This is a genomic window from Streptomyces sp. YS415 (genome assembly GCF_023544665.1).
Classification (GTDB): Bacteria; Actinomycetota; Actinomycetes; order Streptomycetales; family Streptomycetaceae; genus Streptomyces.
The window spans coordinates 170,967-228,637 of the sequence record NZ_JAMJFL010000013.1; the positions used below are offsets into that span (position 1 = coordinate 170,967).

Annotated in this window: 53 protein-coding genes (1 of these 53 only partly in view); 33 read left to right on the forward strand and 20 right to left on the reverse strand. The window is 70.6% G+C overall.

Going from position 1 to position 57,671, the window contains the following annotated elements; translation table 11 throughout:
• The 5 genes from M8H82_RS18940 to M8H82_RS18960 all read left to right on the forward strand — a co-directional run.
• On the forward strand, positions 1-687 hold the 3' portion of the coding sequence (locus M8H82_RS18940; RefSeq protein WP_250075583.1) for a helix-turn-helix domain-containing protein. The gene continues 453 nt to the left of window position 1, outside the view; the window shows 687 of its 1,140 coding nt (coding positions 454-1,140); the start codon falls outside the window, past its left edge; it ends in the stop codon at positions 685-687.
• Positions 688-1,377: 690 nt separating this feature from the next.
• Positions 1,378-2,382: a polyphosphate kinase 2 gene (gene ppk2, locus M8H82_RS18945; protein WP_250075585.1), complete on the forward strand. Its 1,005-nt coding sequence runs from the start codon at positions 1,378-1,380 to the stop codon at positions 2,380-2,382.
• Positions 2,383-2,586: 204 nt separating this feature from the next.
• Positions 2,587-3,285, forward strand: a complete 699-nt coding sequence (locus M8H82_RS18950) for a hemerythrin domain-containing protein (RefSeq protein ID WP_250075587.1) — start codon at positions 2,587-2,589, stop codon at positions 3,283-3,285.
• A gap of 43 nt (positions 3,286-3,328) precedes the next feature.
• Positions 3,329-4,042: a GAF and ANTAR domain-containing protein gene (locus M8H82_RS18955; RefSeq protein WP_250075589.1), complete on the forward strand. Its 714-nt coding sequence runs from the start codon at positions 3,329-3,331 to the stop codon at positions 4,040-4,042.
• Between the two features lie 241 nt (positions 4,043-4,283).
• Positions 4,284-4,661, forward strand: coding sequence for a DUF1330 domain-containing protein (locus M8H82_RS18960; RefSeq protein ID WP_250075590.1), 378 nt, complete (start codon positions 4,284-4,286; stop codon positions 4,659-4,661).
• Positions 4,662-4,732: 71 nt separating this feature from the next.
• Here the strand turns inward: M8H82_RS18960 and M8H82_RS18965 are convergent, their stop codons facing one another.
• The 3 genes from M8H82_RS18965 to M8H82_RS18975 form a co-directional block, all read right to left on the reverse strand.
• The gene (locus tag M8H82_RS18965; protein WP_250075592.1) at positions 4,733-5,221 is read right to left on the reverse strand and encodes a GNAT family N-acetyltransferase; all 489 of its coding nucleotides are present in this window, start codon (positions 5,219-5,221) and stop codon (positions 4,733-4,735) included.
• 129 nt (positions 5,222-5,350) lie between these two features.
• Entirely contained in the window at positions 5,351-5,932 is a 582-nt protein-coding gene (locus M8H82_RS18970) for a putative immunity protein (RefSeq protein WP_374211676.1), read from the reverse strand.
• 134 nt (positions 5,933-6,066) lie between these two features.
• Positions 6,067-6,711 carry a TetR/AcrR family transcriptional regulator gene (locus M8H82_RS18975; RefSeq protein ID WP_250075595.1) on the reverse strand — a complete coding sequence of 215 codons (645 nt, stop codon included), beginning with the start codon at positions 6,709-6,711 and terminating at the stop codon, positions 6,067-6,069.
• Between the two features lie 62 nt (positions 6,712-6,773).
• Between M8H82_RS18975 and M8H82_RS18980 the strand changes: the two genes are divergently transcribed.
• The gene (locus M8H82_RS18980; protein ID WP_250075597.1) at positions 6,774-7,637 is read left to right on the forward strand and encodes a class I SAM-dependent methyltransferase; all 864 of its coding nucleotides are present in this window, start codon (positions 6,774-6,776) and stop codon (positions 7,635-7,637) included.
• 623 nt (positions 7,638-8,260) lie between these two features.
• The gene (locus M8H82_RS18985; protein ID WP_250075599.1) at positions 8,261-8,761 is read left to right on the forward strand and encodes a GNAT family N-acetyltransferase; all 501 of its coding nucleotides are present in this window, start codon (positions 8,261-8,263) and stop codon (positions 8,759-8,761) included.
• Positions 8,762-9,059: 298 nt separating this feature from the next.
• Here M8H82_RS18985 and M8H82_RS18990 read toward each other — a convergent pair whose 3' ends face one another.
• The 5 genes from M8H82_RS18990 to M8H82_RS19010 form a co-directional block, all read right to left on the reverse strand.
• Positions 9,060-9,431 (reverse strand): fic family toxin-antitoxin system, toxin component, encoded by a 372-nt coding sequence (locus M8H82_RS18990; protein WP_250075601.1) that lies wholly within the window; start codon positions 9,429-9,431, stop codon positions 9,060-9,062.
• Positions 9,428-9,685 carry a hypothetical protein gene (locus tag M8H82_RS18995; RefSeq protein ID WP_250075604.1) on the reverse strand — a complete coding sequence of 86 codons (258 nt, stop codon included), beginning with the start codon at positions 9,683-9,685 and terminating at the stop codon, positions 9,428-9,430. Before M8H82_RS18995 ends, M8H82_RS18990 begins: the two co-directional genes overlap by 4 nt.
• A gap of 273 nt (positions 9,686-9,958) precedes the next feature.
• Positions 9,959-10,801, reverse strand: coding sequence for a class I SAM-dependent methyltransferase (locus M8H82_RS19000; protein ID WP_250075606.1), 843 nt, complete (start codon positions 10,799-10,801; stop codon positions 9,959-9,961).
• A gap of 396 nt (positions 10,802-11,197) precedes the next feature.
• Positions 11,198-11,824, reverse strand: a complete 627-nt coding sequence (locus tag M8H82_RS19005; protein ID WP_250075609.1) for a hypothetical protein — start codon at positions 11,822-11,824, stop codon at positions 11,198-11,200.
• A gap of 161 nt (positions 11,825-11,985) precedes the next feature.
• A complete protein-coding gene (locus M8H82_RS19010; protein WP_250075611.1) occupies positions 11,986-12,393 on the reverse strand; it encodes a hypothetical protein in 408 nt (135 codons plus the stop codon).
• A gap of 368 nt (positions 12,394-12,761) precedes the next feature.
• Between M8H82_RS19010 and M8H82_RS19015 the strand changes: the two genes are divergently transcribed.
• Positions 12,762-13,229, forward strand: a complete 468-nt coding sequence (locus tag M8H82_RS19015) for a hypothetical protein (RefSeq protein WP_250075613.1) — start codon at positions 12,762-12,764, stop codon at positions 13,227-13,229.
• Here the strand turns inward: M8H82_RS19015 and M8H82_RS19020 are convergent.
• From M8H82_RS19020 to M8H82_RS19030, 3 genes are all read right to left on the reverse strand, one after another.
• A complete protein-coding gene (locus M8H82_RS19020) occupies positions 13,211-14,428 on the reverse strand; it encodes an MFS transporter (protein WP_250075615.1) in 1,218 nt (405 codons plus the stop codon). The two genes, M8H82_RS19015 and M8H82_RS19020, sit on opposite strands and share 19 nt — an antisense overlap.
• Positions 14,429-14,718: 290 nt before the next feature.
• Positions 14,719-15,204, reverse strand: a complete 486-nt coding sequence (locus tag M8H82_RS19025) for a hypothetical protein (RefSeq protein WP_250075617.1) — start codon at positions 15,202-15,204, stop codon at positions 14,719-14,721.
• A 125-nt stretch (positions 15,205-15,329) separates the two neighbouring features.
• Positions 15,330-15,533 (reverse strand): DNA-binding protein, encoded by a 204-nt coding sequence (locus M8H82_RS19030; protein WP_250075620.1) that lies wholly within the window; start codon positions 15,531-15,533, stop codon positions 15,330-15,332.
• Positions 15,534-15,746: 213 nt separating this feature from the next.
• On the opposite strand from M8H82_RS19030, the gene M8H82_RS19035 reads away from it, so the two are divergent.
• From M8H82_RS19035 to M8H82_RS19060, 6 genes are all read left to right on the forward strand, one after another.
• Positions 15,747-16,640, forward strand: coding sequence for a hypothetical protein (locus M8H82_RS19035; RefSeq protein WP_250075622.1), 894 nt, complete (start codon positions 15,747-15,749; stop codon positions 16,638-16,640).
• Positions 16,641-16,838: 198 nt separating this feature from the next.
• Positions 16,839-17,924, forward strand: coding sequence for a UDP-glucuronic acid decarboxylase family protein (locus tag M8H82_RS19040; RefSeq protein ID WP_250075624.1), 1,086 nt, complete (start codon positions 16,839-16,841; stop codon positions 17,922-17,924).
• Positions 17,925-18,069: 145 nt separating this feature from the next.
• Complete coding sequence (locus M8H82_RS19045) at positions 18,070-19,959, forward strand: glycosyltransferase family 2 protein (RefSeq protein WP_250075626.1); 1,890 nt, start codon at positions 18,070-18,072, stop codon at positions 19,957-19,959.
• 35 nt (positions 19,960-19,994) lie between these two features.
• Positions 19,995-21,017: a UDP-glucose 4-epimerase GalE gene (gene galE / locus M8H82_RS19050; protein WP_250075628.1), complete on the forward strand. Its 1,023-nt coding sequence runs from the start codon at positions 19,995-19,997 to the stop codon at positions 21,015-21,017.
• A gap of 44 nt (positions 21,018-21,061) precedes the next feature.
• Positions 21,062-22,483, forward strand: coding sequence for a UDP-glucose/GDP-mannose dehydrogenase family protein (locus M8H82_RS19055; RefSeq protein WP_250075630.1), 1,422 nt, complete (start codon positions 21,062-21,064; stop codon positions 22,481-22,483).
• 251 nt (positions 22,484-22,734) lie between these two features.
• Positions 22,735-24,297, forward strand: coding sequence for a right-handed parallel beta-helix repeat-containing protein (locus tag M8H82_RS19060; RefSeq protein ID WP_250075632.1), 1,563 nt, complete (start codon positions 22,735-22,737; stop codon positions 24,295-24,297).
• A gap of 58 nt (positions 24,298-24,355) precedes the next feature.
• On the opposite strand, the gene M8H82_RS19065 is transcribed toward M8H82_RS19060, so the two are convergent.
• The 7 genes from M8H82_RS19065 to M8H82_RS19095 form a co-directional block, all read right to left on the reverse strand.
• Entirely contained in the window at positions 24,356-25,468 is a 1,113-nt protein-coding gene (locus M8H82_RS19065; RefSeq protein WP_250075635.1) for an LLM class flavin-dependent oxidoreductase, read from the reverse strand.
• A gap of 97 nt (positions 25,469-25,565) precedes the next feature.
• The gene (locus tag M8H82_RS19070; protein ID WP_250075638.1) at positions 25,566-26,582 is read right to left on the reverse strand and encodes an LLM class F420-dependent oxidoreductase; all 1,017 of its coding nucleotides are present in this window, start codon (positions 26,580-26,582) and stop codon (positions 25,566-25,568) included.
• Positions 26,579-28,228, reverse strand: coding sequence for an ABC transporter substrate-binding protein (locus M8H82_RS19075; RefSeq protein WP_250075640.1), 1,650 nt, complete (start codon positions 28,226-28,228; stop codon positions 26,579-26,581). The genes M8H82_RS19070 and M8H82_RS19075 overlap by 4 nt, the downstream gene beginning before the upstream one ends.
• Entirely contained in the window at positions 28,225-29,067 is an 843-nt protein-coding gene (locus M8H82_RS19080; RefSeq protein ID WP_250075642.1) for an ABC transporter ATP-binding protein, read from the reverse strand. Before M8H82_RS19080 ends, M8H82_RS19075 begins: the two co-directional genes overlap by 4 nt.
• Before the next feature lie 136 nt (positions 29,068-29,203).
• On the reverse strand, positions 29,204-30,007 hold the full coding sequence (locus M8H82_RS19085) for an ABC transporter ATP-binding protein (protein ID WP_250075644.1): 804 nt from the start codon (positions 30,005-30,007) through the stop codon (positions 29,204-29,206).
• Positions 30,004-30,852 (reverse strand): ABC transporter permease, encoded by an 849-nt coding sequence (locus tag M8H82_RS19090; protein WP_250075646.1) that lies wholly within the window; start codon positions 30,850-30,852, stop codon positions 30,004-30,006. Before M8H82_RS19090 ends, M8H82_RS19085 begins: the two co-directional genes overlap by 4 nt.
• The gene (locus M8H82_RS19095; protein ID WP_250075650.1) at positions 30,849-31,799 is read right to left on the reverse strand and encodes an ABC transporter permease; all 951 of its coding nucleotides are present in this window, start codon (positions 31,797-31,799) and stop codon (positions 30,849-30,851) included. Before M8H82_RS19095 ends, M8H82_RS19090 begins: the two co-directional genes overlap by 4 nt.
• Positions 31,800-32,493: 694 nt before the next feature.
• On the opposite strand from M8H82_RS19095, the gene M8H82_RS19100 reads away from it, so the two are divergent.
• The 7 genes from M8H82_RS19100 (at position 32,494) to M8H82_RS19130 (ending at position 40,205) form a co-directional block, all read left to right on the forward strand.
• Positions 32,494-33,360, forward strand: coding sequence for a response regulator transcription factor (locus tag M8H82_RS19100; protein ID WP_250075651.1), 867 nt, complete (start codon positions 32,494-32,496; stop codon positions 33,358-33,360).
• Between the two features lie 232 nt (positions 33,361-33,592).
• Entirely contained in the window at positions 33,593-34,426 is an 834-nt protein-coding gene (locus M8H82_RS19105) for a hypothetical protein (protein ID WP_250075653.1), read from the forward strand.
• Positions 34,426-36,252 carry an asparagine synthase (glutamine-hydrolyzing) gene (asnB, locus tag M8H82_RS19110; protein WP_250075655.1) on the forward strand — a complete coding sequence of 609 codons (1,827 nt, stop codon included), beginning with the start codon at positions 34,426-34,428 and terminating at the stop codon, positions 36,250-36,252. The genes M8H82_RS19105 and asnB overlap by 1 nt, the downstream gene beginning before the upstream one ends.
• Positions 36,249-36,851, forward strand: a complete 603-nt coding sequence (locus tag M8H82_RS19115) for a flavin reductase family protein (RefSeq protein WP_250075657.1) — start codon at positions 36,249-36,251, stop codon at positions 36,849-36,851. The genes asnB and M8H82_RS19115 overlap by 4 nt, the downstream gene beginning before the upstream one ends.
• A complete protein-coding gene (locus tag M8H82_RS19120; protein ID WP_250075658.1) occupies positions 36,848-38,368 on the forward strand; it encodes a 4-hydroxyphenylacetate 3-hydroxylase family protein in 1,521 nt (506 codons plus the stop codon). Before M8H82_RS19115 ends, M8H82_RS19120 begins: the two co-directional genes overlap by 4 nt.
• The gene (locus M8H82_RS19125; RefSeq protein WP_250075661.1) at positions 38,365-39,210 is read left to right on the forward strand and encodes a class I SAM-dependent methyltransferase; all 846 of its coding nucleotides are present in this window, start codon (positions 38,365-38,367) and stop codon (positions 39,208-39,210) included. Before M8H82_RS19120 ends, M8H82_RS19125 begins: the two co-directional genes overlap by 4 nt.
• Before the next feature lie 119 nt (positions 39,211-39,329).
• The gene (locus M8H82_RS19130) at positions 39,330-40,205 is read left to right on the forward strand and encodes a helix-turn-helix transcriptional regulator (RefSeq protein ID WP_250075663.1); all 876 of its coding nucleotides are present in this window, start codon (positions 39,330-39,332) and stop codon (positions 40,203-40,205) included.
• 61 nt (positions 40,206-40,266) lie between these two features.
• On the opposite strand, the gene M8H82_RS19135 is transcribed toward M8H82_RS19130, so the two are convergent.
• Positions 40,267-41,562 carry an MFS transporter gene (locus M8H82_RS19135; protein WP_250075665.1) on the reverse strand — a complete coding sequence of 432 codons (1,296 nt, stop codon included), beginning with the start codon at positions 41,560-41,562 and terminating at the stop codon, positions 40,267-40,269.
• 233 nt (positions 41,563-41,795) lie between these two features.
• On the opposite strand from M8H82_RS19135, the gene M8H82_RS19140 reads away from it, so the two are divergent.
• The 3 genes from M8H82_RS19140 to M8H82_RS19150 all read left to right on the forward strand — a co-directional run bounded on the left by M8H82_RS19140 (position 41,796) and on the right by M8H82_RS19150 (position 47,486).
• Positions 41,796-43,535, forward strand: a complete 1,740-nt coding sequence (locus M8H82_RS19140; RefSeq protein WP_250075666.1) for a serine/threonine-protein kinase — start codon at positions 41,796-41,798, stop codon at positions 43,533-43,535.
• A gap of 131 nt (positions 43,536-43,666) precedes the next feature.
• The gene (locus tag M8H82_RS19145) at positions 43,667-45,544 is read left to right on the forward strand and encodes a LamG-like jellyroll fold domain-containing protein (protein WP_250075669.1); all 1,878 of its coding nucleotides are present in this window, start codon (positions 43,667-43,669) and stop codon (positions 45,542-45,544) included.
• A 442-nt stretch (positions 45,545-45,986) separates the two neighbouring features.
• A complete protein-coding gene (locus tag M8H82_RS19150) occupies positions 45,987-47,486 on the forward strand; it encodes a cryptochrome/photolyase family protein (RefSeq protein WP_250075670.1) in 1,500 nt (499 codons plus the stop codon).
• Between the two features lie 40 nt (positions 47,487-47,526).
• Here M8H82_RS19150 and M8H82_RS19155 read toward each other — a convergent pair whose 3' ends face one another.
• Positions 47,527-48,156, reverse strand: coding sequence for a hypothetical protein (locus M8H82_RS19155; protein ID WP_250075672.1), 630 nt, complete (start codon positions 48,154-48,156; stop codon positions 47,527-47,529).
• Positions 48,157-48,303: 147 nt separating this feature from the next.
• On the opposite strand from M8H82_RS19155, the gene M8H82_RS19160 reads away from it, so the two are divergent.
• From M8H82_RS19160 to M8H82_RS19200, 9 genes are all read left to right on the forward strand, one after another.
• Positions 48,304-48,591, forward strand: a complete 288-nt coding sequence (locus M8H82_RS19160) for a hypothetical protein (RefSeq protein ID WP_250075674.1) — start codon at positions 48,304-48,306, stop codon at positions 48,589-48,591.
• A gap of 293 nt (positions 48,592-48,884) precedes the next feature.
• Complete coding sequence (locus M8H82_RS19165; RefSeq protein WP_250075676.1) at positions 48,885-49,421, forward strand: GNAT family N-acetyltransferase; 537 nt, start codon at positions 48,885-48,887, stop codon at positions 49,419-49,421.
• Positions 49,422-49,508: 87 nt separating this feature from the next.
• Positions 49,509-51,017, forward strand: coding sequence for an ABC transporter substrate-binding protein (locus M8H82_RS19170; protein WP_250075678.1), 1,509 nt, complete (start codon positions 49,509-49,511; stop codon positions 51,015-51,017).
• Between the two features lie 5 nt (positions 51,018-51,022).
• Positions 51,023-52,867: an ABC transporter permease subunit gene (locus tag M8H82_RS19175; protein ID WP_250075680.1), complete on the forward strand. Its 1,845-nt coding sequence runs from the start codon at positions 51,023-51,025 to the stop codon at positions 52,865-52,867.
• Positions 52,864-54,186 (forward strand): MFS transporter, encoded by a 1,323-nt coding sequence (locus M8H82_RS19180; RefSeq protein WP_250075683.1) that lies wholly within the window; start codon positions 52,864-52,866, stop codon positions 54,184-54,186. Before M8H82_RS19175 ends, M8H82_RS19180 begins: the two co-directional genes overlap by 4 nt.
• A gap of 141 nt (positions 54,187-54,327) precedes the next feature.
• A complete protein-coding gene (locus M8H82_RS19185) occupies positions 54,328-54,975 on the forward strand; it encodes a metal-dependent hydrolase (RefSeq protein ID WP_250075685.1) in 648 nt (215 codons plus the stop codon).
• A complete protein-coding gene (locus M8H82_RS19190; RefSeq protein WP_250075687.1) occupies positions 54,975-55,553 on the forward strand; it encodes a helix-turn-helix domain-containing protein in 579 nt (192 codons plus the stop codon). Before M8H82_RS19185 ends, M8H82_RS19190 begins: the two co-directional genes overlap by 1 nt.
• 18 nt (positions 55,554-55,571) lie before the next feature.
• Entirely contained in the window at positions 55,572-56,633 is a 1,062-nt protein-coding gene (locus M8H82_RS19195) for a low specificity L-threonine aldolase (protein ID WP_308293264.1), read from the forward strand.
• Positions 56,634-56,723: 90 nt separating this feature from the next.
• A complete protein-coding gene (locus M8H82_RS19200) occupies positions 56,724-57,197 on the forward strand; it encodes a hypothetical protein (protein WP_308293265.1) in 474 nt (157 codons plus the stop codon).
• The last annotated feature ends 474 nt before the right edge of the window (positions 57,198-57,671 follow it).

Genomic DNA, 57,671 nt, shown 5'->3' on the forward strand with positions numbered 1-57,671 from the left:
GCCGACGAACTGGCCGCCCGGGGCAGGGACCGCGAGCGCCACCTGGAGCACCTGGCCCGGGACCTTCTCGCCGGTGCGAGCCCGGACGTGCTGCTGATCTCCGCTCAGCGGGCCGGGTGGCAGCCTCCGGTCTCGCTGACCGCGGTCCTGTTGCCCGCCGCCCAGGCCCGGCCTGCCTATCGCGCGTTCGATCCGAGCACCCTCGTCCTCGACGATCTGCCGGACGCGACCGGCGTGCTGCTCGTCCCCGACGCCGACCGCTCCCACCTCTTGCGGCAGCTGACCGACCGCACCGCCGTGGTCGGCCCGGCCCGGCCATGGACGCGAGCGTCCGCTTCCTACGCGCGAGCCGCACGCGCACACTCTCTTTCCTCCGCTATTCGCGACACCGAGGACCACCTGCCCGAGCTGGTGCTGAGCGCCGACATGGACGCGTTCGCAGACCTGCGTGCCCGAGCCCTCGCACCGTTGCAGACCTTGCCCGCCGCCACCGCACGGCGCCTGGAGGAGACGTTGCGGGCGTGGCTGCTGCACCAGGGCAGGCGGGACGAGGTGGCGGCGGAGTTGTTCGTCCATCCCCAGACCGTCCGGTACCGGATGACGCAGCTGCGGGAGCTGTTTCCGGATCTGGCATCGCCGCAGCGGGTCTTGGAACTGACGCTGGCGCTCGGTCTTCGGGGCAGCTGAGGCGTACATCGAACGGCTGCGGCCGCCTCCCGATCGGAGCCTTCTCGAGCTGCCTCAGCGGACGTTCTTCATGCGCCAGGCGAACCAAGGGGCTGGGCTCCGTCGCAGAACCCCCCAGGGCGAGCCGCCGTACCGCCACGGACCGGCCCGACCGCCGTGCAGGTGTAAGCCGCAGGCCGGGCCAATCGGCATTCATAGGAGCCGTCGCCGCGAAGCCTTCTGCAGAAAGGCTGCCGTCCGCCGCACTCCGACAGCGGCGCCCGCCAGGCCGTCATCCAGTCGAACCTCGCCAGCTGGCGTGATCCCGGGCGGAAAGGGCACGCGGACCAGCAGATCGCAGCAGTAGATGCGACGCGTCGAGCGAGTTCCGGGGAGCCCGTGATGGTCATTGCCGCCTGTGCCGTCCTGGCCGTGCCGCCTTCTCACTGCCCCCTTGTGTCCCTGGATCCGCACAACGGCGCGGGCCGCCGCCACCGCCCCGGGCCCGCAGCGTCCAGCACGCGGGGGTGGCTGCTGAGCCAAGCCATAAGATCCGGCTCCCGCGCGGGCGGCAGCAGTGGCTGTGCCGGGCGCGGGGCGCGCCGCCGTCTTTTGTGGTGAGCCACGGCGACCGCCGCCGAGCCCATGCTCGTCGGCGCACCGGGCGGACACCGTCCACGTCGGCACCGAGGGACAACCGGGAGAGATGTCATGCCAGAGAACGAGAATGAGGCCCGTTCCCACGAGGACGGCGCGAGGGGGGCCGAGGAGGACCTGCTCGACGGCCTCAGCGTCGACGAACGTCGGCCTGAGAAGCCGATCCTCCTCGAAGCCGACGGAAGCCCCCTGGACACCTGGCGGGAGAACTATCCCTACGACCACAAACTGAAGCGGTCCGAGTACGAGCGGGCCAAGCGGGTGTTGCAGATCGAACTGCTGAAGATGCAACGGTGGGTCAAGGAGACCGGTCAGCGCGTCGTCGTGCTGTGCGAGGGCCGTGACGCGGCCGGCAAGGGCGGAACGATCCAGCGCTTCACCGAGCGGCTGAACCCGCGCGGCGCCCGCGTCGTGGCTCTGGAGAAGCCGACCGAACGGGAACAGGGCCAGTGGTACTTCCAGCGCTATGTGACCCACCTGCCCTCACGCGGTGAGATCGTCTTCTTCGACCGCTCCTGGTACAACCGGGCCGGCGTCGAGCGCGTGATGGGCTTTTGCACCGAGGCCGAATACCGCACGTTTCTGGAACAGGCTCCCTTGTTCGAGGAGATGCTGACCAAGGACGGGGTCCTGCTGGCGAAGTACTGGTTCTCCGTCTCCCAGGCCGAACAACGCACCCGTTTCGCCATCCGCCAGGTCGACCCCGTACGCCGCTGGAAACTCTCCCCCACCGACATCGCCTCCCTCGACCGCTGGGACGACTACACCAAGGCCAAGGTCGACATGTTCCGGGCCACCGACACCCCCCACGCCCCCTGGACCGTTGTCAAGAGCAACGACAAACGCCGCGGCCGCCTCGAAGCCATGCGCAGCCTGCTGTATCGCTGCGACTACCCGGCCAAGGACCACGCCGCCGTAGGAAAACCCGACCCCCTCATCGTCGGCGCCGCCAACACCCTCCTCGAACCCGGCGAAGAACCCACCGACCTCTCCCCCACCCCCCTGGCCGGCTACGACCAACAACCCGGCCACCACCCCCAAAACGCCGGTCCTGAGTAGGCGCGCGGCGTGGGTGCCTCCGCGTCGGTGACCGTCGCCTGATGCGCCGCGCCCGGCGACTGGGCAAGGCCGGGGCGGGCTCAGCACCTGGGTGCAGTAATCCAGACGGTGTGCCGCGCCGCGTGGGGGTACCCACCAAGGAGCACCGCAGGCAGCCACTGGGGCGCAGGGGCGTGGCGGCCGGTATGCGCAGAGGAGAAGCCCATGCCCGTGACGATCAAAGACCAGACGATGGAGCAACTGGGCGGCCCGGGCAGCGTGCTGGCCCGGCAACGCCGTGATCATGCCGAGATGGACAGGTTGATGGACCGCTATCAGACCCTGCCGGACGGTGAAGACCGCGAACGGGTCCTGCAGACAACGGTGCAGCTGGTCTTCAGCCATGCCTTCGCCGAGGAGACCGTGCTGTGGCCGGCCGTCCGGCGCTCGGTCCCCGGCGGCGACGAGTTGACCTCGAGGGTCGAAGAGGAACACCAGCAGATCAACCATCTTGTCGCCGACATCGAACGCCTGGGTCCGGGTTCCCCTGAGCGCGAGGAGAAGGTCAGGCGGGTCTTCGCCCTGATACGGCAGGACATCCGCGACGAGGAGGACCTCGTGCTGCCCCGGCTGCAGGAAGCGCTACCCGCCGCGCAACTGCGCCGACTCGGCACGGCATGGGACACGGTGCGCCGCAGCGCACCCACCCACCCCCACCCCGTCATCCCCCGGCGCCCGCCCGGCAACGCGGTTCTCGGTGTGCCGCTCAGTCTCTACGACCGGATGCGCGACGCCTTCGGACTGAGCACGTCCATGTCCGCTGCCAAGAAGGTGCTCACCGGGCTCGCCGGGGTCCTGGTGCTGATCGCGGCCGTCGCGATGCGCCGCAGACCGTCGGCTCGGATGGAACAGGGAGACACGTGACGGTGGGCATCGGAGCACATGCGCCAGGGCGACGGAGGGCTGGATGACGGCTGAGGCGATGAAGGCGGTGCGGCTGGTCGCGGAAGCCGCGGCGGGCACCCCCAGCGTGGAGGTTCCCCGGCGGGTGTGCACGGCGGTGTGCGAGGGGCTCGGCGTGGACGGTGCCACCCTGTCGTTGCTCACCGACACCCCCTCCCGGCAGCTGCTCGCCGCGTCGGACGATGCCGCCCTGCTGCTGGAGGAGATCCAGTTCACGGTGCTGGAGGGGCCCTGCATCACTGCCGCGCAGACCGGCGAGCCCGTGGCCGTGGACGACCTGCGGCAGCAACTGACGCCCTGGCCACTGTTCGGAGCGATGGCGTGCGAGAAGCTGCCGGAGGTGGGCTCGGTGTACGCGCTCCCCCTGTTCTTCGGCGACTACGTCCTCGGGTCGGTCGACCTGCTGGCGAGGCGGCCGCACGCTCTCGACGAGAGCGCCCTGGAGCAGGCGTCCCACGTGGCCGACGCGGTGACAGCGGCGCTCATCCCTACCCGCGAGATACTGCTCACGGGAAACGACGCCCCGGCCTGGAAGCCGGAGCAGGTGGTGCGTGCCCACTGGTTCGACACCTCACGTGCCGTCGGAGCCCTGGCGGCCCGACGGCGGATGAGCCCTGAGGACGCCCTCGCCCTCATGCGCGCCGAAGCCCTCCGCACCGGCAAGACATTGGCGGACATCACCACTGACATCCTCCGCGACCCGCCCGGTACGTCGTAGGCGGGCGGTATCACAGCCAACGCGCTCGCCGCGTCGTTCTGCGCCAGAGCCGACCTCCGCATACCTCGCACATCCGGCGCGCACCAGGTTGTCAGCGCCAACACCACAAGCCCGGACCTTCGTACCGACTGGATGGTATGCAGCGTGAGCTCTTTCCTCTAGCCTTCTGTCGTCCACCGGCACGCCGCGGGCCCTGACCGATCCGCTGCCCGTGTCGGCCTTTGACGATTCGGAGATTCCCATGGCTGTCGACCCTTCGGGAGATGCGCTCGCGGCGCTGCGCGCGCACGCCCCGGACGAGCCCGTAGTCATGCTCAACTTGCTGCGCTTCACACCCGACGGCCGTGACTCGTACCAGGAATACTCCCGTCGAGCCGCGCCCTTCCTGCAGCGATACGGCGGCGAGCTGCTCTACGCCGGAGACGGCGGCACACCGTTGGTCGCCGAAGACGGTCAGGCGTGGGATGCCGTACTGCTCGTGCGCTATCCCAGCCGGGACGCGTTCAGCCGCATGGTGGCCGACCCCGAGTACCAGAGGATCACGGCGCTCAGGAGCCAAGCCCTGACCGAAGCCGTACTCCAGCCGACCGTTCCCTGGACGCAACGCCGCCGAGACTGATCACCTCTCAGCCACGGCCGAACCGCCAGCTCCGCCCCGCGGGCCAGCGCCTCGCCAACCGGCGCACCGGATCATTCCGAAGTAATACGGAACTCGAATTCGGGACGGTCCCACGGCACAGCGGGCGGATTCGCAAACGCGGTTCCGGTCCGCACCGCACCCACGCGGTGGTAAAAGTCCGCGGCGGGAAGATGCGCCACGACTTTTACACGGTCGAGCCCGGCGGCACGGGCCTCGGACTGCATGTGCGCCACGAGCAGCCGTCCAATACCCCGCTTTTGCGCTTCGTCGGCAACGAACAGCAGGTCCAGCTCCGGTGGCGCGAGGACGAGCGAGTAGAACCCAAGGACCCGGTCCCCACCCTCATCAGCGCCTACGGCCACGAAGACGCGGTGCGCCTCGATGTAATCAGGACCGACCCGGTAGCCCGCGACTGCGGCTGCGTACTTACCCGCGTAGGCACCTGAGCCACGCACGAGCCGCGTTAGCCGTTTGGCATCCCGCGCGACGGCCCTCCGAATCGTGATCTGCTGGCTGCCCGGGGAGGTGCGAGAACTCATCGAGAGAGTATTCCTCACCAGGAAGTGTCTTCGTGCAGCGGGTCGGATTCTCGGGCAGCCACACACCACGACGCGGGACCGACGCCGTCGAGGCCAGGTCCGCAGGCCGCGCCATCTGGATGCTGGAACTCAGCCAGTGAGGGTGAAGGAACGAAGGCCGACATCCAGCGTGCGGATCAATTCACCAACGCGTCCACCGCCACCCGGTGCCGCGGGGAAGCGCCTGAGGACGTCAACGACGACCGATGGTGCACGATGCACCGCTTGCTCAACATGTTCGACCCCAATTAGCGGGTCACCGCCAGCGACCAGTTCGGCTGCTCTGGCAGCGTGAGCGGCTGCTCCGAGAATGTGCTTGACCTGGCTGGCCTTGGCCAGCGGATGCAAGTAGGCGGCGCCTGCCGCGGACATCGCTGCTCGAGCTGCCTCCCGCCCAGCCGCAGTGTCCGCGCTCTTGGCTGCCTTCAGGGCCGCCCATGCTGTGTCGCGCAGAGGTTTTCCGCGCTCACCACCCCGAGCGAACTCCCAGGCGGCCCCGACAGCGTCTCGCGGCCGCGAATCTTCCGGCTGATCAGCTTCGAACACCTCGAGCACCACTTCCGCGCACGCCGCAGCGAACGCGGTGACCTCACGCAGATCTTGCTTGCTCAGAACGATTCCGCCTGCTTCTGCCACCGTGATTCCATCCTCCATCCCTGTGCTGGACAGCACGACGACAGCGGCTCCGGGCTGCTGCGCGCGGTCAGGGCCTCTTCGACCACCCGATACGTGCTCCTTGCGCGTCAGCCATGGCCTTCCCTGACGTGCCGGACCGCTGTTCCCGGGGTCTGACTCCCCGCTAATGGTCAGACGGCTGGGTTCTCCCTTCTGACCAGTAGCTGGGAACAGAGAGTGTCGTACGCCCATCGCTCCCACCTGTCCGGCGGCCAGGCGCGGTCGCGGGTCAGGACCAGGAAGAGCTCCGGACTGAGCAGTGCGTAGATGATGTCCGCCGCCTCTGCGTCGGAGATGGCGGGGCGGGCGCCGGGCTTTTGTGTCAGGGCCTTCGCGGCCGTCGAGATCACCGTGTAGCGGGGGTTGGTCTGTTGGGGCCACAGTTCCCGGATTTCCGGGTTGGTCGCTGTTGCTGCGCGGACCATCTCGTCGATGGCCGCGACACGTTCGAGTGTCCGGCGGGTGCCGGCGACCAGTGCGGCCAGTGCGGACTCGGCGGTCGGCGCGGAAGTGACCTGCTCGAACCACGGCCGCTCCATCGTGGGCACAGGGTCGTCGTCTCCAGCGATCGCGACATCGACCAGTTCCTTGAGCAGGGTGGGCTTGTTGCGGAAGACGAAGTAGATCGTCTGCACCGCCACGCCTGCCCGGTCGGCGATCTCCTGCAGCTTGGTCGCCCCGTAGCCCTGCTCGACGAACAGGGCGGCGGCCGCGTCGATGATCCGACGCCGTGTCTCCTGGGCCCTGTCGCCCCGCTTTCCCTTGACCTCAGTCATGACTGGAGTCTATATCTAGAGTCCAACTCTAGAGGTAAACTCTAGTTAATGGAGGGTGAGTCATGCACACCATCGCCAACCATCAGCAGGCACAGGCATGGAACGACTGGGAGGGCATTCACTGGGCCGAACACTCCACGCGCTACGACGCGATGATGGGCGCGTTCAACGCGCCCCTGTTCGCCGCCGCGGGCATCGCGGCCGGCGACCGTATCCTTGACGTCGGCTGCGGCACCGGGCAGACGACGCGCATCGCCGCACGGCAGGCGCGGTCCGGGCACGCCGTCGGAATCGACCTGTCCGCACCCATGTTGGAACGCGCCCGCCGCGACGCCGCCGCGGAAGGCCTCGACAACATCACCTTCGAACAGGGCGACGCCCAGGTCCATCCGCTGCCTGCCGGTGGGTTCGACGTCCTCCTCAGCCGTGGCGGCGTCATGTTCTTCGCCGACCACGTCGCCGCTTTCACCCACCTCAGGCACACGCTCGGGTCAGCGGGTCGACTCGCCTTCCTCGGCCCTCAGCCCGGCGGCCCGGACAGCGCCTACGCCCGTGGCACCGCCGCGCTCTCACCGTTCCTGCGGGAAGCATCCCCCGCCGCCAGGGGCATGGGCTCGCTCCTGGACCCCGCGCGTATCCGCGACGTGCTCACTGCCGCGGGCTTCATCGACATCGACGTAACCCCCGCCGAGGCTCCGATGACGTTCGGCGCCAATGCCGGCGACGCCGTCGACTTCCTCTTCGCCATGGGCCCCACCCGCTACAACCTGCGCGATGTCGACCCGGTGACCGTCTCCCGCATCCGTGGCGAAGTGCATGACGCACTCACTCAGTTCGAGACACCTGACGGGGTCCGCATCCCCGGGTCGGTCTGGATCGTCACCGCATCCCGCGGGCGCACCCCTTCGAAACGCAGGAAGGGGTAACCCGACGGCCTCGAGCGGGCGCTGCCGAAGCCGCTGCTGTCGTCGGGCACCCACCGGTGCGGCCGACGCTCCGTCCCGCCAGCCTGACGCCCCGCCCCTTGCGCTCCCATACGGGCGGGCCGGACGACGGCCGGGAAGGTGTCTGCGACGTCAGTGCCCGGATAGCGGCACTGAGGCGGCAAGTCGATGGCTGGATGACCACCGTGTGGACTTCGCACGGCAGAGCGGCACACAGAAGCCGGGCGCCGCCGCGGCGTGCGAGCAGTGCGCCAGCCGTCTGCAGCACCTTCCACGACGGTAGGTTGCGGCGCTGCTAGCACACCGTCAGCCGTTCGACCTCCGCCTCAGGTGGGGACTGCGCTGTGTCCTGGGCAGCGGCGCGGGAAGCCTACTCGGGAGAGGCATGCGGCGCCGACGCGCGAGGGCGTGAACCGCGTGATTCTCGGTCAGGCGTCCCGCAGTGCGTGGTCACCCCGGCGCCGGTTGCCCGTTCCGGTAACACTTCAGGAGACGTGGCCTTGGCCTGCCTGATTCCCCTTGCTACTGCGCACCACTTCAGGCGCATCGAAAGTAGAGCAAGATGCTTGTTCCGGCCTGGGTATGCGTCGTGCGATGCTCACGTCGTGACTGATCAACCTGAGGTTGCCATCGCCCGCTGGCCAGGTCAGGCCCCTTCCCTCCAGGATGGGCTGGCAGATCTGCTGACGTCCTATCACCTGCAGACGCAGGCCGAGAAGGGTGAGGCCGTCGCCGGTGTGGATGGGTTGCCGTACCACTACCGGGTAGAGATCACGGATCCGCGGATCGTTTTCGCGGACGATATCGTGCTGCTGGCGTTGCGTGGGGACACCGCCGTGGGCTGCCTGGTGGTGACCGCCCCTGTCGACGGACGGTCCGAGGTCAAAAGACTCTGGACGGCCCCAGCGTTTCGGGGGCGGGGCATCGCGTCCAGCCTGGTCGGCGCCGCACTCGCGCACGCTGCGGAAATCGGCGTCAGCGCGGTTCGGCTATCGGTGTGGAAGTGGCGCGAAGACGCGATCGCCCTGTACGAGCGGCTCGGATTCACCGTCACCCAGTCGTGGGACGAACGGGACCAGTTGGTCTGTATGGAACGATCCATATAAGGGCTCACAGCCATGCTTTGATGGCCGCAACGAGGATGGTCGCCTCCTAGCGGACCGCAATCTTGTCAATGGCGCGCCGCCACGGCGCGGCCATGAGGCCGCGCTGCACGGCATGCCGCGCCTTGCAGTCCGCCGGGTCAACCTTCGGGGACCGACCGCCGCGGGAACCCCATTCCTTGCGGTTGCGTGCCCGATCGACCTTGTCCGAGATGATGCAGCGGCTACCGCGTCGTGGCAGCTAGGCATGGTTCCTACGAGAGGCGTGCGACCCAACCCGCTCGCTGTGCGCAAGGTCGGGTCACGGCTTCCAGGTCCGCAGGACGGCTGTAATGCGGTCGGCAGTGCAGCGGGAGCTGTTGAGCTCGTGCGCGAGGGCGGTGAGTTGTTCGCGGGTGGGGTCGACGGGGATGTTGCTGGCCTCGAGATACATGACCGCGACGGCGCAAGCGACGGTGAGGTTGGAACGCTCCAGCCAGCGGCAGCGGCCCAGGCTGTGGACCAGGGCGGCGGCGCGGGCATAGGGACCGTCGTAGACGGGAGTGTCCAGGAGTTCCCCCCGGTGGCGGGCGACCGCGGCGATGGGAACGCCATAGTCGTCGACGGCCGGGTCGCGGTGGCCGGCTCGTTCCGCTACTTCCAGGATCCAGGATTCGTCGACATGCAGGATCACGAGGCCGCGCCCGGCTGCGTCTGCCTGTGCGGGGCGTCGAGTTGCTGCTCCAGATCGTCGAGGAACGCACCGTGCTCATCGATGAGCCGCTGGGCCGCAGCCATACCGGCCGCGCGGGCACCGGTGGTGTCCTCGATGATCAGCCGCTCCACATACTTGTTGAAATCCAGCCGACGGGCCGCCGCGGCAGCCTTGCCCGCGGCAAGCACGTCCTCTTCGAGTCGGACCTGCGTCTGCTTCTTCGTGGAAGTCACCACCTCAGGGTAGCAGGATGGTAGCAGTCGATCTTGCAGGTCCCGTACCCATCGCGATCACCGCGTCACATCGGTGTCCACCTGCGCTGCCGGAACGGCTTTTGCCGTCCGTCTCGTAACAGGCGCGGGCCAGACGGCAGGAACGCGTGCGTCGGCCAGAAGCACCGTGCCCGTGCGGACAGGTACGGATCCCAGGACTGGTGCCTGGTGCGTCTCAGCTCAGGCTGGCAGCGACTGCGCCGTCCTCACCCTCCTCACCGCCCAGCTGGAGTGTCACGCGGCGTCCGTTCCACTCCTGCGGGCAGTGAGCAGCAGGTACTCCCACTCCATGGCCCCGTCCTGCAGCGCGCCGCTCGCCAGCTTGGTGAGGGCGGCGTCCAGGGCGGCGGTCCGCTCGGGGTCGTCGGCCAGGTTCCGGTAGACCGCGATGGTCGGCCCGTAGGCGGCCTTGAAGAATTCGAGGAACTCCTCCGGTTCCCGGAACATGTCCACCCGGACCGTCCGGCGGCGCCCCTCGACGTCGGTGACGCGGTTGCCGAGCAGCGCGCGCACGTGCTCCTCCTTCCCCCACAGGGGCGGCGGCTGCGCGCCGGGGGGCGGCGGCGGGGCGAACGGCTTCAGAGTGGCGAACATCTGCCCGATGAACCCCTCCGGGGTCCAGTTGAGCAACCCGATAGTGCCTCCGGGACGGCAGACCCGCACCAGTTCGTCGGCGGCGGCCTGGTGGTGCGGGGCGAACATGACCCCGACGCAGGACATCACCGTGTCGAAGGTGGCGTCCTCGAACGGCAGCGCCTCGGCGTCCGCCTCCTGCCAGGTCAGCGTGGCGCCGCGAGCCTCGGCCTCCTGCTGGCCCACGGCCAGCAACTCGGGCGTGAGGTCGGAGGCGAGCACGTCCCCGCCGGCCAGCGCGGCCGGGATCGAGGCGTTCCCGGATCCGGCGGCGACGTCCAGTACCCGGTCGCCAGCCTTGACCTCACAGGCTTCCACCAGCGCCGGCCCGAGGGCCGCCACGACCTGCCGGGCCACCGCCGGGTAATCACCGAGCGCCCACATGGTCCGGTGCTTCGCCTTGAGCGCGCGGTCTGCCTCGCGCTCATCCGCTGTGTCCGTCATGCCACTTGCCTCCCTCGTCCCCCGTGGTGCCGATGGCTGTCCTGCTTGGAGCCTAGAAGCTGGGGCCACCCGCGTCGGCGAACGCCGTGCCGCCGGCCGGGTGCAATCCACGTCAACGCCAGCACCGCCGGGGCGTCCCCAGCCGAAGACCGGGGCGGGTCCCGCTGCGGCGAGCCGCAAACAGTCTTGTCCACTTCGAGTTCATCGACAATGGGCAGTCGCCAGGCGCACCGAGCGGATCGCCGACGGTCGTATTCGTGGTCGCGGCGGCCACTGCCGCCTCACCATGGTGCCGTCCGACGACATGACCCTGGGCCTGCACGCGCTCATCCTGCACACCGAGAAGTACGCCGTTGGACCAGGCGGGCCGCTTCCCGCACCATGATGGTCCCCGGCTCAGCCCTCGAGCGCGGCAGACGGAACGTCCCCGTTCTGAGCCTGCCGGGCTCGCTCGGCGAGCACCGCCGCAAGGTCCCGGACTTGGTCCTCGTCGATGCCGCCCTTGTTCGCGGAAGCCGTTTCGGTCCACAGCAGCGTCGTGCCGACCCGGGCCTGGGTGACGGCGCCGGGCTCGCCGTTGTAACCGGCCGAACCGAATCGGGCGTCGCGCTCCTCACCGATCGGGCCGAGGCCGAACGTCTTGGCCCTCTGTCCCGCTCTCTTGCCGTAGTAGCCGTCCCAGAGCACGTCGTACGCCTTCCGGGCGGCCTGTTCGCTGTCGTAGGCGATGATCAGAAAGCTGACGGTGGCGGCGTCGCCGTCGTGCCGGAAGGTCGAGGCGCCGTAGAAGCGGGAGTCCTCGCAGCCCGCGTTGTCCTTGATGGGGCAGGCCTGGGAACGGTAGAGCTTGTCCATCTCGACGGCCGTGGGCCGCGCGGATTCCTTCCATCCCGTCATGGCCTCGCCATCGGGCAACGTCTGCCGAACCTGTCCCTTCGTGAGCGCCACGGCCTTGCCGTTCCCGCTGCCGCTCTCGCCGTCGCCGCCGCAGCCGGTCAGCAGTAGTGCCGCCGCGATCGCCACGCACCACCGGTAGTCCCTCATGGTCATGCCACCGCCCCCTCGGGCGGTGATCTTACGCAGGCCGTCTTCGCGTACCAGGCGCCGCTCAGGGACCGAGACCGTCGGCCGCCGACAGGTTGGGGTGCAACCTCGCATCTGGCCGCCGTCCGTCCGGGGGTCGGTCACGTGACAATGAGCAGAACAATCCACATGACGGCGGCGAGAAACGGAAGCGCATAGGCGATCAGCGGCATGGCGCTGGGACCGGGGATGCGGCTTGCTGCATACGTTTCTGCGTAGTCCGTCAGACGCTCGGCCGTGCGCCGTTGAATGGCACGGTTGTAGCAGTGATATCGGTGTCCCGCGTATGCCCAGACGACGGTGAGAGCGAGCCCGAAGCCGGCCAGGACTCGTGCTGCCGCGTGCGTGGTGCCCGATGTGGCAGTGCTGCTGTAGGCCACCGCGAGGAGAGACTGCGCGACGAGGAACAGGTTGCCGCGCTGGAAGAGCATGGTGTCCGTGTGCAGGTGGTGCTCCCACAGGCGGGCGTCTGCGTCTCGCCGCTGTTCGTCGTTCTCTGGCGTCGTCATGCGGCAGGCCTGCCCGTGGCTTCAGGGGAATAGTCGACTCCGGCGATGCGCACAGCAGTCCCTGTCGGGGTGACTTGCCAACGGAGCGCTGTCGTCGCCACGTAGTGCGGTTGCGACCGCGGCGACGTCCATGTCCGCGCTGCCGCACGAGGTCGCGTCGGCATGGTTCCCTGTCTGCCGCAAGGTCGTGCGACCAGGGGCTTTCCTCCGGCCGTCGGCACGCATGGGCGGTGCATGACGGTGCGGCGGCGGTGCGTCGAGGTTCGCGGGGACGGCTGTTCGCTGCGCCGTTCGAGTGGTGCCATCAGGTCCGCGGTCGTAGCGTCGTAACCGGGACATCCGGCGGCGAGCGGCAGCGGGGAACGGCCATGCACATGCGCGCACTCACCATGACGGTCACGCTCTTGGCGCTGGCCGCCTTCACCACCGCGGCGGGCGTACCGGCCGCAAGCCAGACGGCCCCAGAGCCTTCCTCACGGAGCGCTCAGCAGCCCGCAGATCGTCCCGTCCTCGTCGACTGCTCCTGGCGCGCCGAAGTACGCCCCTCCGACTTCATCCTTGCCTGCGGTGACGGCAACAGTCGCCTGGCCTCACTGCGCTGGTCCCGGTGGGACGCGGGCGCGGCGCAGGCCAAGGGCGTGAACTGGGTCAACGACTGCAAGCCGTACTGCGCCGCGGGCCGCTTCCAGGCCTATCCGGTGACCGTACGGCTCGACCGTGCGGAGCCCTGGAAGAAGCGGCCCCAGCTCTCGCACTACTCGCGCATCACGCTCGTCTACACGGACAGCCGACCGGAACGGGTCGCACCGACCGTGTCCTATCCGCTCTGGGACTGAGCAGCAGCGACCTGGTCGGTCTGCGTGCCCGACGATGTGATCACCTCGGAGCCTCGGTCACCCCGGTCCATGCGGCCTCCCATGAACGCCAGCCCGAGCCCGGCCGTGCCCAGGGCCGCGCCGACCAGGACGGGTGAGGCCCAGCCCCAGCCCGCGGAGATGGCGAGGCCACCGAGCCAGGCGCCGCCCGCGTTGGCCAGGTTGAAGGCGGAGTGGTTGGAGGCCGCCGCCATGGTCGGGGCGTTCTTCGCCTTGGCCATCAGCAGGACCTGCACGGGGGTGGTGATGAGGGCGCCCATCGCCCCGATGAAGGTGATCGTGATCAGGGCGGGCACGGTGCTGTGCACGGTGAAGTAGAACACCACCAGTGCCGAGGTGAGCAGCGCGAGCCCCGCGTACAGCGTCGGGCGCAGGGCGCGGTCCGTGAGCGGGCCTGCGGCCAGGGTGCCGAGCGTCATGCCGACGCCGTAGAGGGCGAGGACGAGCGTGGTCGAGGAGTCGGAGAAGCCCGTCAGGTTCGTCAGCATGGGGACCAGGTAGCTGTAGACGGCGAAGAAGCCGCCGAAGCCCACGACTGCCGTGGCGAGGCCGATGAACACCTGCCGGTTGCCCATGGCGCGCAGTTCGTGCCGGATGCCCGCGTGCTCCCCGCGCGGTTGGTGGGGCACGAATGCGGCCAGCGCGGCAAGGGCGACGAGGCCGATGACGGCGACCGCGACGTAGGCGAACCGCCAGCCGAACTGCTGCCCGAGAGCCGTACCGGCCGGGACACCGACGATGTTGGCGATGGTCAGTCCGAGGAACATTCTCGACACCGCGCGTGCGGCCCGGTCGGGGGCGACCAAGCGGGAGGCGACGACCGCGCCGACGCCGAAGAGCGCTCCGTGGGGCAGACCGGCCAGGAAACGTGCAGCGAAGAGCAGGCCGAAGTCGGGAGCGAGCGCGGACGCGACGTTGCCGATGACGAACAGGCCGGACAGGAGGAGCAGCAGCCGCTTGTGGGGTATGCGCGCGCCGATGCCGGTCAGCACCGGGGCACCGACGACGACACCCAGCGCATAGGCGGAGACGACGTTGCCGGCCTGCGGCACGGACACGTCGACCCCGTCGGCAATCTGGGGCAGCAGTCCCATCGTGACGAACTCGGTCGTGCCGATGCCGAAAGCGACAACAGCCAGGGCCAGGAGAGCCAGTGGCATGGCGCAGGAGAACCTTTCGGAGCGGGTGGTGCGAGGAGGAAAGAGGGAGTGGGTGCGGCCGCGACGGTGCGGCTCCTCGGGGACAGTCGTGCCGTGCTTCGTTGCCCGGCGCTCCCTGGGCATGGAAAGCCCGTAACGGGTGCAGCAGCCGTGCGGAGTCAGACATTCCAAGATCTCGCCGCGCTCTTCGTGATCCATGCCACATAGCTGCGACAGCGAGCTGCACGGGTGGGCGGCCGCTGGCCAGGGTTTGGCGCTGCGCCTCCCGGGCCCCACTGCGGCCGTCTGGCTCAAGCGGGCCTGCGAGAGCCGATCCCACCGGAGTCGGCGTCGGCCTCCGGCATCGCCCCGCCGCTGGAGATCCGCGTCAGATCGGCCGCCAGGGACTCCAGCCACTCCAGAACGGCGTAGTACCGGCGCGGCGCGCCCACCGGTTCGGCGCCGAACTCGGCCGACACCGGATCGATGCGCGGTACGGGCGTGGACGGCGGGTCCCCGCCGGGGTCCAGAGCCGCGGAGACCAGCAGCATCCGGCCGGCCATCCGTTCACCGAGCGCGTCCACCGCCCGGGCAGCCGTAGGGGGCAGCGCGGTGGCGGGCGGAGCGAGCAGCCGCTCGGAGCCCCACAGCGCGTGGTGGCCGGCGATGAGCGCCGCCTGCCAGTCCGACGCCGGGCCGCTCCGCCGGGGGCCCAGGGAAGATGCGGGCTCGCTCTGGAACTGCGCGTAGGCGGACTCGGCAAGGACGACAGCGTGCAGCAGACAGGACCGGCACATGCGGCGCCGTCGGTTACTACGCGGCCGGAGCGCGGCGGAACACTCGGCCGGCTGCCTCAGCCGGCCGGACCGACAGACTGTTCCAGCCTGGACTCCTGGCCCGCAGCAGACAGGACCCGCACATGTCAGCGCAGGCTGAGGCCACGCTCCTCCAGGGCGTCACGCAGCACGCGCAAAGCCTTCGGGCCCACGCCGTGCAGGACCTTCAGCTCCGCCTCGGACGCACCGGCGAGTTGGCTGAGTTTGGTGTAACCCGCGGCAGCGAGCGCGCGAGTCGCCGGCGCTCCCATGCCGCGAGGAAGCCCGGAGTCTGGGTCGGTAGATTTCATGGGGCGATGGTGACACGCAGTCGTCGTCCCTGTCCGAGGCAAAGCGATCAGCCCCGTGCCGTATCGCCCTGCTGTGCTCGATACACGCCGGGGTGGTTCACCTCGGGCGCCTGGGCTTGCCATCGACTTGCAGGGGAGGCATCTGGCTATGTGCGTGATCGCGGCCCAGGCGATCAGACCGTCTGAATGCGGGAAGAGCCGTTTCCAGGGACCTTGGACCTGTTCCGTCCTGGAAAGGGAGGCACCGTCGACAACTGCGCCGGCACGTCGATGGGCGTGTACACGGGACACGGCGCCCAGGCGGTGGCTGCCGTGGTGCGCCACGAGGAGTTGCTGGGCCGGCCGATGGCGGTCGGCACCGACTATCTGCCGCACGGAGGCTGGACGGACTTCGATCCGGCGACCACGTGCGCGTGGCAGCTCCGTCCGTGGCGAAAGTGGCGCGAGGAGCGTCCGGGGTCGTCGTTCGTGTTCGGTGTGCCGCTTCTCGTCGACGGCTGGGAGGGGCAGTTCGCGCGGGGCGCTGCGGGCGCGTTCGATGCCGCGTACGCGCGGGCGGCTTCGGCGCTGGTGAACGCGGGGCACGGCGACGCGATCATCCGGTTGGGCTGGGAGCCCAACAACCGGGTCATCGGCCCGTGGCAGGCGGCCGACGGCCCTTCCGGCTACGCGGCGTTGCTCCGCCGGGCCGTCGCCGTGTTCCATGCGACGCCCGGAGCCTGGTTCATGTTCGAGCTGTTGCCTTCGTTCGCGCGCGGGGCAAGCGCAAGGTGTGCGCCGAGTGGGGCCTGTACCGCCGCGGCGACCCATTCACAGGCGGTGGCACAGCGCGTATTACGTCGAGAGAATGGCCGACTGCTTCGCCTGGGGCGAGGTGGCGTACCAGTCGTATTTCGACCACGACTGGGGTGGCGGAAGCCGCGCCGAATTCCCGGCAGGCCGTGCCGCGTATGTGCGACGGTTTCGTCGGCGGGCCAGCCGCGATCGAACTGGTGCATCCGGCACGGCCGTGCGAAGTTCGAACAGACTCGCCGAGACCCCGTCCGTCAGGTATCCCCCACTCGCGTGAGGTGGAGGCATGTGCCGTTCGAACGCAGAGCCCCCTGAAGCGGGGGTTTCCGCATGTTCGATTTATCGCGACCCATCCACCGAATAGACCCTAAGAGGGAGGTCCTCCACAAAAAAGCTTATGTATGCCCATACTCTCCTCCTATGTACGGAATTAACTCGGCGCCGGTGAGCAGCGATACGAACACCTGCGCGTGAGGTGCGATTCCGTCCCCTTCCCCCTTTCTGGAGAGTGACATGCGCGTTGTCGTCACCGGTGGCGGCGGTTTCCTGGGGTCTCATCTGTGCGAGGCACTGCTGCGACGCGGCGATGCGGTGGTGTGCCTGGACGATTTCTCCACCGGCGTTATGGAGAACGTCACACACCTGCTGTCCGACCCGGCCTTCGAGTTGCAACGTGTGGACGTGAGTGAGGGCATCGACGTGGCCGGCCGGGTCGACGCCGTCGCCCACCTGGCCTCCCCGGCCTCCCCGCCCGACTATCTGCGCCGCCCGCTGGAGACGCTCGCGGTCGGCAGCCGCGGAACGGAGAACGCCCTGCGCCTGGCGCTCCGTCACGGCGCCCGCTTCGTCCTCGCGTCGACCAGCGAGATCTACGGCGACCCGCTGGTCCACCCGCAGGAGGAGACGTACTGGGGCAACGTCAACTCCATCGGCCCGCGCAGCGTCTACGACGAAGCGAAGCGATTCGCGGAGGCGGTGTCGGCCGCCTACCGCCGGACCCACGGGCTCGACGTGGGGATCGCGCGGATCTTCAACACCTACGGGCCGCGGATGAGGCCGCACGACGGGCGCGTGGTGTCCAGCTTCATCACCCAGGCCCTGACCGGCGAGCCGATCACCATCTACGGCGACGGCGGCCAGACGCGCAGCTTCTGCTACGTCGACGACCTGACACGCGGCCTCCTCGCGCTCCTGGACTCGTCCGAGATGGGCCCGTTCAACCTCGGCAACCCGATCGAGCGCACCGTCTGCGAACTCGCCGAGACGGTGCTCACCCTGACCGGTTCGGCATCCGAGGTGAACCACCATCCGCTGCCGGTGGACGATCCGGTCCGCCGGCGCCCGGTCATCACCCGGGCACGCCAGGTGCTGGGCTGGACGCCCGAGATCGACCTCGCTGACGGCCTGCGCCGCACCATCGCCTACTTCAGCGCCCACCCCGACCGGCTCGGCGTCGCCGCCGCGGCGATCCGCGGCGGCCAGGACGAGACGACGGTCCTGCCGGCCTCGGTGTCGGTCGCTCCCCAGGCCATCCCCGCCCCGGCCGCCGTAAGCACGCCGTCCGCGACAGCCTCCGAACCGGCCGCCGCGAACGGCTGACCGGCCCCGCCCGCACGACGGCCCGCGATCGCCGGCGGCCGAACCGGTGCCCGGTCACAGCACCGGTCGCTGTTCGCGGCCCCGGCGCCCCTCCCCACCCCGCACGCCACAGACCCCTGTCGCACCGCCTGGAGATCTGTCTGCCATGACGTCGTTGGAGCAAGGGCCCGTCCTGGGGGCCGGCACCAAGAAGGAAACCCCGCTCTCCCGCCCGGCCCCCGGTGCGCCGGAGGAATGGGCGGCCCTCGGCCACGAGATCCGCGCCCTGTCGCAGGGCGCGGTGGCCTCCATCGGCCCCGACGGCCCCGTCCTCGCACGTGTCTCCCGCAGGCTGACCCACCGCCCCTCCTGTTTCGTACGGGCGTTCTCACGCGCGGACCGTTTTCTGGTTCTGCTGTTGTCGGCCGGCTGGGCGGCCTGCCTGGTCTGGTTCTGGGTGTGGTGGCTGCAGCCGACGCACCGCCTCGGCTGGCCGGGCATGATCGTCAACAGCGCGCTGCTGCTCTATCTGACGTACCTGCCGGTGCACTTCCTCGTCGCACTGATCCGCATGCGGCGCTTCGATCCGCAGGTAGCAGTCCCCGAGCTGCGCACCGCGTTCGTCGTCACGCGCGCCCCCTCCGAGGGCTGGGACATCGCCCGCACCACGCTTGAGGCGATGCTCGACCAGGACTTCCCGCACGGTTACCACGTCTGGCTGTGCGACGAGGACCCCACGCCGCAGATCCTCGACTGGTGCCGGGCTCGCGGCGTCGGTGTCTCCTGCCGACGCGGCCACCCCGACTACCACCGCGCCGACTGGCCACGGCGCACCCGGTGCAAGGAAGGCAACCTCGCCTACTTCTACGACCACTGGGGATACGCGCACTACGACGTGGTCGCCCAACTCGACTGCGACCATGTCCCCGGGCGCCGTTACCTCGCCGAAGTGGTGCGGCCCTTCGCCGACCCGGCGGTCGGGTATGTCGCGGCTCCCAGTGTCTGCGACTCCAACGCCGACGGTTCCTGGGCGGCTCGGGGCCGGCTGCAGCGCGAGGCCATGTTCCACGGCCCCGTGCAGCTCGGCCACTCCGCCGGCCTCGCTCCGGTCTGCATCGGCTCGCACTACGCGGTGCGCACTACGGCGCTGCGCGACATCGGCGGTCTCGGGCCTGAGCTCGCCGAGGACTTCTCGACCACCTTCCTGCTCACCTCGGCCGGCTGGCAGGGCGTGTTCGCGATCGACGCGGACGCCCACGGCGAAGGACCCCTCACCTTCAACGCCATGGTCACCCAGGAGTTCCAGTGGTCACGCAGCCTGACCGTGATGCTCCTGGGCATGCTGCCGCGGCATCTGGGCCGGATGCCCCTGAAACTGCGCATCCGCTTCGGCGCGGCACTGCTGTACTACCCGCTGCTCGCCACGGCCACCGTGCTGGGCATCCTGCTGCCGTCCGTCGCAGCGATCACTGGAACCCCGTGGATCGACGTCAACTATGCGGAGTTCCTTGCGCACTTCTGGAGCATGTCGGTGTGGCTGATCCTGCTGACGCTCCTGTGCCGCCGCCGCGGCCTGACGCGCCCCAAGGACGCCCCGATCCTCAGCTGGGAGATCTGGCTCTTCGGTCTCTCCCGCTGGCCGTACGTGGCCTGGGGCGTGCTGGCCGCAGTGAAGCAGAGGATCCGGCCCCGCCAGATCACGTTCAAGGTCACGCCGAAGAAGCGCATCGGCCTGGAGCACCTTCCGCTGCGGACCGTCGTCCCCTATCTGCTGATCACCCTGTTCCTGTCCTGTGCAGCCATCGTCGGTGAGTTCACCGGTCCTGCCGTCGGCTATGTGTTCCTGTGCATCCTCGGCTCGGTCTCGTACGCCGCGGTGACCCTCGCGATCAGTGTGCTCCACATCAAGGAGACGGCACGTGCCGCAGGCGTCCCTGCCTCGCGAGCCCTGCACACCGCCGCGCTCCCGATCACCGCCGGCGTGCTGTGCCTGCTCCCCCTGACCCTGGCCACCGGCGTCTTCCCCACCTACCTCACCGGCTTCTACGCCTGGTGAGGGCCTTCGCGACCGAAGAAGAAACGAGGTCCCCCATGGCCCGGACCATCCTGGTGACCGGCGGTGCCGGCTTCATCGGCAGCCACACCTGCGTGGAACTCCTCCGCGCCGGCGACGAGGTCGTCGTGCTCGACGACCACTCCAACAGCTCCCCCGAGGCCCTCGAACGCATCGCGAAGATCGCGGGCCGCCCGATCGCCGCGGCCCACGTCGCCGACGTGCGCGACAGACGAGCCCTGGACGCCGTCTTCACGAGCCACCCGATCGACGCAGTGATCCACTTCGCCGCGAAGAAAGCCGTGGGCGAGTCCGTGCGCATCCCCCTGGCCTACTACGACATCAACGTCGGCGGCACCACGGCCCTGATCTCCGCCATGCACGCGCACGGGGTGCACCGGCTCGTGTTCTCCTCCTCCTGCTCCGTCTACGGTGACGCCACGACCGTCCCGCTGACCGAGGAGTCCCCGGCCGCGCCGACGAATCCGTACGCGAACACCAAGTTGACCTGCGAGCGGATCCTCTCCGACCTGTGCCGGCACGTACCGGAACTGCGGGTGCTGGCCCTGCGCTACTTCAACCCCGCCGGCGCCCACCCCACGGGCCTGCTCGGCGAGGACCCACGCGGAGTGCCGAACAACATCATGCCGTTCCTCACCCAGATCGCCGTGGGCCGCCGCGACGGCCTCAACGTCTTCGGGGACGACTACCCGACGCCCGACGGCACCGGCATCCGCGACTACATCCACGTCGTCGACGTCGCAGAGGGGCACCGCACGGCCCTCGACCACATCGACGACGAACCCGGCATGCGGGTCTTCAACCTCGGCACCGGGCGCGGCGCCTCCGTCCTGGAACTCGTGCGCGCCTTCGAGGCGGCCTCCGGCCGCCCTATCCCCTACCGCGTCACCGCCCGCCGGGCCGGCGATGTCGCCGAGCTTGTCGCCGACCCGGCGAAGGTCACGGCGGCCTGGGGCTGGACCGCACAGCGGGACCTGGCCGCGATCTGCCGCGACGCCTGGAACTTCCAGCAGCACAACCCCTACGGCTACACCCCCTGACCACATCCCCCCCAATCCGCCTTTGCGTGAAAGGAGTTCCCCGCATGCGGTTGACCGTCATCGGTACGGGCTACCTCGGAGCTGTGCACGCCGCGTGCATGGCCGCCATCGGACACGACGTCCTCGGTGTCGACGTCGACAAGGAGAAGATCACCGCCCTCTCCGAGGGCAGACCCCCCTTCTACGAGCCAGGCCTGGAGGAGGTCCTGACCCAGGGACTCGCCTCCGGCAACCTGCGCTTCACCACCCGCCTGACCGACGCGGCCGCGCACGGAGAGGTCCACTTCATCTGCGTGGGCACCCCGCAACAGGCCGGTTCCCGAGCGGCCGACCTGCGCTACGTCGACAGAGTCATCGACGGCCTCGTGCCGCACCTGCGCTCCTCCTGCCTGGTCGTCGGCAAATCCACGGTCCCGGTGGGCACCACGGAGCGCCTGACCGAACGCGTCGCGGGCCTGGCACCCGCAGGGGTGCGGGCCGAGATCGCATGGAACCCCGAGTTCCTGCGCGAGGGGTACGCCGTCGAGGACACCCTGCGGCCGGACCGGATCGTCACCGGCGTGAACAGCCCGCAGGCGGACGAGACCCTCCGCCGCGTGTACGCCCCGATGCTGGAAGCGGGCATCCCCTACATCAGCACCGACCCGAACACCGCCGAACTGGTCAAGGTCGCGGCCAACTCCTTCCTCGCCACGAAGATCTCCTTCATTAACGCCATGGCCGAGGTCTGCGACGCCGCCGGCGCGGACGTCGTCACACTCGCCGACGCCATCGGACACGACGCCCGGATCGGACGCCGGTTCCTCAACGCCGGCGTGGGCTTCGGCGGCGGATGCCTGCCCAAGGACATCCGGGCGTTCGCCGCTCGCGCCCAGGAACTGGGGGCCGGCCCTGCCGTGGCGTTCCTCGACCAGGTGGACGAGATCAACGCACGTCAACGGACCCGGACCGTCGCACTCGCCCGCCGGATGGCCGGGGGCGACCTCACCGGCCGCCGCGTCGCCGTCCTGGGCGCGACCTTCAAGCCGGACAGCGACGACGTACGCGACTCTCCCGCGCTGGCCGTCGCGACAGCGCTGCGCCAGGAGGGCGCCGACGTCCGGGTCCACGACCCCGAAGGCACCGCGAACGCCGCTCTGGCCCACCCGGAGCTGTACTGCGACACGGACCTGCTGACGGCCTGCAAGGACGCGGAGCTCGTGCTGCACCTCACCGAATGGGCCCAGTACCGTGAGCTGGACCCGGTCAAGCTGTCGCGGGTGGTCCGCGTCCCCGTCCTCATCGACGGCCGCAACGCACTTGCGCATGACGACTGGCGGGCCGCCGGCTGGACCGTCAAGGCGCTGGGGCGTTCCGCTCCCAGCCCGCGGCGGACTGCCGTAGCCGTGGAGCCGCCACCGTCCCAGCTCGTCCCGGCCCCCGGTCCGCAGAGCACGAGCACCGCGCCGTCGGCCCTCATGGCGTAACCGTCGCCCCGGGCGCGCACTTCGGCGTTTCGGCACCACTTTTTTCTCATTCTGTTGTGTTGTGTCCGTGTTGGGCACAGGGACGTCCCGAAGGGGTGCGCGTGAACGCGGTGAAGCGGAGCCGGACGAATCTGGCCGGCATCGGTATCTCGGCCACAGTGCTTCTGCTGCTGGCAGGGTGTGAGGTACCGGGCGCACCGGCGGTCTACCGGCCGGCGCGCCCGGCCGGCGGCGGCCCATACACCTTCTACGTGAGCCCGGACGGCGACAACAAGAACGACGGCATGTCACCGCAGAAGCCCTGGCGGACCCTTGACCACGCCAACAGCGCGCGCCTGCACCCCGGCGACCGCCTCAGACTGCGTGGCGGGGAACGGTTCCGCGGCAGCCTCACCTTGGAAAAGGGGGAAGCAGGCAGCCCCACCCGACCCGTCGTGATCGACTCGTACGGCGACGGCCGGGCTACGATCACCCCGCGCGGCACGTCCGGCATCACGGTCCACAACACCGCCGGCGTGGAGATCAGGAACATCGCGCTGGTCGGTGACCGCAAGGCGCTTCGCGAAGGAGCAGGGATCGCCCTGCGCAACAGCCTTCCCGGCACCCGACGCCTGGAGCACGTCTCCATCACGCAGGTGGACGTGAGGGGATTTCAGAACGGGATCAGCGTCGGCGCGGACAAGGATGCCGTCGCCGGCTTCAGCAACGTACGGATCGCGGACACCTCCGTGCACCACAACCTCGAGGCCGGACTCGTCTTCTACGGCCCCGAGTTCGACGCCGCCCGCCCCGCCTACGCCAACACCGGGCTGCGGATCGAGCGGGTCAAGGCGTACTCCAACACCGGTGACCCCCGCAACAACCGGCGCAACACCGGCAGCGGGATCGCACTGGGCAGCGTCAAGAACGCCAAGGTGACGCACTCGGAGGCCCACGACAACGGCACACGATCCGCCACCGACGCCGACGAGGGACCCGAGGGCATCTGGACGTACGACTCCACCCGGGTGGTACTGGAGCGCAACAGGTCCTACCGCAACCGAACCGGCTCACGGGTCGACGGCGGCGGGTTCGGCCTCGACAACAACGTGTCCTCCTCCGTCGTGCAGTACAACCTCGCGTACAACAACGACGGACCGGGATTCCTCGTCTACTCCGGCAGGCCGACCGGCGCCCACAGGGACAACGTGGTCCGCTTCAACATCAGCGTCGACGACGCACGCAGGCTGCCCGAGTACGGAGGCATCGTCGCCTACGGCATCCGTCTGACGGACCTGTCCATCTACCACAACACGGTGGTGATGCGCACCGATGGCCTTGCCTCCGCCGCTGCGATGGGACAACGTCCCCCGGCGCTGAGACTGCGCGACGGCATGCGCGGCGTGCGCGTCCACAGCAACATCTTCGCCACCGACAGCGGCCCTCTGGTCGACACCCAGTCGCCCTACGGTCCAAGCGTCCTCACCCTGCAGGGCAACAACTACCACAGCACGCGCAGCTGGTCGCTGAGGTGGGGAGCCGAGCGCTTCACGACCCTGGACGCGTGGCGGACCGCTACCGGCCAAGAAGGCCTGAACGGAGTTGCGACCGGATCGAGCCACAACCCGTGCCTGCGGGCACTGGATCCCCCCGGCACCGGCCGGATCGGCACAGAAGATCTGGTACCGCGCTGCCCAAGGGCGACGCCCACCGGCCCCGGCCCCCGGGCACTGGACACCGACCCGGGCCCAGTGGACTACCTCGGCAGGCCACTCCCGGCGATCCTGACGCCGGGCGCCCTACAGCCTCCCACCCCTGAGCGACCGGGCAGGTAGGCGACTTCCGCGGCCGCGCCTGCCGGCCGTACGCACGGCGCGCCTTCTCCATGCGGCCTCACCAGCCCCGCCTGGCGTGCGGGATGCGGCGAGACCGGGACGGGATGTATCCGGCGCGGAGGCGGGCGATCAGGTCCCGACGCAGGTCGCGGTCCTGATCCGTCTCGACCGGCATGTCGAGCTGGACGATGCCGACCCCCGCCGCGCGCAGCAACTCGATGCGGGCCGCGACGGCCGCGGGCGAGCCGACAAAGGCCGCGGCCAGGTTCCGGTCGACGTACGCGGACAGCTGGCGGGTGCCGTCCGAGTCACCTGCCCGGCCCCGCTCCCGGTCGCGGTCGAGCTGGACCGAGCCGAGCCAGTGTTCCGCTCGGGGGCCAGAGGCCAGGCGTACCGCGTCGTGCCGGATTCGGCGGGCGCGTGCTTCGGCGTCCTCGTCGGTGGGCGCGGTGACGACGGTGACGTGGCGCCAGAAGCGAAGGCTTCTGCCGTGTTCCGCGGCCGCTGCGCGCGCCCGTGCAATGTGCCACCGGGTGGCGGTGAGCGGCAACGTGGGGAGGGCATACACCTCGGCGTGGCGCGCGGCGAGGTCGACGCCGGCCGAGGACGAACCGCCGAAGGAGAGCAGTTCGGCGCGCGGACGGGCGAACAGGCCCGAGCGGGCACCACGCACGGAGTAGAACTCGCCGTCGTGGTCGAATTCCTGATGCTCTGTCAGCGAGCGGCGGAAGATCTCCAGGTACTCCCCCGCCCTGCGGTACCTGGTCTCCTTGTCCAGCAGGTCGCCGTCGCGTGCGACGTCGGCGTCGCTGGAGCCGACGATGAGATGAGCGGCGGCCCGGCCCCCGGACAACCGGTCGAGCGTGGCCAGCGCCCGGGCGGCGACCGTGGGCGAGGTGGTGCCGACCCGGTGGGCCACGGCGACGCGCAGCCGCTGGGTGGCCGCCAGCGCCCAGCCCGCCACCAGCCACGGGTCGGGCCAGGAGCTCGACTGCACCACCAGGGCGCTGTCCAGGCCGTCTTGCTCGTTCTCCCGGGCCGTGCGCGCGATGTGCTCCGGGTCCGCGTCACGGTCACGGGGGTCGGGGGCGAAGCGCAGGGCCTGTCGTTCCTCGGGGGTGTCGCCTGCCACGGGCGCGGCGCGGACACCGCCTCGCAGGTCGAGCTCCATCCGGTACCTCCAGGGGCGGACGTCAAAGGGGGGAGCCGCCGCCTGTCGTGGCGGCTCCCCGTGCCGGCGGACATCGGGAGGGTCCGGTGACCGGCGTTCAGCCCGCGGACGGACTCAGGCGGGCAAGGGTGTCCAGGACTTTGGCCCGGCTGACGAACGTCTCCGGCGGCAGCGACACGTACAGCTGGATCGTGGTCACTCCCGGGCGGTGGTAGCGCAGGATCTTCTCCCGGCACTCCTCCGGCGAGCCGCTGATGAACAGCCGGTCGACGACCTCGTCGGGGAGGGCCTTCTGGGCTGCGTCGGAGTCGCCGTCGGCCCACCGCTGATGGGACTCGCGCAGCAACTCGCCGTTGCCGAGCCACTCGTGGAACTTGCGGTAGGGCTCGCGGTTGAGGATCCAGGCGAGGAACGGGCGGGTGGCGCGGTGGGCGTAGTCGGTGTCCTCGGTGGGACAGACGAACACCTTGACCACGAGTTCCTTCCCGGGCGGCTGCGGGCCGACCGCGTCGAGGATCTTCGGCACGTCCTCGGGGAAGAGCAAATTGGTGATGGCTCCGTCGCCCTCCCGGAAACCCAGCCGCAGCATGCCGGGCCGCAGGGCCCCGAGGATCACCTTGACCGGGTCCTGCGGCGGGTGCGGCAGGCGGTAACCGGTGATGGAGAAGGTGTCGAAGTCACCCGCGATGTGTTCGCCGCGCAGCGCCCGGGTCACAAACCTGAGAACGTCGCGGGTCCGCTTGTACGGCTCGTCGAACGGAATGCCGTTGATGTCGGTGACGTGCGCCGGCACCGACGCGCCGAGTCCCAGCAGGAGCCGCCCGGGGGCCAGTTGGGCGAGCGTTGCGGCGGTCTGGGCGAGGACGGCGGGTCCGCGGGTCTGCACCGGCACGATGCCGGTGGCGATGCGCAGGGTCGGGGACCAGGCGGCGACGGTGGCGAGCGGGGTGAAGGCGTCGGTGCCGCCGCCCTCCGCGCTCCACACGTCCGTGTAGCCGAGGTCGGCGAGCCGCTCCACCAGGAAGCGGTGCCGGTCGATGGTCAGGCCGGCCAGGGGCAGGGTGACGCCCCACTTGGGCGGCAGGCCGGGCGCGGGCGTGTGGGAGAGGGTCATCGGTCCACCCGTACGGTCGTGAGGTCGAGGAACCAGGACTGCGGCTGGACGAAGCCGCGGACTGCCGGGGAGATCGCCCTGGGGTTGCGGTCATTGACGACGAACAGCCAGGGGGCGTCCTCGGTGACGAGCTTGAGCGCCTCGGTGTAGTCGGCCTCACGGGCGGCCCGGTCGGTGGCCGTGCCGGCGGAGGCGAGGAGCTTGTCGACCTTCGGATTGCTGTAGTGGCCTGTCCAGAAGGGGCTGTCGGTGCCGATGAACAGGGGCAGCAGGGCTTCGGACTGGAAGAGCGTGGTCGACTGGGCGATGGCCTGCGAGTCGCGGGCCACCTTCCCCTTGGCCTCGGCGGCGATCAGCGTCGACCAGTCGGTGGTGCGGATCTCGACGTCGATGCCGACAGCGGCGAGGTCGCGCTGGACGGCCTCGGCGATGGGCACGGGGATGAGGTTGCCGGAACCGCCGGTCGGGACGGTCACGGAGGTGGAGAAACCCTCGGCGTAGCCGGCCTCGGCGAGCAGCTTGCGGGCCTTGGCGGGGTCGTGGCCGTAGGTGTCGTTGGCCGGGTCGTAGGCGAAGGTGCCGCGGGGGGCGGCCTGTTCGGCAGGGGCGGCGGTGCCGTGAAGGAGATTCTCGGCGATGGCCTCGCGGTCGATGGCGTAGTTGGCGGCCCTGCGAACCCGGGGGTCCTTGAAGGGCCCGGCGGTGGTGTCGAGGATCCAGTACCAGAGGTGGTCGTAGTGGTTGGTGACCACTTGGACGCCGTCGGACTTCAGGCTCGGGATGTCGTCGGGGTTGGGGTACTCGATCCAGTTGACCGCGCCCGAGCGCAGGGCCGCCGTGCGGGCGGCGGGGTCGGGCAGCGCCTTCACGACGAGCTTGTCGAGCCTGGGCGCGCCGCGCCAGTAGTCCTCGAAGCGGGCGAGTTCGATCTGGTCTGCGCTCTGCTGCCGGACGAAGCGGAACGGGCCGGTGCCCACCGGGTGGTCGGAGAACTTCGCGGATCCGGTCTTCTTCACGGCGGTGGGGCTGGCGATGAGGACGTGGGCGAGGTCCTGCGGGAAGTGCCCGTTGGGCTCCTTGGTGACCAGCCGGACGCGGTCGTCGGAGAGTTTGGTGTATTGGGTGATGCCGCCGGCGTACTCGCCGGCCGCCGCGCCGAGCGTGTCGGTGTAGTGGGGGCTCTTCTTGTTCAGGTAGCGGTCGAGATTGAACAGGACGGCGTCGGCGTCGAAGGCGGTGCCGTCGTGGAACTTCACGCCCTTGCGAAGGGTGAAGGTCCAACTCCGTTCGTCGTCGGCGACTTTCCAGGACGTGGCCAGCGCGCCGGTGATGGGAGCAGGGCCGTCGGCCTTGGACAGGTCGTAGCGGGTGAGGCCCTCGTACAGCTGGAAGCTGACGAGTCGTTTGCCCTCGAAGCCGGCGCCACCGATGACGGTGTCGGGGTTGGGCAGTTTGCCGGTCGCGCCGATGACGAGGGTGCCGCCGGACTTCGCGCCGCCGGCGTTGTCGTCGGCGGCGGAGCCGGTGCCACAGCCCGCGGCGGCGAACGGCAGCAGCAGGGCGGCGGCCAGGCCGAGGGTGCGCAGCGGGGCACGCCTTCGGCGGCGGGCCGTGGGATGGGCGGACGGTTGCTGGTGGTGCGTCATGGGTTCCTCGTCGTCACTGAAGGGGCGGTCGGCTCACCGACGTGTGCCGGATGTTCGGCATCGGCCGGTGTGGAGGGCTCGGGGATGTGGCCGCTGTCGGCGGCGAGCAGGGCGCGGGTGTAGGGATGGCGGGGTGCGTTCCACAGATCGGCCGTGGAGTTCTCCTCCACGACTCGGCCTTGGCGCAGGACCACGACCCGGTGGGCGAGCTGCCGTACGACGGCCAGGTCGTGGGAGATGAAGAGGTAGGCCAGGCCCAGTCGTTCCTGGAGTTCGCCGAGCAGGTCCAGGACCTGGGCCTGGACGGTGGTGTCGAGGGCGGAGGTCGGCTCGTCGCACACGATGAGCTCGGGCCCGGTGGCCAGGGCGCGGGCGATGGCGATCCGCTGGACCTGTCCACCGGAGAGCTGGTGCGGATGGCGGCGAGCCAGGGCGGGGTCCAGACCGACCTGGCGGAAGAGTTCGGCCACGCGCTCGGGACGTTCGGTGCGCGGGATGCCGTGCACGCGCAGCGCGAAGCCGACCGCTTCCCCTGCCCGCAGTGCGGGGTTGAGGGAGCCGCGCGGCTGCTGCGGCACGAATTGCAGTCGGGCGCGAAGGTGCCGCCCGGCCCGGCCGCGCAAGGCGTGGGGGTCGTGGCCGTCGAAGCGCACGGTGCCGGCATCCGGGGCGATCAGGCCGAGGGCGAGCCGGGCCAGGGTGGACTTCCCGGACCCCGACTCACCCACCAGGCCGATGGTTTTCCCGGCCGGCACCCGCAGGGTCACGGCGTCCAGGGCGAGAGGCCCGTGGCGGTAGCGCTTGGACACCTCGTTCACGACGAGCAGGTCACCGGTCACCGCACACCTCCCGCCAATACGGCGACGAGGGCGCGCCACGATACGGCCGGCTCCCGCCGAGCCCGCGCGGCGACACCGACGAGGACGGAGGACCGGGCACCTGCGCGTGCCGCTTCCGCCTCGAACCGACCACCGGTCATCGCGGGCCTCCTGGCTGCGCGGCCACCAGTGCGGCGGCGTAGGGATGGTGCGGGCTGCTCAGCAGCTTCTCGACCGGGCCGGTCTCGATGATCCGTCCGGCGTGCATCACCGCCACACGGTCCCCCAGCCGCCGGGCGACGCCGATGTCGTGCGTCACCAGCAGCAGGGTGATCCCCCGCTCGGTGAGCAGGCCGGCGAACAGGTCGAGCACGTGGGCGCGGACCAGGGCGTCCAGCGCGGTGGTGGGTTCGTCGGCGATCAGCAGTCCCGGCGCACAGGCGAGGGCGAGGGCGATGACGGCGCGCTGGCGCTGGCCGCCGGACAGCTGATGCGGGTAACTGGCGGCGACGCGGGCGGCTTCGGTGATGCCCGCCTCCTCCAGCAGCGCGGGCACGATCCGCCGGGCCGCACGGCGGCTCTCGCTCACGCGGTGGCGCAGGAGCACCTCGGTGAGCTGGGCGCCCACCTTCCGCAAGGGATCCAGTCCGGCGTCGGGGTCCTGCGGGACGTAGCCGATGCGCCGGCCGCGTACGTCGGACAGGTCCCGCTCGCCGAGGGCGAGCAGGTCGGTGCCGGACAGGCGGACGCTGCCGCGGACCTGGGCGCCGCGTCCGGGCAGCCCCAGGACGGTGCGGGCCAGGGTCGACTTGCCGCTGCCCGACTCGCCGAGCAGCACCAGTGCCTCGCCGGGCGCCACCGTCAGCGACACACCGTCCACGGCTCGCACGTCGCCACCGCCCGTGGCGTGGGTGACGCTCAAGTCCGTGATGTCGAGGTGTTCTCGGGCGCGGGCGGTCATCGTCCGGCTCCGGTGAGCAGACTGTGGCCGGCGCCGGTGCCGCGGCGCAGGGCCTCGCCGAGGGTGTTGAAGACCACGGAGACGACCAGGATGGTGACCGCGGGCAGGACCGCCACGGCGGGGTGGGTCAGCAGGGCGGGGCGCAGTTCGTCGAGCATGGCGCCCCATTCGGCGGCGGGCGGGGCCACACCCAGGCCGAGGAAGGACAGTCCGGCCGCGTAGACGATGGCGAGGCCGACCAGCGAGGAGGAGTAGACGAGCAGGACGGGCGCGAGGACGGGGACGACCTGGCGCAGGGCGACGGTCGTCGCGCCGGCTCCGCAGACCCGGGCCGCCTCCAGGTACTCGGCGGTGCGGATACGGCGTACCTCGGTGAAGGCGACGCGGGTGACCGCCGGGGTGAGCACGACCGACAACGAGACGACAGTGGCGTACAGGCCTGGCTCCATCACCGTGGCGACGGTGATGGCCAGCAGCACGCCGGGGAAGGCGTAGAGGACGTCGAGGGTGCGCAGCAGGGCGTGCTCGGTGAAGCGTCCGCCCAGTCCTGCGGCGATGCCGAGTACCGCTCCGGCAGCGGTGGCGACGGCGACGGGCAGGAAGCCGCCCAGGAGCGAGGGCCCGGCGGCGACGAGCAGCCGACTGAGCACGTCACGGCCCTGCGAGTCGGTGCCCAGCAGGTGGCCGGGGCTGCCCGGTGGCAGCAGCCGCTCGCGCAGGCTTCCGGCGTCGGGGTCGTCCGGCGCGAGCAGCGGGCCTGCGACGGCCAGCGTCAGCAGGGCGGCCGCAAGCAATGCGGGGATGAACAGCCCAGGACGCCGCCAGTGCTTGGGCAAGCGGTTCACAGCGCACCCCGCAGCCGGGGGTCGATGAGGGCGTGAGCGGTGTCGACGAGGATGTTGACGCCGACGAAGGCGACGGCGACCAGGAGCACCCCGGCCTGGATCAGCGGCAGGTCCCGGGCGCTGAGCGCGTCGTACAGCAGTCGGCCGACGCCGGGCCAGGCGAACAGGGTCTCCACGAAGACCACGCCCTCCAGCAGATAGGCCAGTTGGAGCCCGCCGATGGTGAGCAGGGCGGGTGAGGCGTTGTGGACGCAGTGCCGCAGGACGGCCGCGCGGCGCAGCCCTCGGGCGCGCAGTCCGTCGGCGAGGTCGGAGCGCACAACGTCCTCCAGGGCAGCGCCGAAGACGCGGGCGGTCAGGCCGAGCGGGACGAGCGCGGCCGCGACCGCGGGCAGCACGAGGTGGTGCAGCCGGTCGGCCGTGCCGCCCTGGGTGAACAGGTCCTGGGTGCCGCCCGCGGGAAACCAGCGCAGTCCGACGGCGAAGACGGCGATGAACAGCAGCGCCACCGAGTACTGCGGTGCGGAGACCGCGAGCGTGCTCAGCGCGCGGGACACGCGTCCCGCGCTGCCGTCGGGGCGCGTGGCCCCCAGCGCTCCCAGGAGGGTGCCGCCGGTCAGGACGAGCAGGAAGGCGGCGCCGGCGAGGACGAGTGTCTGCCCAAGAGCGGGCAGCAGCAGGTCGCCGACCGGCCGCTGCGCGGAGACGGAGACTCCCAGGTCGCCCTGGAGGGCATGCCCGAGCCAGTGCGCGTACTGCACGGGCAGTGGCTCGCCCAGTCCGAGCCGTTCGGTGAGCTGCTGCCGCGCTTCGGCGGGCGCGCCGGGGCCGAGCAGCGCGGTCACCGGGTCGCCCGGGACCAGGGCGACGGCGGCGAAGACGACGACGGTGACGCCCAGGAGGGTGGGCACGACGAGCAGCAGCCGTCGCAGGAGGTACCGCCTCATCCGTCGGTCTCCCGGTGCGCGGCGCCGGAGGGTCCGGCGGGCGGGCGTGGGTGGGCGGTCATACGGTCTTCCTTCCTGGCGCCGTGCACGGTACGGGGCCGCACGGCGGTGGTCCGGGCGCGCAGCGACAGGAACCGGACGTGAGCGCGGCACGTCACCGTGGCCGGGGTGGTGAACCGACAGGCTCCTCGGTGGGCCCGCGGTCGCTGTGACGGAAGCGTGCGGGAACGCAACGGGCCGCAACCAGCCAGGCGTTGATGCTGATACTCGCGGTCACAGGATCCGCAGTACGGAATACATGCTTCCCTCATACACGTGTGATCCGGCCATTGTTGACCCCCGCTGAAGGGCCGAATTAGGCTTCAGCCATGGTCAAACGGCGAACCGACTTCACCCTGGTCGGTATCGGCGGCTCGTGGCACCGCAGGTGCTTCGACGAGTCCTGTCGACCGTGTGCCGGGCGCTGAGCGGACGGATCATCCGTCCCAGGCGCCTCCCTTCCGATCCGGCCCGGCTGTGCCGTTCGCCTCTGCTCCGTCCCTCCGGCCCCCGCGCCGGGCGCTGAGCCGGCGGTCCTGCCGGGTACGCGCTCGCCGCCGGGCACGGCCCGGCACCGCCACCGCCGAGGGGGAGCACACGTGAGAACCGACCGCCGCACCCGTAGGAACTCCGCTGAGCAGCAAAGGAGTTCACGGTGACGACTCTGACCACCGAGACCGGACTCGGTCACCCGCGCGCCCTGCACGCGGAGATCGACAATCCGCTCGACATGATCGCCGGGCATCAGCTGCTGAGCGAGCCGGAGGACCGGCCGCCGGGGCATGCTCCGGCCCGGCGCCCGTGGGCGTCGGCCGGCTGCGGCTGCGGGCACCCGACCTGCGCCGGGCCGGGCACCCACCGGCCCGCACCCGTCGTCCGTGTCTTCCTCGCCGAGCGCCACCCGGTGGCGAGCGCGGGGCTGCGCAGCGTGCTCAACGCGGACCCGGACACCGCGGTCGTCGGCAGCTCCGGGGACATGCTCCGGCTGCCGGACACGCTGCGCCGGGTCCGGCCCGACGTGGTCCTGCTGGGCCGTGGCGGCACACTGGCGGAGGACCTGGCGCTGGTGTCCCGGCTGCGTACGCCGGATGTGGTGCCCGAAGCCCGTTTCCTGCTGCTCCGCCGAGCCGAGAGCACCGCGGAGGCGAGCCGCATCCTGCTCGCGGGCGCCAGCGGGTGCTTTCCGCTGGACCTGCCCGAGGACCGCATCATCAAGGCGGTCGCCATCGCCGGCGCCGGGGGCTCGGTGATCCTGCCGGCTCCGCCGCCGGCCCGGGTGGCGGGAGCGGGGCCGGCCATGGACGCCGCCGAGCCGCTGCCGCAGCACTGTAATTTGACGCACCGCGAGAGCGAGGTCCTCGCACAGCTCGCCGCCGGGCTCAGCAATGCCGAGATAGGGCGCGAACTGGCCCTGGCCGAGGCAACGGTGAAGAAGCATCTGACCAGCGCCATGCGCAAGATCGGGCAGTCCGACCGGCTGCGGGCGGCCCTGTACGCCCACCGCCACGGACTGGCCGGCTGACCCCGCCGCACACCTCCCCCTCGGTGGCCGGGCCCGCAAAGGGCCACCCTCGGCATCCCCCTATGCGCCCAGTGCTCCGGAGCGCTCCGGCCAAGGGGCGACCTTCGGAGCAGTTGCCCTGCTCCAAAGGTCGCCACCGGTGCCGCCCTTCGGGGCTACTGGCGTGGTCAGCCGCTTCATAGCGTTGCCGGACAACAGGCCCCCTCCGCTCCCATCACGAAGGAGACCCGAGATGAGCGATGCGCCCGCAGGAGGCATCGCGCAAGGCGGCTCCCCGAGGGTTCCGGCGTCCCCCACCGACTCCGCCGACGCCCCGGAGACCGGACGCCCCGTCACCGCCGTACTGGGTGCCCCCCACACGGCCGGGCCGCACCCGGAACCGGCCGACCGCCTGCGCAACACCTATCGCAGCATGCCCGAGGCCGAGCGGTCGTCCCTGTGGCGCCAGCGCCTGCACGAGGCGGAGTCGGGGCTGACCCGGCTGCTGGCCGCTCGGCACAACCCCACCCACCTGTCGGACTGGTTCGCCCTCCAGTCGGAGATCTTCGCCGACCTGCCCGCCCCGGCCACCGCCACCTCCCTGGACTGGCAACGCGTCTTCTTCCGCGGCCAGGCCCTGATGGAACGATTCCTCGTCGCCCGCTTCGGAGAACACGCCCTCACCCGATGGGCCCGCGCCATCGCCGAGGTCCACCGGGACGTCGAACCCGACCACGGCAGGGGCGCCGCCGACCCCGTCCACCGCATCGCACGCCAGGCCGAACTGTACGGATCGGACTACGAGTTCGACGAGAGCGTCGAGACCGACGGCACCAGCCGTGCCGCCCTCACCATCACCCACTGCGCGATCTGGGACTACCGCGAGCAGGCCCGCCGCTCCGGCGTCCGCCTCACCCTCGCCTCACCGTGCACCTACTGCACCAAGGCCCTCTCGGAGAACATCCGCGCCAAAGGATTCGAGCCCTCGCACAGCCTGCGCACCGGGCCCACCGGCCACGGCTGCCGCTGGGAAGCAACCGCCCCCGCGTCCCAGGACGCCACGCCCGACCCCTCACAGGAGCAGTGATGTGCGGCGTCACCGGATGGATCGACTGGGAGACCGACCTGCGCACCCGCGGCGCCACCGTCGCGGCCATGGCCGAGACCCTGGCCTGCCGCGGCCCGGACGCCTCCGGCGTCTGGCTCTCCCGCCACGCCGGGCTCGGCCATCGCCGCCTCTCCGTCATCGACCTCGAAGGCGGCGCCCAGCCCCTGGGCACCGGACAGCCGCAGACCGTGCTCACCTACAACGGCGAGCTCTACAACCACCAGGAACTGCGCCGCGAACTGCAGGCCCTCGGCCACACCTTCCGCACCCGCTCCGACACCGAGGTGGTGCTCAGAGCGCACATCGAGTGGGGCACTGACGCCCCCCGCCGCTTCAACGGCATCTTCGCCTACGCGCTGTGGGACGAGCGCACCGAGGAACTTCTCCTGGTCCGCGACCACTTGGGCATCAAACCCCTGTACTGGCACAGCCACGCCACCGGTGTCCTGTTCGGATCCGAACCCAAGGCCGTGCTGGCGAACCCGCTGTTCCGCGCCGAACTCGACGCCGAGGGCATCGCCGAACTGTTCGCCCTGCCCGCCGCGCCCACCGCAGGCCACGGCCTCTTCCGCGGCCTGCACGAGGTGCGCCCCGGCCATCTCGTCTCCGTACGGCGCTCCGCCGTCCGCGAGTCGCGGTACTGGCAGCTCGTCTCCCAGCCGCACACCGACGACGCGGCGACGACGCGCCGCACCGTCCGCGACCTGCTCGCCGATGCCGTGCAACGCCAGCTCATGAGCGACGTCTCGCTGTGCACCCTGCTCTCCGGGGGCGTCGACTCCAGCGCCATCACCGCCCTCGCCGCACAGGCCCACGAACAATCCGGCCAGGGCAAGGTCAGCAGCTTCTCGGTGGACTTCCCCGGCAGCACCGACAAGGCACCCGACGACTGGCGCACCGGCGCCGACGCCCCCTTCGTCCAGGCCGCCGCGGAGCACATCGGCACCCTGCACACCTCCGTCGTCATCCCCGACGACGACCTCCTCGACGCCCGGCAGGCCGTGCTGCGGGCCCGGGACCGGCCCGGCTGGGGCGAGATGGACGCCTCCTTGCACCTGCTCTTCCGCGAGGTGCGGCGACGCTCCACGGTCGCCCTGTCCGGAGAGGCAGCCGACGAGATCTTCGGCGGCTACCCCTACTTCCACTCCCCCGACGCCCTGGCCGCCCCCACCTTCCCCTGGCTGCACGGCCGCCCCACCCCGGCCGCGCTGCTGCGCCCGGAGGTGCGGGCCGAGGTCCGCCCCGAGGAGTACACCGCCGAGCAGTACCGCGACTCCCTGGCCCGCACCCCCGCCCTGCCCGGCGAGCCGGACGCGGAGCGCCGGGTCCGGGAGGTGTTCCATCTGGCGCTGACCCGGTGGCTGCCGCCGCTGCTGGAGCGCGTCGACCGCGTCAGCATGTCCGTCGGACTGGAGGTACGCGTGCCGTTCTGCGACCACCGGCTCGTGGAGTACGCCTGGAACGTGCCCTGGTCCCTCAAGGCACCCGAGGGCCGGCCCAAGGGACTGCTGCGCGACGCCGTACGCGACCTGCTGCCGCCCCAGGTCGCCGACCGCCCCAAGAGCGGCTATCCCTCGACGCCCGCCGTGCGCTACACCCAGGTGCTCACCGACCGCGCGCACGAACTGCTCGCCGACCCCGCCGCCCCGGTGTTCGACCTGGTCGACCGCGAGACCGTACGCAGGGCCCTGGCCGAGGGCCGGACCCTGCCCAGCCCGCGCACCGCGCCCAACCCGGTCGGCGGCCTCGACCACCTGGTCCAGGTCGACGAGTGGCTGCGCGCCTACCGCGTGGGCCTGCGATGAGCACCGGCCGGGGCATCGACACCCCCACACCGACGGACAGTGCCGACTCCCGCAACGGCGACCCGGGCAGCACCCAGGCGAACACCACCTTCGCCGACGTCTTCCGCAAGGCCTCCCGCCGCTGGACCACCGGCGTCGCCGTACTGACGGCACGGCACGGCGAGGAGGTCTTCGCCAAGACCGTCTCCTCCCTGTGCACCCTCTCCCTCGACCCCCTCCTGATCAGCGTCGCCGTGGCCGCCCGCAGCCCACTCGCGGCCGCCGTGCGCAACAGCCGCCGCTACGCCGTGTCCGTACTGGCCGGCCATCAGGAGCCGCTCGCCCGGCACTTCGCCACACCGGGCGCAGGCCAGGCCCTGAGCCTGTTCACCGTCGCACCCATGCGCCCCGAGGCCACCGGAGTCCCCGTGCTGGAGAACTGCCTGGCCTTCTTCGACTGCCGGCTGCACGCCGTGCTACCCGGCGGAGACCACGTCATCCTCGTCGGCCGGGTCGTCGCCGCCGACGCAGGCCCCGGGGAGCCGCTCCTCTACCACCACGGCGAATACCGCTCGCTCGCCCGCCGCCCCCACCTACCCACCACGGGAGCCCGTACATGACCCTCCTGGACACCTCCGCCCGCACCGGCCGGGGGCTGCTCACCGGCGACCGGTACCGCGAGGAACTCGCCGACGGCCGCGAGCTGTACCTCGACGGCCGACGCATCAGCGACCCCGCCGGGCACCCCGCCTTCCGCCCGGCCGTCGACACCCTCGCCGACCTGCTGGACCTCCAGCACGACCCGGAACACCAGGACCTGCTCACCTACAAAGACCCCGAGAGCGGGCTGCGTCTGGCCCGCGCCTACCAACCGCCGCGCACCCTGGAGGAGCTCAAACTCCAGCGTCGCAGCGCCGAGTTCTGGCACGCCGCCGCCTTCGGCCAGCACGGGCGCTCCCCCGCCTTCATGGCCTCGATCGCCGTCGGCGTCCACGACTTCCGCAACCAGCTCGACCGCGCCCGGCCAGGGTTCGGCGCACACGCGGACGCCTGGTACCGGCACTGCGCCACCAACGACCTCGTCCTCTCCCACGCGCTGGGCGACCCGCAGATCGACCGCTCCGCCGACCCGCTGGACGACCCCGACCTCGCACTGCGTGTCCTCGAGGAGAACGACGACGGCATCGTCGTACGCGGCGCCAAACAGCTCACCACCCTGGCCCCCCTCGCCCACGAGGTACTGGTCTACCTCTCGGCGTCCTTCACCCAGCGGCGCGGCGAGCAGTTCGTCGTCTGGTTCGCGCTGCCGCTGAACACACCGGGCCTGGTCACCCTGTGCCGGGAGCCCCTGGGCGCCGAGCCGTTCGGCCACGCCCACCCGCTGGGCGCACGCTACGACGAGCAGGACGCGATGCTCTTCTTCGACGACGTCCTCGTCCCCTGGGACCGCGTCTTCCTGCTGCGCGACGGCGCCCTCGCCCGCACCGGCCTCGCCCGCATCAACGCCTGGTCCGCCTACATCGGCCACGTCCGCTACCGGGAACGGCTGCGAACCCTGCTGGCCACGGCGACCCTCGTTGCCGAGAGTATCGGCGTGGACGGCTTCCGCAACATCCAGGAGGACCTGGGCCGCCTGGCCTCGTACACCGAACTGACAGAGATCTTCCTCGACGCCGCCGAGGCCCGCGCGACCCTCACCGACGGCGGACTGCTGGCCCCCGGCGACACCGCCGCAAGCCGCGTCTGGTCCGCTGAAGTGGCCGACAGCGCGGTCGACGTCCTGCGCCGCATCGGCGCCTCCGGCCTGCTCATGCAACCCACCGAGAACGACCTCGCTCACCCCCGGTTGCGGCCCTTCCTCGACCGGTACATGCGCGGCAAGGACATCGACGCCGAACGCAAGTCCCGGCTGCTGCGCCTGGCCTGGGAACTGACCGGCGACGGCTTCGGCCAGCGCCAGCACCTCTACGAACTCGTCCACCGTGGCGATCTCGCCCGCAACCGGATCAACCTGTTCAAGCGGTACGACCAGAGCGAGGTGCGCAGCCGCCTGGAGCGCCTCATCTCAGGCCCCGCCGACGCTCCGGCCGCCTCCGCCCCTTCCCCCGCAGCCCACCCGACCGAGGAGCGCCCGTGACCCTGTCCGACACCGAGGCCCAGGCCCGTACCCTGAGCGGGTACGACGATGCCAGCCGACTGCGTCAGGTCCACGACCGCGACTGGGTCCTGGACCAGGTGACCGGAGAACCCGGCGTCCTCGTCGATCTCGGCAGTGGCATCGGGCAGTTGCTCGAAGCCGCCCTGCGACGCCACCCCTCCCTGCGGCTGGCCGTCGGGCTGGAGCGCTCCGAGCACCGCCTCGCCGAAGCCGGCGAACGGCTCCGGCCCCACGGCGGGCGGGTCGTCCTGCACCAGGCGGACCTGACCGCGCCCGCCCCACTGCCGTACCGCGCGGACGTGATCACCATGACCTCCGTGCTGCACTGGCTGTACCCGGTGGAGCACCGGGTCCTGGCCTGGGCCCGGGAGCACCTGGCGCCCGGCGGGACCTTCCTGCTGACGACGTATCACCCCGCGCGCGACCGCCACGGATTCGGCGGCGAGGACGACATCGTGCGCGACGCACTCGACGCGCTCGGCATCCCGTCCGAGTCGGTGCCGGGCCTGTTCGAGGACCGCGATGTGCTGCCCATAGCCACGCGCACCCGCGCCGCGGACGAACTCGGCACGCTGCTGGGCGAGTTCTTCACCGTCGAGGCGACATTCGAGCGTGAGGCGGTGGTCACCGTAGAGGGCGCCGCGCAGTACGAGCACTTCCACGCGGCGACGTTCGGCGACTACTACGCGTCGGTGCTGGAGCCCGCGGTGCGGGCCGAGTTCTTCCGGACGGTGGGCCGCGTGGCCTTCGAACGCCAGGAGCGCAGCGGCCGGGTCAGCTCGATGCCGGTACGGCTGTGGAAGCTCACCGCACGTACCTGAACCACCGCCTAGGGTGAGAGACCGGCGGGTCCGTACGGCTGCGGTACGGACCCGCCCCACCCGGGCAACGTCGCGATACAGCCCCGACCACCGACCGAGCAGTCCGAGGAGCCGTCACCATGTCCACGCCCGTCCCGGGCCCCAGTCAGGAACTGGGCGCCTTTCTGCGAGCTCACCGCGAACTGCTCAAGCCGGCCGATGTGGGCCTGACGGCCACGGTGCGGCGACGCACGCCCGGCCTGCGCCGCGAGGAGGTCGCCTCGCTCTCCGGCGTCGGACTGGCCTGGTACACCTGGCTGGAACAGGGCCGGGTCACCGCCTCCCGACAGGTGCTGACCTCCGTCGCCCGGGCGCTGCGGCTGGACGCGGCGGGCCTGCGGCACGCGATGCGCCTGGCCGGGTATCACGAGCCGGTGGCCGACGGACCCGAGCCGGACGGTCTGGCCGCCACCGTCCGCCCCGTCCTGGACTCCTGGCCCACCAGCCCCGCGGTGCTGCTGGACCGTCACTTCGACCTGCTCGCCTGGAACCCCGCGTGGAGCGCCCTGTGGGGCACCCCCGAATCCGTTCCCGCCGACCGGCGCAACCTCATGTGGCTCATGGTGGCCGACCCACGGCTGAGGACGGTGTTGCACGACTGGGAGCCCCTGGCGATGAACATCTTCCAGCACTTCCGCGCCCAGGCGGGCCCCGCGCTCGCCGACCCCCGCACCGGCGAGCTCTACGACCGGCTCGAGGAGGACGCGCCCGAGCTGCGCCACTGGTGGAGCTGCCATTCCGTGGCAGAGCTGACGGCCCGATCGGTGACGGTGCAGCCGCCGGGATCCGCACCCCTGACCCTGTCCCTGTCGTCCTTCCACCCGGTGGACGACCCTTCGGCGCTCGTCCTGCTGTTCACCCCGCTGACCGAAGGGGACCGGGCGCACATGGCGGCGCTCTGCGACAGGCCCCTGCGGGCAGTGGACCCGGACGCGGGAGAGCGACAGGCGGGCTGATCTCCGCCTGCCGCTCTCCTCGGCAGCTCCCTCTCCGTCCCGTGCAGGAGCGGATTCCCGTTCAGGAGCGGATCGGCTCTCCCTTCGCCGGACCGTCGGCGGGCGCCTCGTCCGCCCGCCCGGTCCCCGAACTCCGCAGTCCGGCGTTGACGGCGAACGCCGCCAGTGCCGCGACCGCCGCCAGACCCGCGCCGACGACCAGGATCCCCGTGCCGGCGTCGTCGAAGACGCCCACGGCCCAGGCGCCAAGTCCCGTGCCGGCGTACATCGTCGAGGTGAGCCAGGCACTGGAGGTGGCCCGCAGATCGGGCGCGGCCGTGGCCGCCAGCGTCTGCTGGTCGATGACGAACCCTCCGCTCGCCACGAACCACACAGCCACGCCCAGCAGCGCGAGCACGATTCCGGGCCCCTTGGCCGAGAGCGCGATGCCGAACGCCAGCAGGGCGCCCCAGACAGGCAGGAGCGGGAAGTGGTGGCGTCCCGCCGCCCTGGCCCGGTCGCCCAGCCTGCCGCCGAGCAGCGAGCCGACGACACCACCGGCCCCGACGAGAATCCCGACCAGCCCCACTGCCGACACCGACAGGTCGAACCGGTCGACCAGAACGACGCCCAGGAACGTATAGGCGCCGAGGTTGGCTGCGTGGAAAGCGGTGTTGACGGTGAGGGACCTGCGCAGCGCGGGATGGGCCCAGGCGGCGAACACCGCGCCGAACGCCCCGCTGCCGGTACTCGATGTGCCGGGCGCGACGCCTCCGGCGACCTGGCGCAGCAGCAGGGGCACCGCGAGGGCGGTGCCGGCCGCGAGCGCGAGGAAAGCCGAGCGCCAGCCCGCAGCGCCCGCCAGCAGTCCCCCCAGCGGCACACCGATGACCTGGCCGCAGGAGAACAGGGCCATGCCGAGCCCGAGGGCGCGCCCGCGCACCCGCTCGGAGGCGGTCTCGGCGATGTGCGCCCAGATCGCGGGCCCCGCCGCGGCCGCGGCAAGCCCGGCAAGGGCCCGCGACACGATGAGCAGAGCCAGTCCCGTCGACAGCGCGGCGGCGGCGTTGGACAGCAGGAAGAGCCCCGCACCGGCGAGCAGGGTCCGCCTGCGCCCGAAGCGGTCGCTGAGCAGCCCGAGGAAGGGCGCGGTGACGGCGTAGACCAGGACGTACGCGGTGACGCTGTGGGCGGCGGCTGTCTCGGAGACGTCGATGTCGTCCGCGATGGTCGGCAGCAACGGGGAGACGATGAACGTCTCCGTTCCGAACAGGAACAGCAGCAGGAAGACTCCCGTGTACCGCCAGCGGTTGAACGACTCCGGCCCGGGCTCGGCCCCGGCCTCGGCGGATGCATCCGGACGTCCGCTCGAACTCACAAGGGATCACTGCCTCTCGGGGGAACGCAGGGTGTGCGGGACTCCAAGCGGTCCCGCCCGGCCATGGTTTCCGTGAACGGCCGGGGCAGCCAGGCAGGCATTCATCCTGATACCGGTGCTCACAGGCTGAGTTGCAGCGATACTGCCCCTCGCCTTGGGCTCCATCGGACCGCTGCCGTTGGCAAAGCCACCTCGAGGTGGGCCTGTCACCGGCATCTCGTAGGCTCCACGCCATGAGCGACGGGGAATCCGGCAGACGGGTCATCGACGGGCGCTTCGAGCTGGAGGCACGGCTCGGAGGCGGCGGCATGGGCATGGTGTGGCGGGCGCGCGATCTGATCCTGGACCGGGCCGTGGCGCTCAAAGAGGTCCGGCCGTCGGATCCGGGCTTGGCCGAATACGATCCGCAGGCCGCGGCCATGCTCCGGGCCCGGGTCTTGCGCGAGGCAAGGGCGCTCGCCCGTGTCGAGCACCCCAATGTGGTCACCATCCACCACGTGGTGGACGGAGGGGACCATGCCTACCCGTGGCTCGTCATGGAACTGGTCACCGGGGGATCCCTCCAGGACCGTCTCGAACAGGGGCCCTTGACGCCGGTGGCTGCCGCCCGGCTCGGCCGCGAGGTGCTGGCCGCGCTGCGCGCCGCGCACGACGTCGGCATCCAGCACCGCGACGTGAAGCCCGCCAACGTCCTTCTGCGACCCGACCAGCGTCCCGTCCTCACCGACTTCGGCATCGCTGCCATCAGGGAGTCGACGGTCCTGACGGCGACCGGTTCCCTCATCGGCACACCCGACTACATGGCGCCCGAGCGCATCGCCGGCGGCGAGGGGGGTCCGGGTTCCGACCTGTGGTCACTGGCGATGATGCTGTACGTCGCCGTCGAGGGGCATCATCCGCTGCGCAGGGCGACCACTCTCGCGACGCTGGCGGCGCTGCTGAGGGAGGAACTCCCCCCGCCGCAGCGGTGCGGACCGCTGACGGGTTTCCTCAACGCCATGCTCGTCAAGGATCCCGCACTGCGTCCGGACACTGCAGCAGCCGATCACATGCTCGCGGCGGCCGCCGAAGGCTGGGACACGTCCGCGAACGCCGGACCGGGCCGCGACGACGCAGCGGACAAGGCGACTTCGTACCGGCTCGCGCCCCCGCCGCAGGCGGCGAACGCATCCTCCGGCCAGATGGCACCGGCCGGTTTCGGGCCGCCTCCGACCGGCTTCGCCCCACCCGCTCACTTCGGCGCACCCCTCGGACCACCGAGTCATGCCCCTATGGGCCCCACCCAGCAGACGCCGCCACGACCTGGCCGCCGCTCGAAGCGCAGAACTGCCATCGCTTCGTCCGCCTTGGGGACCGTGCTCGTGGGCGTGCTGGTGTGGTCCCTGCTGCCGGACGACGGCGAGCAGGGCCGCGACCCGTCGGCCGGACCGACCAGCTCCTCCTCCGCCGCGACCACGGGCGCGGCACCCGCCACGGCCGACGCGTCCCGCTCGGCTTCAGCACCCGCAGCCGACACAAAGACCGGGCTGCTCACACCGGACGGCATCCGTACAGCGCTTGCGGAGATCAAGACCACGACCGGCACAGACCGCGCGTCCAGCCTCAGCGTCTATCCCGACTACGTGACCGCGAACATCTTGGTCAAGGGCAGCGACACGAAGTACGACAGCTACACCTACCGCCCCGACAGAGGCGTGGAGAAGGGCATCATCAGCGGCACGGCAATGAGCGGTCAACGCCCTTTCAGCCTTGACGACTTCGACTGGGACGTCGTTCCCGCTCTGCTGAAGCGTGCCGAGAAGGACCTCAACGTGGCGCGTCCAACCCTGCGTTATGTCACCGTCCGCCCCGCCGACGAAACCTTCGACACCCCGCTGGGCCTGGGCGTTTACCTCTCCGACGACTACGCCTCCGGGTACCTCGACGCCGACCTCAAAGGCACCGTCACACGCGTCGTGCCCGCCGAGGACTGACAGTACAACCACCCGTCGTCCGATAGGGGCATTCGCCCTTTGTGGGTCCGCCGTTCGGTCTGATGCCATCACGCAGCCACGGCCGGCCAGCACTGTGCCTTCCACACCACCGTTCGTGACCTGGAGGGCAGATGAGTACAGCAGAAGACAGGAACCGGCTGGACAGACGGTTGCTGTTGCAGGCCGCGATAGCCATACCCGCAGCCGGCGCGGCGGTCGCGGCAGCGGGGGCGAATCCGGCGCACGCCAACCCCCTGGCGATGGGTCGGTCCAGGTTCGACACCGAGAGTCCGCGGTTCGCGTTGGCCGTGCTGCCCGACACGCAGTACCTCTTCGATGCCGACAGCTCCGATCCGACGCCGCTGCGCGCCACGTTCCGCTACCTCGTCGCCGAGCAGAAGGAGGCGAACATCGCCTTCATGACGCACCTCGGCGATGTCACGGAGCACGGCACCGAGGAGGAGATCGCGCTCGCCGCCGACACCTTCAAACAGATCCACGGCAAGGTGCCGTACAGCGTCCTGGCAGGTAACCACGACATCCGCTCGTCCACCGACGACCAGCGCGGCGACTCCGCCTACCTCGCGGCGTTCGGCCCCGAGCGCTACGCCTCGATACCGACCTTCCGCGGTGCCTCGCCCGACGGCTACAACAGCTACCACGTGCTGCGCGCCGCGTCCCGCGAGTGGCTGGTGCTCGCCCTCGACTGGCGGTTGTCGGACAACGGGCTGCGGTGGGCGCAGGGGGTGCTCGACGCGCATCCCACCCTGCCGGCCGTGCTCACCACGCATGACCTCGCCTGGGCGGACGACGAGGGAGCGGCGCAGCTATCAGGCAACGGCAAGCGGCTGTGGGACGGTCTCATCCGCGGCAACGACCAGATCTTCCTCGCGCTGGGCGGGCACTACTGGCCGCCGGGGCGCACCGTCCTGAGGAACGACTCTGACAACGATGTCCACGTCCATATCACCAACTACCAGGACCGCTACTACGGCGGCGCCGGCATGATCCGCCTCTACAACTTCGACTTGGTGCGCGGGGTCATCGACGTCGAGACTTTCTCACCGTGGTTCCTGGCCCGCGACCCCGCGGACCGTTCGCCCCTCGAGGCCGAGACGATCGAACTGACGGGCCCCACCGACCGATTCAGCCTCAGCATCGACTTCGACGAGCGCTTCAAGGGCTTCGCACCGGTCCCCGCGCCGAAACCGCGTCCCGCATCCTCCGTCATGCCCCGCGGCACGGTCGGCTATTGGCGCTTCGATGCCTCCGGGACCAAAGCCGCCGGCACTCCGGGCGCCCCCGTGGCCAACGGAGCGCTCGTACGCGACCTCACGGGCAACGGCAACGATCTGACCGTGAGCCGGCTGCACTCGAGCGGGCCGGATGCCCTCACCTGGTCCGACGACCACCACCCGGGCCAGCCGGCCCACGCCAGCCTCCGCTTCGACGGCGGCAAGAGCCCGGACCGCGGCGCCATCCTCACCACCGCCCCGGACGCTCCCCTCAACAGTGCGACGTTCACCCGGGGATACACCATCGAGACGCACATCATGCTGCCCGAGCCCTTCGACGGCGACCACAGCTGGATGGGCATCCTGAGCTGGGAGGGCCGCAACGGCGACGCCGGCAAGACCACGGGGTGGTCCCCGCTGGAGCCCACCTGCAGCCTCAACCTGTCCCCGGAAAGATTCCTTCAGTTCGTCGTCTACCCCCAGGCCCAGGACGCCGATCCGACATCCTGGAGTCACGCCGTACCGGTGGGCCGCTGGATGCACATCGCGCTCGTCAACGACGGCCGCCGCACCGTGATGTACGTCGACGGCTCGAAGATCGCTCGCAATCCGGCCCAGCCGTCGACGGGCATCACCACACTCGGCAAGCCCTTCGTCCTCGGCGCCACCCAGTTCGACGAGAAGTTCGGCCAGGGCTTTTACGGATGGATCGGCGACACCCGCATCGTGAACCGGGCACTGTCCACGCGCGACTTCCTCACACCCTTCGCATGAGCGGCGTGAACGCGAACGGGTGACTCTGGAGAGCGCTGGACGGACGTCACTCACGCCAGTCACGGGGGGGGCCGCTTTCGATTGCGGCCCCCCTCCGCGGACGATGCGCATCCGGTCAGCATTTGCGTAGCCAGGTGGCGCATTGCGCCAGGCGACTGACGGTGCATGCTGTTGCGGCCCTGAGCAGCCGCCAAAAGACTGGGAGCGAGCTCAGGGAGGCGGCAAAGTGAGTACGCAGTCACATCGGCAGGCTGAACCGTTGCCCTACCTTGTCACCGAGGCGTCTGCTCGTACCGGCGGTCGCTCGGTTCACCGGAGACGGCTACGGATCGCCGGAACCGGATCCGGGACCGACACCTGTCTCCACTACGTGCTCGACCCGCCCGTTCGGAGCAAACGCGTCGACCCGGACGGCGCATACCTACGCCGGTCGGTGCCGTAAATGCACTGGCTCTTCGGTGATCAACTCGGACCACATTTTCTGCGTCCTTCCGCGGACAGTGAGCTGACCCGCGACACGCCGCTGTTGATGATCGAGGCGCGCTCGGTGTTCAGACGTCGCCGCTTTCACCGCGCCAAGGCCCACCTGATCCTGTCCGCGATGCGCCATCGCGCGGCACAGCTGGGCGATCGCCTTACCTACGTACGCGCAAACACCTACCAAGAGGGCCTGGACAGAGCAGCACGCGGTCGCTCGCTCAACGTCCACCACCCCACGTCCCACGCGGCCCTGGCGCTGGTGAACAGGCTGCCGCAGGTGACGCTGGGCCCCGCACGCGGCTTCTTGGTGCCCATGCAGGACTTCACGGCCTGGGCCGACGGCCATGGTGGCAAGCGGCTGCTCCAGGAGGACTTCTACCGCTGGGTCCGTCGAGGACACGATTTGCTCATGGACGGCGACCAGCCCGCCGGCGGCCAGTGGAACTTCGACCACGACAACCGCCGACCACCACCGCGCGGTGCAGGCACCCTGCCGGTCGACCGGCCTTACCGGCCGCGCGAGGACGAGATCGACGAGGAGGTCCGCCACGACCTGGACCGCTGGGAGAGGGACGGGGATGTGTCCTTCGTCGGACGGGACGGGCCGCGCCAGTTTCCCGCGACGCGAAAGGAGGCGCGCACGGCACTGCGCCGCTTCCTGACCCATCGGCTCCCTACGTTCGGACCGTTCGAGGACGCCATGCTCGCCGCCGACCAGGTGATGAGCCACAGCCTGCTGTCCTCCTCCCTCAACCTCGGCTTGCTCGACCCCGCCGAATGCGTCGAGGGTGCCGAAGCGGAGTGGCGTGCGGGCCGTGCACCGTTGAACAGCGTGGAGGGATACGTACGTCAGGTCTCCGGCTGGCGGGAGTACGTCTGGCAGCTGTACTGGTACTTCGGCCGGGACTACCGGCAGCACAACGCGCTGCGGCACACCGCACCACTGCCCGGCTGGTGGAACGACCTGGACGCCGACAGCGTCGACGCCCGCTGCCTGCGCACGGTCCTCGCCCAGGTGCGGGACATGGGGTGGACCCATCACATTCCCCGCCTCATGATCCTTGGCAGTTACGCACTCCAGCGGGGCTGGGATCCAGCCGCGGTCACCGACTGGTTCCACCGGTGCTTCGTCGACGGCTACGACTGGGTGATGCTGCCCAACGTCGTCGGCATGTCGCAGTACGCCGACGGTGGGCGCATGACGACCAAGCCGTACACGTCCGGCGGGGCCTACATCAAAAAGATGAGCGACCTGTGCGGCCCGTGCGTCTACCGGCCGGGCGACCGCACCGGCGCCCGCGCCTGCCCGTACACGGCCGGCTACTGGACTTTTATCGACCGGCACCGGCCCAGACTCGAACGCAACCACCGCACCGCGCAAGCGGTGCGCGGCCTGGACCGGCTTGCCGACATCGACGAAGTCCGGCGCCAGGAACAGGCACGCGGCGACACCCCACCCTGAATCACTGCCGACCCGGCGGGCCCTCGGGCAGAGGCGCGGGTCAGTGGAGGGGGCTCCAGTGCTCCAGCGCCTCGTCCAGCACAGGTGCTTCGGGGTCGTCCCAGATGAGGCAGCCCCACACCAGACCGGGCACATCCGGGCCCATGGCGTCGGCCGGCCCTTCGGTGAGCGTGCGGTGAACGGCTTCGACGTAGGCGGCGATTGACGGATAGTCGGGCTCGTCGCAGGCCAGATTGTCCGGCAGCGACCAGCGGCCGACGCCGTCCGCGCCCACGTAGTGCCCGGACTCAGGGCCCGTTTCGTCGCCGGTCAGCCACGGCACCACCGGGGAGCCCCACACGTCGGCTCGGCCGCTCTCGGGCAGCCGCGGCCCGAGCGCATCAACCGGGCCGAGCAGGACTCCACCCGGCAAAAACGCCCCCGACCCGACCTCGCCCTCGTCCTCGTTGGCCGCTATGTACTGGTGCTCGACACCACCGCACAGCCGCCACAGAGCGGTCAGTTCCCCAGGGAGCCCAAAGCCGAGGTGCTGCCTGAGCTGGGCGTCGGCGGCATCGATGGCCTGCTCCGAGGCGGGCGGGAGCAGCGAGGCATACGAAACGGGGGCATTCACCTCCAGCCACGCGGTGAGACGGCTCCAGGCAACTCCCAGATTCGGTTGATCACTCATCCCGCCAACGTAACGCGGGACCGGCAGACCGCCCGAGACGACCCCGCGAGGCGCAGATCCGCATGAGCGCCTACTCGTCTGGGCCCCTCCACGGTATGAGAGTGTGCGTTCCGCCCGGCCATGAGATGAGGGATGAGGGGGCAACTGGTGACTGCGGGGAGCCCGACGAATGACGCCGAGCGCCTCATCGAGGTGGGCAGAGCCCTCTTTGAGAAGCTCACGACCGACCCGGTGCTGAACGTCATCGAACTGCCTGACGGGCTCGGCGTCTGCCTCGTGCACGCCGTGCGCGGCGGAGGCAAGATCTACGTGGCACCCGACGAGTCGGCACTGTGGGTCGGTTCGGAAGTCGACTACGCCGCCGGGCTGGGCGTCTTCCGCGACGGCGCGCGCACCTGCGTGGAGACGTTTGCCGCCAGCCGCAAGCACGCCTGATCACCGACACGCTCGAACGGCGCCGCGACCGCCGCCTGAGAGACAACGCGCGGCTTGCCAAGGACCCGCGCTGACCATGCGGTTGGACGGTCGGCAGTGCCTCATACGACGGGTACTGCTTCGGCGGCACCTCGACCTTGCCGTAGGCGACGCGTACTGGCTGCGTGATCCACCCCGGTCACCTCGGACTGGCGCTGCAGCAGTCCCGGCGCACAACGACCGGGCACAGCACGCGAGATCACCGTGGCAGCCCCGCGCCGTGAGTCACGCCCCTTACTGCATATGATTCGCAGATGCAGAAGTACCGCATTAGGACAGCCGCGGCCTCCGACCTCAACGAGGCCCGGGCCGTGATGCTGGACACCGTCTACCGCGACTTCGGGACCGGCTACGTGCCGCGCTGGCACGCCGACATCATCGATCCGGAGTCGTTCTACGTCGTCCCGCCCCGGCACACCCTGCTGGTGGCCGTCGACGAGAAGGACGGGACGGTAGCCGCGACCGCCGCACTCGACGCGCGAGGGCCGGCCCATCCACCGAACCCGCGATGGCTGGCCGAGCGGTACCCCTCGGGTGAGACCGCGCAACTCAGGCGGGTGTACACGCGCCCGGAGCACCGGCGGCGCGGGCTGGCCCGGCAACTGGTGGAAGAACTGCTGGACTTCGCCCGGGCGGACGGCGGTTACCGGTCCGTGTACCTGCACGCGGACCCGCACTCGCCGGGCGCGATGAGCCTGTGGCGGACGCTGGGCAAGGTCGTCTGCGACGAGAGGGAGGACGTGCCCGGCGGTGGCAGCGGGGTGGTGCACTTCGAGATCCCGCTTGCGTAAATGAAAATCATATTCATATGATGCTGCTCGATGTCGGCCGACAGACCCGTACGGGAACGTCCGCCCTGGAAAGACAGAACGAGGACCATGAGATCTCCCCGCCGTCGCCTCATAGCCGGCCTGCTGCTCGCCCCCGTGCTCTCCGGCTGCTTCGCCTCCAACGACGACGGCTCGTCCTCCGACTCCGCCGGCTCGGGTGAGGGCGGGCGCCTGCGGGTGGCACTCGCCTTCCAACCGACGGAGAACTACTCACCGTACGGCGGCCAGGACGCCTTCATCCTGTCCCGGCTCGGTGTGAGCGAAGGGCTGACCCGGCTGGACGCCAACGGCACCGCGGCCCCCGCCCTCGCCGAGTCATGGAGCAGCGAACAGGACGGCAGAAGCTGGGTGTTCACGCTGCGGGACGCCACGTTCCAGGACGGCAGTGACGTCACCGCGAAGGCCGTCGCCTCCGCGCTCACCCACGCCGCCGCGGCCGACCCGGCACCGACCGCGCTCTCCGGTGTGAAGCTGACCGCCGAGGCCGTGAGCGACGACCGGGTGAAGGTCGGCACCGGTCAGGCCGACCCGGTGCTGCCGCTGCGGCTGACCAACCCCAGCCTCGCGGTGTTCGCCCCGAAGGCGTACGGCAAGGACGGCAAGGTGAACCCCCTCGGCACCGCCACCGGCCCCTTCGAACTCACCCGGACCACCGGGGACACGGCGGCCGCCCTGGACCGCTACGACGACTACTGGGGCGGGCGCGCCCAAGTGTCCGGCATCAAAGCCAAGTTCGTCTCGGACGGCACCGCCCGCGCCAACGCCCTGCGCACCGGGGACGTGGACATCGCCGAGGTTCTGCCCGTCGCGCAGGTGGCCTCGTTGGACCAGAACACCGTCCACGAGGTCAACACGGCGCGGAACACCAGCCTGTACCTCAACACCCAGCAGGGCGTCTTCGAGGACGCGGGACTGCGCGCCGCCGCGCGCGAGGCGATCGACACGACCGCCGTCGCCAAGGGCGTGTACGAGGGGCACGCCGAGCCCGCCCGCGGCATCTACGGCCCCGCCCTGACCTGGGCCGCGAGCAAGAGGACCGAGCCGACCGGCCGGGCGAAGGCCACCGACCCGGACGGCAAGGCCATCACCATCGCCACCTACAACGACCGGCCCGAGCTGGCCGAGACCGCCCAGGTGCTCCAACAGCAGCTCCAGAAAGCCGGGTTCACGGTGAAGCTGGAGGTACGCACCTACGCCCGTCTCGAAAGCGACCTGCTGGCCAAGAAGTTCGACGCCGCCGTCGTCTCCCGCAACATGATGCTCGACACCGGCGACCCGGTCACCGTCCTGGCCGGCGACTTCGCCTGCGACGGCAGCTACAACCTGTCGTTCCTGTGCGACAAGGACGTCGACCAGCTGGTCGAGAAGGCCCGCGCCGAGGCCGATCCGGGCAAGCGGCAGGACGCGGCGATGAAGGCGGAGGCCGCCATCCTCGGCACGGACGCGGTGGTCCCCCTGGTGCACCTGAAGGTCGTCACCGGCCTGAGCACGTCCGTCAAGGGTGCGCTGCTCGACCCGTACGAGCGGCAGTTCATCGGCACCGGGACCCGGCGCTGAACCCCTTGGCCCGGCCCCTTGCCGCCGCCCTGCTGTGGCGGGGCCTTCTGACGGGCGGACTGGTGTGCGCGATCGGCCTGCTGCCGTGGCTGTCGCGCACGGACCCGGCGCTGACCGTGCTCAAGGCCCGCTCGGCGGAGCGCGATCCCACTCCCGAGACGCTGCGGGCCATCCGGGACGAACTCGGCCTGGACGACGGCCCGCCGGCACTGCTCGGCCGCTGGCTCGGCGGTCTGCTGCGCGGGGACGCGGGCCGGTCCTGGGTGTCGGACACCGAGGTGCTGCCCGCCGCCGCACAGGCCCTCGGAGCGTCCCTGCTGCTGATGGCCGGGGCCGTCGTCATCGCCCTGGCCACCGTCGCGGCGGTGTGCGCCCGCACCCTGTGGCTCGGCTCGCGGCGCCGCCTCGGCACCCGCGGCCCCGGCGGTACCGGATCGGCGGTGCTGGCCGCGCTCCCGGAGTTCCTCATCGCCTCCGTGCTGGCCTCGGTCGTCGGCGTACAGCTGGGCTGGCTGCCCGCCCTCGGCTGGTACGGCCCCCAGTGGCTGATCCTGCCCTCACTCGCCCTCGGCCTGCCCGCCGGTGCCGTCCTCGGGCGCATGCTGGACGACCTGCTGCCCGCGGCGTTCGCCGAACCGTGGGCGCTGGCCGCCGCCGCGCGCGGCATACCGCCGGCTTCCACCGCACGGCAGGCACTGCGCCGCTGCGTGCCCACACTGCTGCCCAACGTGGGACTGTTCGTGGTCGGCCTGACCGGCGGCTCGGTCGCCGTCGAGCAGATCTTCGACATCCCGGGGCTCGGCCGGCTCACCCTGCGTGCGGCGCTCGCCCAGGACCTGCCCGTCCTGCAGACCGGCACGCTCGCGCTCACCGCGCTCGCGGCAGCGGCGGCCGTACTGGCCCGGCTCGGCGTGCGCCGACTGACCGGGCCGGCGCTGCGCGACGGCGCCCTGCACTCCCTGCACCGGCCCGCCCCGCCCGCCCCGCGCGCCGTCCCCTTCGTCTACGCGCTGCTGCTCGCCGGCGTCATCGGCCTCGGCCTGCCCCGCGACCCGCTCGCCCTGGACACGACCGACAAGCTTCAATCCCCCTCCGTCTCACACCCCTTCGGCACCGACGCGCTCGGCCGTGACGTCCTCGCCCGCGTCGCGCACGGCGCACTCGACACCCTCGGCGCCGCGCTCGCGGTCAGCGCCGCCGTCCTGCTGACCGGCGTCCTGCTGGGCCTGCTCCCCCGCCTGTCCGCACCCCTGGTCGACACCGTCAACGCCATACCACCGGTGCTTGCCGCCCTCCTCGTCACCGGCATCGCGGGCAGCGGCCCCTGGACACCCGCCCTCGCCATCGGCGTCGTCGCCTGGGCCCCTCTGGCCACCCACGTCTCCTCCCTCCTGCGACAGGAGCGCGCCACCCTCCACCTGGCCGCGACCCGCGCTCTCGGCGCCGGCCGCTGGTACCTGCTGCGGCACGAACTGCTCCCCGCCGTCCTGCCACCCGTCGTCCGCCACGCCCTGCTCCGGCTGCCCGGCATCGCCCTGGGCCTGGCCGCCCTCGGCTTCCTCGGCCTCGGATCCCAGCCGCCCTGCCCCGAGTGGGGCCTGCTGCTCGCCGAGAACCAGCCGTACGCCGAACGCGCCCCCTGGGCCGTCCTCGCCCCCGCCGCCGCCCTCGCCCTCCTCGGCGCACTCGCCGTGACCGCGGCGGGCGGTGTCCGTCTGCCCCGCCACAAGCCGAAACGTCCGCCGGGCTCACGACCCGGCTCGCCCGCCCCTTCGGTCACGGCGACCCCGCCTCCGCGTACCGACACCCCGCTCATCGCCGTATCCGCCTCCCCCACGAAAACACCATGACCGGCCTGCTCCCCCGCACACACCCCCGCCCTCTCACCGCGAAGTCCCCGCGCGAACGGACCTGGAAGCACCTCTCCCCGCTGCTGCGGCTGCTGATCCTGACCCAACTCGCCTTCAACATCGGCTTCTACGCCGTCCTGCCGTTCCTCGCCGCACACCTCGGCACCGCCATCGGCATGGCGGGCTGGATGGTCGGCTTCGTCCTCGGACTGCGCACCTTCAGCCAGCAGGGCCTGTTCGTGGTCGGCGGCTGGCTCGTCGACCGCCACGGCGTACGCCCGGTCGTCCTCGCCGGGTGCGTGCTGCGCATCGCCGGGTTCGCCTGGCTCGGATACGCGCAGCAGACCTGGGCGGTGATCGCAGCGGTGCTGCTGATCGGGTTCGCCGCCGCACTGTTCTCCCCGGCCGTGGAGTCGGAGGTCGCCCGGCAGGCCGTGGTGTGGGAGGCGGCAGGCCACGGCCCCCGTACCCGCGTACTGGCCCTCTTCTCCGCCGCCGGACAGGCAGGAGCCTTCGTCGGGCCGCTGCTCGGCGCCCTGCTCCTCGCCGTGGACTTCCGTACCGCCTGCCTCGCCGGGGCCGGGGTCTTCGTACTCGCCCTCGTCGGCCACATGCGCCTGATGCCGCAGCACATACCCGGCCGAGTCCGCACCCTGCAGCGCGGCGGATTGCGCGCGCTGCTGCGCAACCGCCGCTTCCTTGCCCTGTGTTGCGCCTACGGCACCTACCTGCTCGCCTACAACCAGCTCTACCTCGCCCTGCCCGACGAGGTGCAGCGCGTGACGGGATCCCAGTCGGCCCTGTCCTGGCTGTTCGCCCTCTCGTCCCTCCTGGTCGTCCTCGCCCAGCTCCCCGTCACCCGCTGGGCCGGTGACCGGCTCGACCTGCGCCGCTCCATGACTGCCGGCCTGCTTCTGGTGGCCGCGGGGTTCCTGGTCGTCGCCGCCGGGCGCCCCGCCGGCTGGACGGGCATCGCGGGGCTGCTGCCCGCCGCCGGGCACGTCCTCCTGCTCACCCTGGGACAGATGCTGATCGTCCCGGCCGCCCGCGCCTGGGTCCCCGACCTCGCCGAGGATGGACGCCTCGGCCTCTACACCGGCGCCCTGTCCTCCGTCTCCGGCTTGATCGTCCTCATCGGCAGCTCCGCCACCGGGTCCCTCCTGGACCTCGGCCTCCCGGCCGCCGTGCCGTGGCTGGTACTCGCCGCGATCCCGGCCGTGGCGGTGGCGCTGGTGCCCCACTGCGCGGAAGGAAACGAGAGCGCGCAGGCACGGACCGGGAGCGGTGACGTCCGGCGCAGGGGTCCGTCTCCCCTGTGATGCCCCATCGTTCATTATGATGAACGATGGGTTCATCTTACCGGTGCAGTTCGTTATAGTGAACGTATGGTTCATTTGGGTGGGGTGCGTCAAGCAGGCGCTCAGGTCAGCACGTATCTCGATGACACCTATAGAGAGCACGTGGACACGCGGGTGATCATGGTCGGTGACAGAGACGGACTGCCGTGGGCGGCCGTCGAGCACTGCCTGTTCCATCCGCAGGGCGGGGGCCAGCCCGCCGACCGAGGGTGGCTGGCGGATGCCGACGTCATCCCCGTGCGGGATCCCGAATCAGCCCTGGTCGTCCTGGTCGCGCCCGAGGGCGACGCTCTGCCGCCTGTCACCGTGGGGCAGTCGGTGCGGACGCGGATCGACATGCGCTCGCGAATGACACACGCCGCGCTGCACACGGCCGGTCACCTGGTCGAGGCGGTCGGACGCCGTCAGGGGTGGGAGATGGTCAGCAACAACCACTTCCCCAGCCAGGCCCGCATCGAGTTCCGGATGCCGCAGTCGGACGCCAGGTTGGCCGACCCTGAGGGACGGGAGGAGGCCACCGCCGCTCTGCGGGCCGCGGTGGCCGCCGCGATAGCCGAGGATCTGCCCGTCTTCGCGCGGTACGAGGGTGAGGGGCGGCGCGTGGTGCACCTGGACGCACTGCATGCCGCGCCGTGCGGAGGCACCCATCTGCGCAGCCTCGGCGCACTGGCCGAGGTGGTCCTGCCGACGCTCAAGGTGAAAAAGGGCCGCATCCGCGTGTCCTACAGCGCCACCCACGGGAGCCACTGATGGCCGCGTCATCCGGGTCCGGCAGGCAGCCGGTGAGCAGCACTGCGGCCGCGGTCGGCGCGAAGATCCGTCTGCGCCGCCAGCAGCGGGGCATGAGCGCCGCGGAGATGGCCCGGCGGGCAGGACTGAGCAAGGCCACGCTGTCGCAGCTGGAGGCAGGCAAAGGCAACCCGACGATCGACACGCTGGACGCGATCGCCGTCGCGCTGCGCATTCCGATTGCGGACCTGCTGGCGCGCGATGCCGACACCGGCCCGGTCTACCGGCCGGGCACGCATGCCGAGCCGGGCGAGGTCGCCCGGGAACTGCTGCGCCGCATCAGCAGCGGCAACAGCCTGGAGATCTGGCGGCTACGCATCCCGCCCGAGACGGAGCTGACCGGCGTCCCCCACGCCACCGGCACGATCGAGCACCTGCTCATCGCCACCGGGCAGGTCACCGCCGGCCCCGTCGACGCGCCGCAGGATCTGGGCCCGGGCGACATGCTCGCCTTCGCCGGCGATGCCCCTCACTTCTACCGGACCGGCACCGAGGCAGTGGACATCACTGTCGTATTCGCCTCCCCCATCAGCACCTGAGACCAAGGAACTCCCCTCGTGAGCCCCGCCCCCGCCGTCATCCCCTCCGGCCGTGCCTTCATCAGCGACAACATGGCCGGGGCGTCCCCGCAGATAGCCCAGGCCGTCGCCGACGCGGCCACCGGCCAGGTCCTGCCCTACGGCAACGACCCCTACACGGACAGCGCCCGCCGCAGGTTCGGCGAAATCTTCGAACGAGCCGTCGACGTCTTCCCGGTCTCCACTGGATCAGCCGCCAACGGCCTGAGCCTGGCCGTCATCACCCCGCCGTGGGGCAGCGTCCTCTCCCACCCCGACAGCCACATCAACCACGACGAATGCGGTGCTCCGGAATTCTTCACCGGCGGCGCCAAGCTCATCGGTGTCCCGGGGCCCGACGGCAAGATCGATCCCGACGCGCTGCAGAAGGCGGTTCGCCGACGGACCGGTGACGTGCACAGCGTGCAGCCCTCTGCGATGAGCATCAGCCAAGCCACCGAAAGCGGCAGCGTCTACACCCTTGAGGAGATCCGCCGACTGTCCGCCATCGCCAAGGACGCCGGACTTCGCGTCCACATGGACGGTGCCCGCTTCGCCAACGCCCTGGACCACCTCAATACCACCCCGGCCGAGATGACCTGGAAGGCCGGCATCGACATCCTGTCCTTCGGCGCCACCAAGAACGGCTCGATGACCGCCGACGCCATCATTTCCTTCGACCCCGCACTCGCCACCGAACTCGCCTTCCGCACCAAGCGAGCCGGCCAGCTCGCCTCCAAGATGCGCTTCCACACCGCCCAGCTCGACGCCTACCTCACCGACGACCTGTGGCTGCACAACGCGCGCCAGGCCAACGCGATGGCCATCCGGCTCGCCGACGGCCTCAAAGCCATCCCCGGCACGAACCTCCTGGCCACGCCCCAAGCGAACATCCTCTTCTGCCGTCTCCCCCAGCACGTCACCGAAGGCCTCCTGGCTGAGGGTTACGTCTTCTACCACGACCGCTGGGAGCCCGGAACCGTCCGCTTCGTCACCGCCTTCTCCCACACTCCGCAAGACATCGACCAGCTCATCGACGCGGTCAACCGCCACTCCCAGTAGGACTTTGTCCGGACGATCTCTGAGGCAACGGCGGCCGACACCTGCGAATCTCGTTGTCGAAAGTCTCGTCGACTGAGGTAGAAGGGCGGCATGGATACCGCCGTACTTGAACAAATGCTGGACGAGGCCTTCGATCACGCTGTCGTACACCATGGATACACCAATTACATGCGCGACTACGAGGTCATCGTCTACGCGACGGCTGATCCCCGTACCGGCATCACGCCGTCGCATCTGCGCTACCTCTTCAGGTACTGCGTCGAGGCGCGGTGCGAGACGTCAGTGTCGGCGGAGACCTGGCGGGTGTCTTTGGACGACCGGCTCATCGACCACGAAACCGGTGTCGACCTCGACGGATACGTCTGGGGAGTGAAGTGGCACTGCCTTTATCCGGGAGCGAAGCTCCTCCCCGAGTCGGAGGCCACCCGACGCTGGTCGAAGGCCCTTGGAATCGACTTCCACGAGGTGCGCATTGAGACCAACGCGCACAACCTGACCTTGCTCTTCTCCGACCTCCAGGTGAGCGAGGTCCCGGTTGGGTATACGCCGTTCGTCACGGAGTAGGAATCGCAGTCATTGTGATCTTGCGACCCGTCTGTGTGCGGATCGTTCTTCCTGACAATGGGGCGGGGAAAGGGCGGAACCGAACGAACACGAGGGCGAAACACCGCGGCAGAGCCGCGCGCTCGGCGACAGGCGGAGCCAACGATCGCGGGTGGGGCGTCGACCGGGGCGAGACCCCTCTACGGGGCGTAGAAGAGGATCCTGTCCTCGGAGCCGGCGTGACGCCGACCACGTCCCAGGCCGGGACCGCACACAGCTGCGACAGCATTGGGTGTTGTGGGCGGGCACGGGCCCCATCCCGTCGGCGTCCAGCGACCACAGCACCAGCCCCCGGGCCGCCCCGCCGTCACGAGCGTGTCGTCCCCGGCGAAGACCAGCTCCCCTACCGGCGCGTTCTCCGCCAGTACGGGAGCCGCGGCCAACGCGTGGCCGAGTGCGGCGTGGACGGCGATAAGGCGGTAGCCGTCACACAGC

Bases quoted from the DNA above. Each gene is read 5' to 3' on its own strand.
- ppk2 (WP_250075585.1), top strand. From the start codon at position 1,378: ATGCCAGAGAACGAGAATGAGGCCCGTTCCCACGAGGACGGCGCGAGG.
- M8H82_RS18950 (WP_250075587.1), top strand. From the start codon at position 2,587: ATGCCCGTGACGATCAAAGACCAGACGATGGAGCAACTGGGCGGCCCG.
- M8H82_RS18955 (WP_250075589.1), top strand. From the start codon at position 3,329: ATGACGGCTGAGGCGATGAAGGCGGTGCGGCTGGTCGCGGAAGCCGCG.
- M8H82_RS18960 (WP_250075590.1), top strand. From the start codon at position 4,284: ATGGCTGTCGACCCTTCGGGAGATGCGCTCGCGGCGCTGCGCGCGCAC.
- M8H82_RS18965 (WP_250075592.1), bottom strand. From the start codon at position 5,221: ATGAGTTCTCGCACCTCCCCGGGCAGCCAGCAGATCACGATTCGGAGG.
- M8H82_RS18975 (WP_250075595.1), bottom strand. From the start codon at position 6,711: ATGACTGAGGTCAAGGGAAAGCGGGGCGACAGGGCCCAGGAGACACGG.
- M8H82_RS18980 (WP_250075597.1), top strand. From the start codon at position 6,774: ATGCACACCATCGCCAACCATCAGCAGGCACAGGCATGGAACGACTGG.
- M8H82_RS19000 (WP_250075606.1), bottom strand. From the start codon at position 10,801: ATGACGGACACAGCGGATGAGCGCGAGGCAGACCGCGCGCTCAAGGCG.
- M8H82_RS19010 (WP_250075611.1), bottom strand. From the start codon at position 12,393: ATGACGACGCCAGAGAACGACGAACAGCGGCGAGACGCAGACGCCCGC.
- M8H82_RS19015 (WP_250075613.1), top strand. From the start codon at position 12,762: ATGCACATGCGCGCACTCACCATGACGGTCACGCTCTTGGCGCTGGCC.
- M8H82_RS19020 (WP_250075615.1), bottom strand. From the start codon at position 14,428: ATGCCACTGGCTCTCCTGGCCCTGGCTGTTGTCGCTTTCGGCATCGGC.
- M8H82_RS19025 (WP_250075617.1), bottom strand. From the start codon at position 15,204: ATGTGCCGGTCCTGTCTGCTGCACGCTGTCGTCCTTGCCGAGTCCGCC.
- M8H82_RS19030 (WP_250075620.1), bottom strand. From the start codon at position 15,533: ATGAAATCTACCGACCCAGACTCCGGGCTTCCTCGCGGCATGGGAGCG.
- M8H82_RS19040 (WP_250075624.1), top strand. From the start codon at position 16,839: ATGCGCGTTGTCGTCACCGGTGGCGGCGGTTTCCTGGGGTCTCATCTG.
- M8H82_RS19045 (WP_250075626.1), top strand. From the start codon at position 18,070: ATGACGTCGTTGGAGCAAGGGCCCGTCCTGGGGGCCGGCACCAAGAAG.
- galE (WP_250075628.1), top strand. From the start codon at position 19,995: ATGGCCCGGACCATCCTGGTGACCGGCGGTGCCGGCTTCATCGGCAGC.
- M8H82_RS19055 (WP_250075630.1), top strand. From the start codon at position 21,062: ATGCGGTTGACCGTCATCGGTACGGGCTACCTCGGAGCTGTGCACGCC.
- M8H82_RS19065 (WP_250075635.1), bottom strand. From the start codon at position 25,468: ATGGAGCTCGACCTGCGAGGCGGTGTCCGCGCCGCGCCCGTGGCAGGC.
- M8H82_RS19070 (WP_250075638.1), bottom strand. From the start codon at position 26,582: ATGACCCTCTCCCACACGCCCGCGCCCGGCCTGCCGCCCAAGTGGGGC.
- M8H82_RS19075 (WP_250075640.1), bottom strand. From the start codon at position 28,228: ATGACGCACCACCAGCAACCGTCCGCCCATCCCACGGCCCGCCGCCGA.
- M8H82_RS19085 (WP_250075644.1), bottom strand. From the start codon at position 30,007: ATGACCGCCCGCGCCCGAGAACACCTCGACATCACGGACTTGAGCGTC.
- M8H82_RS19095 (WP_250075650.1), bottom strand. From the start codon at position 31,799: ATGAGGCGGTACCTCCTGCGACGGCTGCTGCTCGTCGTGCCCACCCTC.
- M8H82_RS19105 (WP_250075653.1), top strand. From the start codon at position 33,593: ATGAGCGATGCGCCCGCAGGAGGCATCGCGCAAGGCGGCTCCCCGAGG.
- asnB (WP_250075655.1), top strand. From the start codon at position 34,426: ATGTGCGGCGTCACCGGATGGATCGACTGGGAGACCGACCTGCGCACC.
- M8H82_RS19115 (WP_250075657.1), top strand. From the start codon at position 36,249: ATGAGCACCGGCCGGGGCATCGACACCCCCACACCGACGGACAGTGCC.
- M8H82_RS19120 (WP_250075658.1), top strand. From the start codon at position 36,848: ATGACCCTCCTGGACACCTCCGCCCGCACCGGCCGGGGGCTGCTCACC.
- M8H82_RS19130 (WP_250075663.1), top strand. From the start codon at position 39,330: ATGTCCACGCCCGTCCCGGGCCCCAGTCAGGAACTGGGCGCCTTTCTG.
- M8H82_RS19140 (WP_250075666.1), top strand. From the start codon at position 41,796: ATGAGCGACGGGGAATCCGGCAGACGGGTCATCGACGGGCGCTTCGAG.
- M8H82_RS19145 (WP_250075669.1), top strand. From the start codon at position 43,667: ATGAGTACAGCAGAAGACAGGAACCGGCTGGACAGACGGTTGCTGTTG.
- M8H82_RS19150 (WP_250075670.1), top strand. From the start codon at position 45,987: ATGCACTGGCTCTTCGGTGATCAACTCGGACCACATTTTCTGCGTCCT.
- M8H82_RS19155 (WP_250075672.1), bottom strand. From the start codon at position 48,156: ATGAGTGATCAACCGAATCTGGGAGTTGCCTGGAGCCGTCTCACCGCG.
- M8H82_RS19165 (WP_250075676.1), top strand. From the start codon at position 48,885: ATGCAGAAGTACCGCATTAGGACAGCCGCGGCCTCCGACCTCAACGAG.
- M8H82_RS19170 (WP_250075678.1), top strand. From the start codon at position 49,509: ATGAGATCTCCCCGCCGTCGCCTCATAGCCGGCCTGCTGCTCGCCCCC.
- M8H82_RS19180 (WP_250075683.1), top strand. From the start codon at position 52,864: ATGACCGGCCTGCTCCCCCGCACACACCCCCGCCCTCTCACCGCGAAG.
- M8H82_RS19190 (WP_250075687.1), top strand. From the start codon at position 54,975: ATGGCCGCGTCATCCGGGTCCGGCAGGCAGCCGGTGAGCAGCACTGCG.
- M8H82_RS19200 (WP_308293265.1), top strand. From the start codon at position 56,724: ATGGATACCGCCGTACTTGAACAAATGCTGGACGAGGCCTTCGATCAC.